Annotated in this window: 53 protein-coding genes and 1 tRNA gene (1 of these 54 cut by a window edge); 36 read left to right on the forward strand and 18 right to left on the reverse strand. The window is 70.3% G+C overall.

Features of this window, described 5'->3' with window-relative positions; translation table 11 throughout:
• The 5 genes from purH to K3N28_RS10875 all read left to right on the forward strand — a co-directional run.
• A protein-coding gene (purH, locus tag K3N28_RS10855) for a bifunctional phosphoribosylaminoimidazolecarboxamide formyltransferase/IMP cyclohydrolase (protein ID WP_228092551.1) crosses the window boundary here: on the forward strand, positions 1-626 show its 3' end. 940 nt of this gene lie to the left of the window's left edge; the window shows 626 of its 1566 coding nt (coding positions 941-1566); its start codon lies off the left edge, out of view; its stop codon occupies positions 624-626.
• 771 nt (positions 627-1397) lie between these two features.
• The gene (locus tag K3N28_RS10860; RefSeq protein ID WP_228092552.1) at positions 1398-1847 is read left to right on the forward strand and encodes a hypothetical protein; all 450 of its coding nucleotides are present in this window, start codon (positions 1398-1400) and stop codon (positions 1845-1847) included.
• Between the two features lie 33 nt (positions 1848-1880).
• Positions 1881-2603, forward strand: a complete 723-nt coding sequence (locus K3N28_RS10865; RefSeq protein ID WP_228092553.1) for a WXG100 family type VII secretion target — start codon at positions 1881-1883, stop codon at positions 2601-2603.
• On the forward strand, positions 2600-2824 hold the full coding sequence (locus K3N28_RS10870; RefSeq protein WP_228092554.1) for a hypothetical protein: 225 nt from the start codon (positions 2600-2602) through the stop codon (positions 2822-2824). The genes K3N28_RS10865 and K3N28_RS10870 overlap by 4 nt, the downstream gene beginning before the upstream one ends.
• Positions 2808-3467 carry a hypothetical protein gene (locus tag K3N28_RS10875; RefSeq protein WP_228092555.1) on the forward strand — a complete coding sequence of 220 codons (660 nt, stop codon included), beginning with the start codon at positions 2808-2810 and terminating at the stop codon, positions 3465-3467. Before K3N28_RS10870 ends, K3N28_RS10875 begins: the two co-directional genes overlap by 17 nt.
• A gap of 191 nt (positions 3468-3658) precedes the next feature.
• Here the strand turns inward: K3N28_RS10875 and K3N28_RS10880 are convergent, their stop codons facing one another.
• Positions 3659-3931 carry a hypothetical protein gene (locus K3N28_RS10880; RefSeq protein ID WP_228092556.1) on the reverse strand — a complete coding sequence of 91 codons (273 nt, stop codon included), beginning with the start codon at positions 3929-3931 and terminating at the stop codon, positions 3659-3661.
• Positions 3928-4929 (reverse strand): hypothetical protein, encoded by a 1002-nt coding sequence (locus K3N28_RS10885; RefSeq protein ID WP_228092557.1) that lies wholly within the window; start codon positions 4927-4929, stop codon positions 3928-3930. The genes K3N28_RS10880 and K3N28_RS10885 overlap by 4 nt, the downstream gene beginning before the upstream one ends.
• Before the next feature lie 281 nt (positions 4930-5210).
• Between K3N28_RS10885 and K3N28_RS10890 the strand changes: the two genes are divergently transcribed.
• The 3 genes from K3N28_RS10890 to K3N28_RS10900 are packed head-to-tail and all read left to right on the forward strand — an operon-like array spanning position 5211 to position 8060.
• Entirely contained in the window at positions 5211-5534 is a 324-nt protein-coding gene (locus K3N28_RS10890) for a hypothetical protein (protein WP_228092558.1), read from the forward strand.
• A 19-nt stretch (positions 5535-5553) separates the two neighbouring features.
• Positions 5554-6291 carry a hypothetical protein gene (locus K3N28_RS10895; RefSeq protein ID WP_228092559.1) on the forward strand — a complete coding sequence of 246 codons (738 nt, stop codon included), beginning with the start codon at positions 5554-5556 and terminating at the stop codon, positions 6289-6291.
• 2 nt (positions 6292-6293) lie between these two features.
• Positions 6294-8060, forward strand: a complete 1767-nt coding sequence (locus K3N28_RS10900) for a hypothetical protein (protein ID WP_228092560.1) — start codon at positions 6294-6296, stop codon at positions 8058-8060.
• A 224-nt stretch (positions 8061-8284) separates the two neighbouring features.
• Here K3N28_RS10900 and K3N28_RS10905 read toward each other — a convergent pair whose 3' ends face one another.
• The gene (locus K3N28_RS10905; RefSeq protein ID WP_228092561.1) at positions 8285-8614 is read right to left on the reverse strand and encodes a hypothetical protein; all 330 of its coding nucleotides are present in this window, start codon (positions 8612-8614) and stop codon (positions 8285-8287) included.
• A gap of 196 nt (positions 8615-8810) precedes the next feature.
• On the opposite strand from K3N28_RS10905, the gene K3N28_RS10910 reads away from it, so the two are divergent.
• Positions 8811-9158 (forward strand): zf-TFIIB domain-containing protein, encoded by a 348-nt coding sequence (locus K3N28_RS10910; protein WP_228092562.1) that lies wholly within the window; start codon positions 8811-8813, stop codon positions 9156-9158.
• Positions 9159-9201: 43 nt separating this feature from the next.
• Here the strand turns inward: K3N28_RS10910 and K3N28_RS10915 are convergent, their stop codons facing one another.
• Both K3N28_RS10915 and trpS read right to left on the reverse strand, forming a co-directional pair.
• A complete protein-coding gene (locus K3N28_RS10915; RefSeq protein WP_228092563.1) occupies positions 9202-9801 on the reverse strand; it encodes a 2'-5' RNA ligase family protein in 600 nt (199 codons plus the stop codon).
• Positions 9801-10817 carry a tryptophan--tRNA ligase gene (gene trpS / locus K3N28_RS10920; RefSeq protein ID WP_228092564.1) on the reverse strand — a complete coding sequence of 339 codons (1017 nt, stop codon included), beginning with the start codon at positions 10815-10817 and terminating at the stop codon, positions 9801-9803. The genes K3N28_RS10915 and trpS overlap by 1 nt, the downstream gene beginning before the upstream one ends.
• Before the next feature lie 103 nt (positions 10818-10920).
• Between trpS and K3N28_RS10925 the strand changes: the two genes are divergently transcribed.
• The 13 genes from K3N28_RS10925 to K3N28_RS10985 all read left to right on the forward strand — a co-directional run bounded on the left by K3N28_RS10925 (position 10921) and on the right by K3N28_RS10985 (position 24730).
• Positions 10921-11733 (forward strand): DeoR/GlpR family DNA-binding transcription regulator, encoded by an 813-nt coding sequence (locus tag K3N28_RS10925; RefSeq protein WP_228092565.1) that lies wholly within the window; start codon positions 10921-10923, stop codon positions 11731-11733.
• On the forward strand, positions 11730-12839 hold the full coding sequence (gene galT, locus K3N28_RS10930) for a galactose-1-phosphate uridylyltransferase (protein WP_228092566.1): 1110 nt from the start codon (positions 11730-11732) through the stop codon (positions 12837-12839). The genes K3N28_RS10925 and galT overlap by 4 nt, the downstream gene beginning before the upstream one ends.
• Positions 12836-13807 carry a UDP-glucose 4-epimerase GalE gene (galE, locus tag K3N28_RS10935; protein ID WP_228092567.1) on the forward strand — a complete coding sequence of 324 codons (972 nt, stop codon included), beginning with the start codon at positions 12836-12838 and terminating at the stop codon, positions 13805-13807. Before galT ends, galE begins: the two co-directional genes overlap by 4 nt.
• A 153-nt stretch (positions 13808-13960) precedes the next feature.
• Entirely contained in the window at positions 13961-15121 is a 1161-nt protein-coding gene (gene galK / locus K3N28_RS10940; RefSeq protein WP_228092568.1) for a galactokinase, read from the forward strand.
• A 101-nt stretch (positions 15122-15222) separates the two neighbouring features.
• Positions 15223-15570, forward strand: a complete 348-nt coding sequence (locus tag K3N28_RS10945; protein ID WP_228092569.1) for a hypothetical protein — start codon at positions 15223-15225, stop codon at positions 15568-15570.
• A 211-nt stretch (positions 15571-15781) separates the two neighbouring features.
• Positions 15782-16867 (forward strand): BMP family protein, encoded by a 1086-nt coding sequence (locus K3N28_RS10950; RefSeq protein WP_228092570.1) that lies wholly within the window; start codon positions 15782-15784, stop codon positions 16865-16867.
• Between the two features lie 30 nt (positions 16868-16897).
• Positions 16898-18469: an ABC transporter ATP-binding protein gene (locus K3N28_RS10955; RefSeq protein ID WP_228092571.1), complete on the forward strand. Its 1572-nt coding sequence runs from the start codon at positions 16898-16900 to the stop codon at positions 18467-18469.
• Positions 18466-19749: an ABC transporter permease gene (locus K3N28_RS10960; RefSeq protein ID WP_228092572.1), complete on the forward strand. Its 1284-nt coding sequence runs from the start codon at positions 18466-18468 to the stop codon at positions 19747-19749. The genes K3N28_RS10955 and K3N28_RS10960 overlap by 4 nt, the downstream gene beginning before the upstream one ends.
• A 5-nt stretch (positions 19750-19754) precedes the next feature.
• Complete coding sequence (locus K3N28_RS10965; protein WP_228092573.1) at positions 19755-21029, forward strand: ABC transporter permease; 1275 nt, start codon at positions 19755-19757, stop codon at positions 21027-21029.
• Positions 21030-21032: 3 nt separating this feature from the next.
• The gene (locus K3N28_RS10970) at positions 21033-21431 is read left to right on the forward strand and encodes a cytidine deaminase (protein WP_255640270.1); all 399 of its coding nucleotides are present in this window, start codon (positions 21033-21035) and stop codon (positions 21429-21431) included.
• 63 nt (positions 21432-21494) lie between these two features.
• A complete protein-coding gene (locus tag K3N28_RS10975; protein ID WP_228092574.1) occupies positions 21495-22769 on the forward strand; it encodes a thymidine phosphorylase in 1275 nt (424 codons plus the stop codon).
• A gap of 318 nt (positions 22770-23087) precedes the next feature.
• A complete protein-coding gene (locus K3N28_RS10980; RefSeq protein ID WP_228092575.1) occupies positions 23088-23969 on the forward strand; it encodes a peptidoglycan-binding protein in 882 nt (293 codons plus the stop codon).
• 68 nt (positions 23970-24037) lie between these two features.
• Positions 24038-24730, forward strand: a complete 693-nt coding sequence (locus K3N28_RS10985) for an NADPH-dependent F420 reductase (RefSeq protein WP_228092576.1) — start codon at positions 24038-24040, stop codon at positions 24728-24730.
• A gap of 64 nt (positions 24731-24794) precedes the next feature.
• Here K3N28_RS10985 and K3N28_RS10990 read toward each other — a convergent pair whose 3' ends face one another.
• Together K3N28_RS10990 and K3N28_RS10995 are read right to left on the reverse strand one after the other, a co-directional pair.
• The gene (locus K3N28_RS10990) at positions 24795-25052 is read right to left on the reverse strand and encodes a hypothetical protein (protein ID WP_228092577.1); all 258 of its coding nucleotides are present in this window, start codon (positions 25050-25052) and stop codon (positions 24795-24797) included.
• 175 nt (positions 25053-25227) lie between these two features.
• Complete coding sequence (locus K3N28_RS10995; RefSeq protein ID WP_228092578.1) at positions 25228-25512, reverse strand: hypothetical protein; 285 nt, start codon at positions 25510-25512, stop codon at positions 25228-25230.
• A 308-nt stretch (positions 25513-25820) separates the two neighbouring features.
• Here K3N28_RS10995 and K3N28_RS11000 point away from each other — a divergent pair, with 308 nt between their 5' ends.
• On the forward strand, positions 25821-26225 hold the full coding sequence (locus K3N28_RS11000; RefSeq protein WP_228092579.1) for a four-helix bundle copper-binding protein: 405 nt from the start codon (positions 25821-25823) through the stop codon (positions 26223-26225).
• A gap of 70 nt (positions 26226-26295) precedes the next feature.
• Here the strand turns inward: K3N28_RS11000 and K3N28_RS11005 are convergent, their stop codons facing one another.
• From K3N28_RS11005 to K3N28_RS11020, 4 genes are all read right to left on the reverse strand, one after another.
• Positions 26296-27510, reverse strand: coding sequence for a S8 family peptidase (locus tag K3N28_RS11005; protein WP_228092580.1), 1215 nt, complete (start codon positions 27508-27510; stop codon positions 26296-26298).
• 332 nt (positions 27511-27842) lie between these two features.
• Positions 27843-29012: a S8 family peptidase gene (locus tag K3N28_RS11010; protein WP_228092581.1), complete on the reverse strand. Its 1170-nt coding sequence runs from the start codon at positions 29010-29012 to the stop codon at positions 27843-27845.
• Positions 29013-29308: 296 nt separating this feature from the next.
• Positions 29309-30853, reverse strand: a complete 1545-nt coding sequence (locus K3N28_RS11015) for a S8 family serine peptidase (RefSeq protein ID WP_228092582.1) — start codon at positions 30851-30853, stop codon at positions 29309-29311.
• A 315-nt stretch (positions 30854-31168) separates the two neighbouring features.
• Positions 31169-32968 (reverse strand): ABC-F family ATP-binding cassette domain-containing protein, encoded by a 1800-nt coding sequence (locus tag K3N28_RS11020; protein ID WP_228092583.1) that lies wholly within the window; start codon positions 32966-32968, stop codon positions 31169-31171.
• Positions 32969-33202: 234 nt separating this feature from the next.
• Between K3N28_RS11020 and K3N28_RS11025 the strand changes: the two genes are divergently transcribed.
• Entirely contained in the window at positions 33203-33820 is a 618-nt protein-coding gene (locus K3N28_RS11025; RefSeq protein WP_228092584.1) for a hypothetical protein, read from the forward strand.
• Between the two features lie 115 nt (positions 33821-33935).
• On the opposite strand, the gene leuA is transcribed toward K3N28_RS11025, so the two are convergent.
• From leuA to K3N28_RS11040, 3 genes are all read right to left on the reverse strand, one after another.
• Complete coding sequence (gene leuA, locus K3N28_RS11030; RefSeq protein ID WP_374209741.1) at positions 33936-35717, reverse strand: 2-isopropylmalate synthase; 1782 nt, start codon at positions 35715-35717, stop codon at positions 33936-33938.
• A gap of 200 nt (positions 35718-35917) precedes the next feature.
• Positions 35918-36496 (reverse strand): nitroreductase family protein, encoded by a 579-nt coding sequence (locus tag K3N28_RS11035; RefSeq protein ID WP_228092586.1) that lies wholly within the window; start codon positions 36494-36496, stop codon positions 35918-35920.
• Positions 36497-36718: 222 nt separating this feature from the next.
• The gene (locus K3N28_RS11040; protein ID WP_228092587.1) at positions 36719-37486 is read right to left on the reverse strand and encodes a hypothetical protein; all 768 of its coding nucleotides are present in this window, start codon (positions 37484-37486) and stop codon (positions 36719-36721) included.
• A gap of 154 nt (positions 37487-37640) precedes the next feature.
• Here K3N28_RS11040 and K3N28_RS11045 point away from each other — a divergent pair, with 154 nt between their 5' ends.
• Both K3N28_RS11045 and K3N28_RS11050 read left to right on the forward strand, forming a co-directional pair.
• On the forward strand, positions 37641-38906 hold the full coding sequence (locus K3N28_RS11045; RefSeq protein WP_308062137.1) for an aspartate kinase: 1266 nt from the start codon (positions 37641-37643) through the stop codon (positions 38904-38906).
• A 2-nt stretch (positions 38907-38908) separates the two neighbouring features.
• Positions 38909-39976, forward strand: coding sequence for an aspartate-semialdehyde dehydrogenase (locus tag K3N28_RS11050; RefSeq protein ID WP_228092588.1), 1068 nt, complete (start codon positions 38909-38911; stop codon positions 39974-39976).
• A gap of 88 nt (positions 39977-40064) precedes the next feature.
• On the opposite strand, the gene K3N28_RS11055 is transcribed toward K3N28_RS11050, so the two are convergent.
• A complete protein-coding gene (locus K3N28_RS11055; protein ID WP_228092589.1) occupies positions 40065-40859 on the reverse strand; it encodes a hypothetical protein in 795 nt (264 codons plus the stop codon).
• Positions 40852-41799, reverse strand: coding sequence for an ABC transporter ATP-binding protein (locus K3N28_RS11060; protein WP_228092590.1), 948 nt, complete (start codon positions 41797-41799; stop codon positions 40852-40854). The genes K3N28_RS11055 and K3N28_RS11060 overlap by 8 nt, the downstream gene beginning before the upstream one ends.
• A 309-nt stretch (positions 41800-42108) precedes the next feature.
• Here K3N28_RS11060 and cysS point away from each other — a divergent pair, with 309 nt between their 5' ends.
• The 3 genes from cysS to K3N28_RS11075 all read left to right on the forward strand — a co-directional run bounded on the left by cysS (position 42109) and on the right by K3N28_RS11075 (position 47478).
• Positions 42109-43506, forward strand: a complete 1398-nt coding sequence (gene cysS, locus K3N28_RS11065) for a cysteine--tRNA ligase (RefSeq protein ID WP_228092591.1) — start codon at positions 42109-42111, stop codon at positions 43504-43506.
• A gap of 45 nt (positions 43507-43551) precedes the next feature.
• Positions 43552-44556, forward strand: a complete 1005-nt coding sequence (gene rlmB, locus K3N28_RS11070; RefSeq protein WP_228092592.1) for a 23S rRNA (guanosine(2251)-2'-O)-methyltransferase RlmB — start codon at positions 43552-43554, stop codon at positions 44554-44556.
• A 330-nt stretch (positions 44557-44886) separates the two neighbouring features.
• Positions 44887-47478, forward strand: coding sequence for an Hsp70 family protein (locus K3N28_RS11075; RefSeq protein WP_228092593.1), 2592 nt, complete (start codon positions 44887-44889; stop codon positions 47476-47478).
• Here K3N28_RS11075 and K3N28_RS11080 read toward each other — a convergent pair.
• Complete coding sequence (locus K3N28_RS11080; protein WP_228092594.1) at positions 47457-47900, reverse strand: hypothetical protein; 444 nt, start codon at positions 47898-47900, stop codon at positions 47457-47459. The genes K3N28_RS11075 and K3N28_RS11080 overlap by 22 nt on opposite strands.
• Before the next feature lie 335 nt (positions 47901-48235).
• Here K3N28_RS11080 and K3N28_RS11085 point away from each other — a divergent pair, with 335 nt between their 5' ends.
• From K3N28_RS11085 to K3N28_RS11105, 5 genes are all read left to right on the forward strand, one after another.
• Complete coding sequence (locus K3N28_RS11085; RefSeq protein WP_228092595.1) at positions 48236-50209, forward strand: hypothetical protein; 1974 nt, start codon at positions 48236-48238, stop codon at positions 50207-50209.
• Between the two features lie 354 nt (positions 50210-50563).
• On the forward strand, positions 50564-51124 hold the full coding sequence (locus K3N28_RS11090) for an AAA family ATPase (RefSeq protein ID WP_228092596.1): 561 nt from the start codon (positions 50564-50566) through the stop codon (positions 51122-51124).
• Between the two features lie 186 nt (positions 51125-51310).
• A tRNA-Thr gene (locus K3N28_RS11095) sits at positions 51311-51386 on the forward strand.
• 431 nt (positions 51387-51817) lie between these two features.
• Complete coding sequence (locus K3N28_RS11100) at positions 51818-52255, forward strand: VOC family protein (RefSeq protein ID WP_228092597.1); 438 nt, start codon at positions 51818-51820, stop codon at positions 52253-52255.
• A 109-nt stretch (positions 52256-52364) separates the two neighbouring features.
• Complete coding sequence (locus K3N28_RS11105; protein WP_228092598.1) at positions 52365-52931, forward strand: dihydrofolate reductase family protein; 567 nt, start codon at positions 52365-52367, stop codon at positions 52929-52931.
• Between the two features lie 81 nt (positions 52932-53012).
• Here K3N28_RS11105 and K3N28_RS23345 read toward each other — a convergent pair whose 3' ends face one another.
• On the reverse strand, positions 53013-54719 hold the full coding sequence (locus tag K3N28_RS23345; RefSeq protein WP_304608715.1) for an N-6 DNA methylase: 1707 nt from the start codon (positions 54717-54719) through the stop codon (positions 53013-53015).
• A 129-nt stretch (positions 54720-54848) separates the two neighbouring features.
• Between K3N28_RS23345 and K3N28_RS11115 the strand changes: the two genes are divergently transcribed.
• Together K3N28_RS11115 and K3N28_RS11120 are read left to right on the forward strand one after the other, a co-directional pair.
• On the forward strand, positions 54849-55451 hold the full coding sequence (locus K3N28_RS11115; RefSeq protein ID WP_228092599.1) for a hypothetical protein: 603 nt from the start codon (positions 54849-54851) through the stop codon (positions 55449-55451).
• Positions 55452-55765: 314 nt separating this feature from the next.
• On the forward strand, positions 55766-56494 hold the full coding sequence (locus K3N28_RS11120; RefSeq protein ID WP_228092600.1) for a hypothetical protein: 729 nt from the start codon (positions 55766-55768) through the stop codon (positions 56492-56494).
• Positions 56495-56541: the final 47 nt, after the last annotated feature.

Genomic DNA, 56541 nt, shown 5'->3' on the forward strand with positions numbered 1-56541 from the left:
TCATCGCCGCCAACGCCGAAGTCGACGCCGAGGCCGCCGCGCAGATCGTCGCGATCTTCACCGAGGTCGTCGTCGCGCCGTCCTTCACCAAGGAGGCGGTCGCGATCCTCTCGGCGAAGAAGAACCTCCGCCTCCTCCAGGTTCCCGAGTGGGCCCCGGCCGACGTCGAGCTGAAGCCGATCTCGGGCGGGGTGCTCGCGCAGCGGCCCGACCGCATCGACGCCGACGGCGACGACCCGGCGAACTGGACCCTCGCCACGGGCGACGCCGCCGACGCCGCGACCCTCGCCGACCTCGTCTTCGCCTGGCGCGCGGTGCGCGCGGTGAAGTCCAACGCGATCCTCCTGGCCGCCGACAACGCCTCGGTCGGCGTCGGCATGGGCCAGGTCAACCGCGTCGACTCGGCGAAACTCGCGATCGAGCGCGCGGGCGAGCGGGCGACCGGTTCGGTCGCGGCCTCGGACGCGTTCTTCCCGTTCGCCGACGGCCTGCAGATCCTCATCGACGGCGGCGTGAAGGCCGTCGTCCAACCGGGCGGCTCCGTCCGCGACGAGGAAGTCGTCTCGGCCGCCAAAGAAGCCGGCATCACGATGTACCTCACCGGAACCCGCCACTTCACGCACTGAGGCAGCAGCGAGCGAAGCGAAAGCGCCCGATCGGTACTCCGCCCCGTCAAGGAGCATCGACCGGGCGCTTCCGTCTGCGGAGCGGGGACCGCGCAGCCCTCATGCCGGCATCGCGTTCCGCGTGGCGGCCGTCTCGGGGGATACGGTCTCGCTGCCTTGACGACTTCCATGTCCATGGATTCTCGTTCCATCATCACCACACCAACCGCGACGAGCCCGCGCACCATGGACCGATATACGCCATCTGGCGGGCAGAACGGCAACGGATCGGAGGCGAGCGTCACCGAGCCGTACCCTGCAGGGATCGACGCTGAGCCGGCTCATCGACTGGCCGTGCCGCCATGCCGACTCATCGGGGACCCAACCTGGGAAGATGAGGCCGACACCGCATTGGCGCCTCGGCGGGGCTGTCGCCATTGTCGGCGGTGCACCGGCCGGAACCGTCGAGCGAGGGCGAACTCGAAGACCGGTGGTCCAATCTGCATTGGAAGCTCGCACGCTGGTCGCCTGGGCCAACGGACGTTCGTTTGCTGGGTCGACGACGAGATCGCCGGCGCCGACATCGAGTGGGTCGCCGCTCATCATCACGGCCGCGCCCTGCTCTACCCGTTGACGCCTCTCCGGGCATCACTCACCGTGGTCTCGAAGCCCTCGAGGTCCGACTCCAGGAAGCCTGAAACAGGCTCAGTACCACTATTTCGGCATAAACGCTGTAACCTCATGTAACCCCGCAACGACGCGTCCTCCCCCTGCGACCCCAGGAGTACCCGCATGCCCGAAACCCCCGGTGAAGGCGGCCAGTTCGCCGCCGATCTCTACGAGCTGTACGAAGTGGCCCAGAAGGATCTGCGCCCGCTCGCGGAGCAGTACAGCGGCTATTCGGCCGCTCTCGCCCAGTCGTCGGCCTACGAACTCGACCCGTCGCCCGTTGCCGGGGCCGCGTTCCCAGGCGGCGGCATCTTCCGCTCCGGCTCCGCGCTGCTCACCCTCCGGGACGAAGTCCAGTACGCGTTCGCTAAGAGCAGCGAGAACATCGAATCCGCAGCGGTGACGCTCACCCAGGTCGTAGAGAACTATGCGTCCACGGACGATGAGACGCAGGCGGACTTCGACTCGCTGACGGCGGAGGGCTTCACCGATGATGGAACACGGCGGCCGTCGTCTGAGCCCGTCTATCCCGAAGGCCGCAGCAACTCCGGTGGGCCGATCCCTCGGGACTGACGCAGATCTGATCGACGGCACAGAGGAGACGAAATGACAGACCCGAACACGCCGGAGGAGCTCGAGCAGGCCCTCTACGACTTCGCCGTCAAGGCCAATGAGTTGAAGGCCCTCGAAATGGCGATCGACGCCTGGAACCCGATATCCGCCGCGGCGGCGGCAGTGGGCACGGGCCTTCCGTTCCAGGCGTACTACAACGCTGCGGTAGAGGAGGTCGGCGCGGTGATCTCCAGCGGCGACTATCCGGACCTGGGCGGCATCCCCGACTTCTGCCGGAACATCTTCAGCATCGATGCCGAGCAGTTCCGGGGCGCTGCCGAACTCCTCGACGGAACGGCCATGGACATGGTCGGCCTCGAAGGAGCGCCGGGCAACGTGCTCGGAAAGATCGGTAACTGGTACGGCGACGCCGCCGAGGCGTTCGAGGAGTACTTCGCCGGGTACGGACCCGCCCAGGCGAGGCAGGCGGAGCTGTTCGCCGCTGCGATCAACGCCTGCGCCTCGATGGACGCGATCGCGACGTCCGCCAAGGAGTCGGTCGCGAGTCTGATCGCGGGCGCCAACAAGCTCGCGGACGACCTGATCAAGACGTACTGGGAGACCCAGGAGACCATGCAGCGAACGATGACGTTCGCTGTCCTGGGCGTCATCGCGGCCGGGTTGAGCGCGGGCGCCGCAGCGGGCGCACTGGCCATCGTCGGGCTGTCGGAGGCGGTGCCTCCGCGTTGGCGGGCAGCATGTATTCGTTCCAGGTGACCGAGAAGCAGTTGACCGCCAACAATCTCGAGACCTTGCTGACCTCTCTCGGGGAGCGGTTCAGTGAAGTCGAGAGTGCGATCAGAGAAGCCGACGACGAGATCTGCGAGAGCATCGACGCGCTGCGCAGTGAATGGAGCATGCGCGAGATCGCCATTCCCGCACCTCCCGGGGCCGAGGACGTCGACACGGAGAGTTTCCACCATGCCTCCAGCCTCTGACGTCTCCATGGGGCCGCGAAGGTGGGAGCCGGGTTCCAAGCGCCGGATGCTCGTCGTAGGGGGCATCGTCCTCGCCTTCCTCGGACTGTTGGCGGCCTATCCGCTCTTCAAGCAGATCGGCCTCGACTACCGGTTCGTCGCCCCCGCAGCCTGGTCGGAGGCGTGCCTCGGGGGGACCGAGACCGTCACCGGGCTGCTCGACTGGGGCGAGGCCGACGCTCCGCGCCCCGACGTCTCCAGGCTCGAGCCGTCGTACGACTCCTACCTGTGCGACTGGCGATGGCGGACGGACTCCGCCACGGACGGCCAGTCCCTCTCCATCGAGGTCAGCGTCAACGACGACCGTTCGTACGGCCCGTTCGACCCCGCGGCCGAGCAGAACCTGGGCGGCGACGGCTGGCGCATCGACTACGAAACGCTGAACGGATGGGAGCACGGCATCTGCCGCGATCGAATCACCTCGAGCGTGCCGGCCTCCTACGAGTGCGTCGCCTCCACGAGCAATCTGCGACTCGTCATCCAGAGCAGGAACCTCGACTCGGACTCGGACCTCGATCCGAAGTACTTCGGTCCGGGGGAGGTGTCGGTGGAGGATCTGACCGTGGAGGTGGGGAAGCTGGTCCGCGAGGTGTTCGAGGACTGACCGGACGCCGGCCCGAAGACGGAGAACCACCTTGGGGGAGAGATTCAGTCGGGCGTGCCGGGTACGGAGCCATCGGAGTGCCGAAGTCGCCTCCTCGACGAGGCACCGGAGTGACGCGCGGCCGACCTCTGCGGCGGGCGCCGGCGCGCTGCCCCACCGCAGCGCGCCGACTCGTCTTCAGCGGGGGAGGATCACCCGTCGCAGTCGCGGCGGACCTCGTTCCAGATGCTGACGGCTTCGGCGATGATCGATGCACTGTGGATGGTCGCCCATTCCACGTGGAGCGGCGCAGAGACGCGGAGTCCAGGAGCATCGGTGTCGAGCCCGATCACGGAGCCGAGGGCCTCGGGCTGCGTGCCGATGCCGCCGAAGGTGATGCGGAGCCGCGCCTGGTACGGGATGGCGGTGAACCGCAGCAGGCGTTCGCCGATCCACGCCGTGGCGAGGTAATGCGTGCCGTTCACAGGACCGCCGCCTCGTTGAACCCGCGCTGGGCGTCGAAGGTCTGTTCCCAACGGGACATGTATGGCAGCGGCGAGGGCCGGGGCCGGGCCTGCCGGGGCTGCTCCCGCCAGTGCGCGGCGAGCTGGGCGTGGGCGGCTTGGGCATCACTGGTCGCCGGGGCGAGCTGCGTGCCGCCGCGCGTCGGCGAACTCTCGTTCGTGCTGGGGCCCTTGATGATCGCGACGATCCACCGGAACACGCGTATGAGCCAAGAGGTCATCCGGCCGTACTCGCAGGTGAGCCCCAATGCCGTGACCTGGTGGGCGGCGGCGAGGTCGGCGGACTTGACGACGAACCGGTCCCAAGCGTCCTCGCGCATCTTCGAGAACCGGTAAGGCTCCTCGGGCGCAGCTTCGGCGTTCACCTGTTCCTCTGCCCGCGCCTCGGACCAGAAGCTCGGGCGGCTACGCGGCTGCGCCGGAGGCTGCTCGGGCACGGTCGGCAGGCCGCCTCCGCTCCCCTCATCGTCGTCGCGGGACCTGTTGCGCCAGGCGCGGGGGCGCTCCGAGCCCTGCCGGGCCGCGGAGTGCGTCGCCTCGGGCTGCTCCCACGGCGGGATCGGGTCGGGCAGTTCGCCGCGACGGTGGCGTCCGGTGCGCGGGTCCGGCCGCCAACCGGCGGTCCCGTACGGCCCGGGATCGTCGGGGTCGCGGGGCTTGCCGCCGACCTCCCACGTGTCGCCGGGACGGTGGCGCAGGTGCGGCGGCTCGTAGCGCGGCGAGGCCGGATCGGACTCGGGCGCGGCGGGATCGCACAGGTCGGGATGAGCCTGATGGCGGTAAGCCCCGGGAGTCATCGGATCGGGTGACCGATCGGCGAGGAACAGGCGGCGGCCCGCCCAGTCGTAATAGCCGTCGACGCGTTCTGTCAGACCGAGATCGGCGATGGACGGTTCGGCGGCGGAGGCGTTTCGACCTACCGGTTCCGGCGGGTTTTGGCGTAGGCTGACGCTAACCATGGAGGGTTTCCTTCCCTGGTTGGGAGGTGGGTCGCCGATCTGATTGGCGTTGGAAGGGCGACCCACCGGTCCGTTCAATTGTGCTGACATCCGCCCACTGGGCGGTCCTTTCAGGCTGGCACAAAGGTGCGACGGAATCGATTCGCGACACGCGCGACGTGCAGAAGTGTCTAGTTCTTGGCACAGGAGTATGGCATTAACTGGGGAACTGCGGTTCGTAATCGGTTGGTACCCTGGCGTTGAGCACTGAAGATCCCAAATCTCCCCCCGGAGGGCCCGCCGTGGCGCAACGCATCCTGGATCCCGAGTACCTGACCGCTTACCGCGACGAGCTGGTGGCCCGTCTCAACTTCGTCACCGAGCTGACCGGAAAACTGCAGCCCGGCAACGAACTCGGCGCCGAACCGGGCTTCGGGCTCCTCGACTCCTCGCAGGCGGCCCGGCAGCAGTACGCCCAGGCGCACCGGGACACCTGGGACAACCTGCAGAAGCTCCGCGCCGACCTCTACGGCGCGATCGTGACGCTCAACGAGTCGATGGGCCTGAGCACCGATGCCGAGGAACTGAACATCGTCGAACTCGACGCCACCGGCTCCGACCTCTAGAACCAGGACTCCCAAGCGCATGAAGCACACTTTCGCCAAGGCCGCCAAGGCCTTCGCCGCGGCAGGCGCCGCCGCGTTCGTCTTGACCGGCTGCAGCGTCATCACCGGCGAGACCGACGGCTCCTCCACCGACGATTCAGGTGAGGGCGGCGACGACCCGGTCTACACCGAAATGGCCTCCTGGAACGCCTGCGAGGTCCTGAACAATCTCCAGCCCATCACCGACTACATGGGGATCGAAGGCTACGGTTCGACCACTGCTGCAGGCGGCGAGCCGAGCAACTCGGAGATCGGCAACACCTTCGATCCCGAGGCTATTGGCTGCGGTGATCTCATCAGCGTTTCCGCGGCGGATGAGTATGCGAGCACCATGGGCGGCGGCGAAATCAAGGTCAAGATCGTTCCCACTGAGAGCGAAGACCAGGCCACGACCGCCTTTGCGGACCGCCTCGCCGCCGCAGAGTCGGCGTCGTCTCAGGGGGCCGATGCCCAGAGCGAAGAGTTCGCCGACCCCTGGGACCAGGGAACCTTGGTCTCCTGGATCGGCAGCGCCGAGAGCCCCAACCTCGAGCTCGTTGCCCGCGATGGTCAGTGGGTGTTCCACATCCAGCTGAACTACGGCGCAGACTTCGGACTTCGGAACGAAGGAACTCCGGCATACCAGTTCACCAGAGATGAACTCAACCGATGGTTCATCGATACCTACCTGCCTGAGGTCAACCAGACCATCAACGACCGGCTCGCGGAGGTTCAATAGCCATGAGCGACATCGAGTTTGCCACCGAAGACCACGCAGACCTGACCGGTCAGGACGCCATCAACAGCCAGCAGGCGAGCGCCGACGGCGCTTATCTCAGTGGCGACCCCTGCACCAACGGCGATTGCCAGAACACCCACAATCCGGCCGAAGACGCCTGGGTCAAACTCGTCTCGGCCATTCCCGTCGCCGGGCAGATCTCCAGCCTCAAGTGTGTGGCCACCGGCACCGCGGCTCCCAGCCAGGAGGAAGTCCAGTCTCTGGTCGCCCAGATCAGGCCCGCCGACCCGGACAAATATGCGCTCAAGGAAATCGCGGCCAAGTGGTTGCTCTTCAACAACGACTTCTCGGTGAACGAGGGGACGGCAGTCGAACCGATCCTGCGTTCGAAATTGTCGGAGTTGGCGAACGGCTGGCAGGGCAGCGACTTCGACGCGTTCGCCGAGCAGATGGAGGCGGTGTTCGCCAACTGCGCCCAGATCGCGAGCGACATTGGCACTGAAACCACCGGCATGGCCGGTCTGCTCAATCAAAAGGGCGACGAGATCTACAACCTCCAGGGCGCCGGCTCCGGCGAGCTGCCGTACCCCGCGCCGCAGTACTGGGTCGAGGACGAGGGCAGCCTGTTCACCGACACCAAGGTCCATGTCCGTCCTCCGTTCCACTCCGGCGAGTGCGAGATCACCGACGGGTGCTCCTGGGACGGCGAGGACGACGGCGTCAAGGGCGCGATGGAGATGGGCGGGTTCGACGGCGAGTACACGAACGAGCTGAACCAGTACGTCGTCGACCAGACCGAGTACCACTACACGCGTCTCAAGGCCGAGCATGTCAACGGCGTCGACACCACCGGCATGAACGCCTCCGAGAAGGCCGAGGCGACCACGCTGACCGCCTCGCAGGAGTCCTCGCTGCGGGCCGAGGCCCAGCGTCTGGCCGAGCAGGACGCGAACACGCGGGCCCAGCAGGACTATGAGGCCGGTTCCCAGGACTACGAAGCCCGTGCGGCCGAACAGAACGACTCGGTCACCGCCCGCTGGCAGGACGCCGAGGTCTCCGCCTCCGAGTTCACGCCGAGCGTCCAGCCCTCCGGTGAGACGACGTTCCGGGACTCGGCCGGAGACCTGGCGGGCGCCGACTACTCGCCGCCCGGCGGCGGCGACTTCAACGGCCTGCCTTCCAGTTCGGGTTCCGCGGGTTTGATCCCGCCGGAGTCCCCCACGCCCTTCGGCGGCGGCCCGACCATCCCCGGCGGCAACGGCGGCGGCTACAGCGGTGGCAGTGGCCTCGACGGTGCGAACCCTTGGGAGACCGGCGGTTCGGACGATGACGAGACCTCCGGCGGTCTGGCCTCCGGTGGCGGTCTCGGCCCGGGGGCGCTGACCGCACCGGGCGCGGGTACCGCTTTCGGCGCCGGCACGGGTGGCGGCGGCATGGGCGGCGGGGGCATGGGCCTTGGTGCCGGTGCCGGTCTGTTCGGCCCGTCCGTGGGCGGATCGAGCCCGGGCGGCGTGGGTCGCGGCAGCGGCGCGAGTGGTCCCGGCCGCGGGCAAGGCCTGTTCGGCAAGGCCGCGGGCGGCGCGAGCGGCCCCGGCGGCAAAGCCGGTGCCGGCGCGGCAGGCCGTGCGGGCGCGGGCGGCGGCATGATGGGCGGCCGTCCGGCCGGCGCGACCGGCGAGGACGAACAGGGCAGGGAGACCTGGCTGACCGAGGACGACGACATCTGGGGCCTCGCCCGTTTCAACGACGAGAACGACCCCTTCGCGTAAGCGAGACCAGGCCCGGCCCCCTGCCCGCCGGTCTGCTGCGCTGCACGGGTTCGCGTGTTCCCGGCGGCGACCGCCGACGTCCCGGCCGCGACATGCGGAGGTGGGCCGAAGCGATTCGCTCTGCGCCGTTCGGTTGGAGGACGTCCTCTTCGGACGGATCGAGCGTCTGCGCTGGGGCCTAAGGGGTTCGGACGGGCCGCACGCTGCCGTGCGGCCCGCGGGGGTCAGGAGGCCCAGACGACGCAGGTGCTCGGGACGTAACCCCACGAGTCGCCGTAGTAGTTGACGTAGGCCCACTGGTCGGTGGTCGCGCCGCAGGCGGTGTACGTGCCGCCCGGCACCAGCGCGCAGTCGGCGTCGTACGAGCGCCCGGCGACGACCGATCCGACGCTCGCTCCCACGGCGGGTTGCGCCCACACGGTGCGGTGCTCCTTCGCCACGGTCGAACAGACCGCGGCGGCGTCCGCGTCCTCGGCCTGTGCGGTCGCGGCGAAGCCGGTGGTGAACGCCGCCGCGGCGGCGACGGCGGCGAGCGCTGTCAGGATTCGTTTCACGATCCACTCCGTTTCTGTCGTTCTGCGCGGGGGTTGCCCGCGCCACGCCGACGCTTTCATGAACGGAGTGTCGCTGTCGATGCCGGAACGCTTTTAGTCAGGTTTCTTACCGGTGCCGTTCTTGCTGTGAGAACTCTCAGGCGGGGTGCCCGGTTCTGATTAGGCATCCATGGCGATTTCACGATAAGTTGATGTCATGATGCAGATGCTCTGTCCGAAATGTCAGAACCCGATGCACCAGTACGAGCGCAACGGCGTGGTCGTGGAGCAGTGCTCCGAATGCAAGGGGATCTTCCTCGACCGCGGCGAGCTCGAGCACCTGATGAACTTCGAGGCTTCCTTCCACGGCGGCGGCGCCCCCATCGCTCCCGGCGTGCCCACCGGTCCGCCCCCGCGCGAACCGCGATACGACGATCGCCGCCACGATGACCGCCGCTACGACGACCGCCGTCGCGACGACCACTACGGCGACCGCCGCAAGGACGACTACTACTACAAGAAGAAGAAAAAGAAGAGCGTCTTCGAAGACCTCTTCGACTTCTAGCGGCCCTGCACGCCGCCGGGCTGCGCCCACGGCCCCCGGCGGCTCAGCGGCTTCCCAGGCGGAAGACCGCTCTCGGCGTCCACGGCACCGGTGCGCCCGTGAGGGTGTCCGAAGTCCAGTCGCCCGGGCTCGGGTGCGTGTACAGCGTGAACGACTCGACCCGGAACTTCGCCTCGAAGCCCGCGAGCGCGTGGAACGCCGCGTCGAGCGCGACCGTCCCCACGTTCTGCGCCACCGTCACGTGCGGGTGGTACGGGAAGTTCCGCTCCCGGCGCGCCGGCCCCCGGCGGATCGCCGATTCCAGCTGCTCGCACACGGCGATCCCGTCCACGACGGCCACGAACACCACTTCGGTCACCGGCCGGAACGAGCCGGTCCCCCGCAGATGCAGGTCGAACTGCGGGAACGAGGCCGCCACCGCCGTCAGATGCGCCTGGTAGCCCTCCAGCGCCTCCGCCGGGATCTCCGTGGGTCCGAGCAGCGTCAAGTGCGCGGGTACGATCCCGCCGAGCGGGTCGCCCGAGGCGATGCGGGCGTCGTCGAGCACCTCGCGCCACGGTGAGGGCACGGGGATCGCCACCCCGATGTTGACGACCCGCCCCCGCCCGGCGCGGCCGAACGGCGCCGCTGGATCCGACGACACTAAAGCGCCACCGGCGGGTAGAACCCGACCTTCTTGTACGCCTTGGCGAGCGTGCGGGAAGCGACTTGCCGCGCCTTCTCCGCGCCCCGCGTGAGAATCCGGTCCAGTTCGGCCTTGTCGGCGAGGTACTCCTTGGTCCGCACCGCGATCGGCCCGAGCGCGTCGGCCGCGACCTCGGCGAGGTCGCCCTTGAAGTCCCCGTAGCCCTTCCCGGCGTACTCGGCTTCGAGCTTCTCCACGGTCGTCCCCCCGAGGGCGGCGTAGATGTTCAGGAGGTTCGACACGCCCGGCTTCTTCTCGGGGTCGTAGCGGACTTCGGCCTCGGAGTCGGTGACGGCGCTCTTGATCTTCTTGCGCATCTGGCCGGGCTCGTCGAGCAGGTACAGGCACCCGCGCGGGCTCGGGGAGGACTTCGACATCTTCTTCTCGGGCTCGGCGAGGTCCTTGATCGTCGCGGTCTCCTTGACGATGTAGGGCTCGGGCACCTTGAACGTCGCGCCGTAGGTCGTGTTGAACCGGCCCGCGAGGTCGCGGGTCAGCTCCAGGTGCTGGCGCTGGTCCTCGCCGACCGGGACCTGGTCGGTCTGGTACAGCAGGATGTCGGCGGCCTGGAGGATCGGGTACGTGAACAGGCCCACGGTTGTGCGTTCTTGTTTGGCGGACTTGTCCTTGAACTGGGTCATGCGGCCGGCCTCGCCGAATCCGGTCTCGGCGCCCAGGATCCAGGCGAGCATCGGGTGCTCGGGGACCTGCGACTGCACGAAGAGGGTGCATCGCTCGGGGTCGAGCCCGAGCGCGAGGAGCTGAGCGGCGCTCACGCGTGAGCGCTGGTGCAATACCTTTGGATCGTGATCGACGGTGATCGCGTGGAGGTCGACGACCATGTAGAACGCGTCCGCGGTGTCCTGCATCGCCACCCACTGCCGGAGCGCGCCCAGGTAGTTCCCGAGGTGGAACGAGTCCGAGGTGGGCTGGATCCCTGAGAGGACGCGGGGCTTGCGATCGGCAGTGGTCATGGACCGATTCTGACATCCGGGCCGAGTCGCCGACCACCCGGTATTGCGCCGCCGCCGATCCTGATGTTTAATTGTGTTGGATCTTGAGCGAAGGAGAGGCGTCATGCTGGCGCAGCAGCGACAGAGCCGGATCGCCGAACGCGTCCACCGGACCGGGGCGGTCCGCGTGGCCGAACTGGTCGAGGAGTTCGGCGTGTCCGACATGACGATCCGTCGCGACCTCGAGACCCTCGCCGACCGCGGCCTCGTCGCGAAGGTCCACGGCGGCGCCACGGCCGTCGACTTCGGCTCCACCTCCGAGCCCGGCTTCGCCGTCAAGCAGGTCCGCCAGGAGCAGGAGAAGCAGGCCGTCGCCGACGCCGCCGCCACCCTCGTCGGCCCCGGCCAGGCCATCGCCCTCTCCGCCGGCACCACCACCTGGACCCTCGCCCACCGCCTCACCGACGTCCCCGACCTCACCGTCGTCACCAACTCGGTCCCCGTCGCCGACGTCTTCTACCGCGCCGGCCGCGCCGACCAGACCGTCATCCTCACCGGCGGCGTGCGCACCCCCTCGGACGCCCTCGTCGGCCCCTTCGCCGTCGCCTCCCTGGAGAAGGTCAACGTCGACACCGTCTTCCTCGGCGTCCACGGCATGTCCGAGCGCGCCGGGTTCACCACCCCCAACCTCCTCGAAGCCGAGACCGTCGCCACCCTCGCCGCCAAGGGCCGCCGCCTCGTGGTCGTCGCCGACCACACCAAGTTCGACGTCGTCGGCATCGCCACGATCGCGTCCCTCGACGACGCCGACGTCATCGTCACCGATTCCCTCCTCGACGAGGAGGCCCGCCGGGCCCTCGCCGAGCACGTCGACCAGGTCGTGCTCGCACCCGTGCCCGACCAGGGGAAACGCCACCACACCGAGAAGAGACCATGACCGCGTTCCACATGGAGTCCGGCAGCCTCGCCGACGGCCGCCAGATCCTCTACTTCAGCACCGAACCGGAGACCGGCCGCGCCGGCCACGCCGACAAGCGCGACCTCGGCGACCGCGTCAGCGCGGGCGAACTGCGCTACGACGTGCTCCGCGACGAGTGGGTGGCCGTCTCCGCCGGACGCTCCGGGCGCCCGAACCTCCCCGTGGCCTGCCCCCTCTGCCCCAGCGACGGCGAGGAGCTCACCGAGGTCCCCGCGCCCGACTACGAGGTCGCGGTCTTCGAGAACCGCTTCCCGAGCTTCGGCGGCTTCGCCGAACCCGGACCGCCCGTCCCCGCCGAAGCCCCCGAAGGACTCGAGACCGCCATGCCCGCCTCGGGCCGCTGCGAGGTCGTCGTCTTCTCCGACGACCACGACTCCTCCCTCGTGGACCTCAGTCCCGAACGCGTCGCCCTCATCGTCCGGGCCCTCGCCCAGCGCACCGCCGAGCTCTCGGCGCGCGGCGACATCGCCCAGGTCTTCCCCTTCGAGAACCGCGGCGTCGAGATCGGCGTGACCCTCCACCACCCGCACGGCCAGATCTACGGCTACCCGTACGTGACCCCGCAGACCCGCAAGTACCTCGCCGCCGCCGAGCGGCACCGCGAGACCACCGGCCGCGACCTCTTCGACGACATCATCGAGTCCGAGAGCCGGGGCCCGCGCGTCATCGCCGAGAACGACCACTGGATCGCCTTCACCCCCTACGCCGCGCGCTGGCCCTTCGAAGTGCAGATCTACCCCAAGGAGCGCTTCGCCGACCTCGCCGAGCTGCCCGACGCGTTCATCGACGCGTTCGCGCCGCTCTACCTCGACGTCCTCAGGCGCTGCGACCGCGCGTTCCCCGGTGAGCCGATGCCGTACATGGCAGGGTGGCACCAGGCCCCGGTCGGCGAAGGCCGCGAGCTGGGGCGCCTGCGCCTCGAACTGGTCTCGATCCGCCGCGGAGCGGGCCGCGTCAAATTCCTGGCCTCCTCGGAGTCGGTCATGGGCGGATGGGTCCACGACCTCGGCCCCGAGACGTCAGCCGAGCTGTTGCAGAAGTCCAGCCTCAAAGGAGCACTGTGAAGTACCTCGTCACCGGCGGTGCCGGTTATATCGGTTCGATCGTCGCCACCATGCTGCTCGAAGAGGGCCACGAGGTCGTCGTCCTCGACGACTGCTCGACCGGCGCCGCCGAGCGCGTCCCGGCGGGGGCGACCCTCGTGCGCAAGCGCGTCCAGGACGCGGCCGAGGTCCTCGACGACTCCTTCGACGGCGTCCTCCACTTCGGCGGCCTCATCGCCGCGGGCGAATCGATGGCCAAGCCCGAGATCTACTGGGAGGCCAACACCACCGCGACCTTCGGGCTGCTGAACGCCATGCGCGAGGCGAACGTGCGCACCCTCGTGTTCTCCTCCACCGCGGCCGTCTACGGCAACCCGACCGAGGTCCCCATCAAAGAGGACGCCGCCAAGGCGCCGACCTCCACCTACGGCGCCTCGAAACTCGCCAGCGACATGGCGATCTCCTCCGAGGTCACCGCCCACGGCCTCGCCGCGGTCTCCCTGCGCTACTTCAACGTCGTGGGCGCCTACCAGGACAAGTCCGGCCTCTGGCACGGCGAGAACCACGACCCGGAGACCCACATCATCCCGATCGCGTTCGAGGCCGCCACCGGCGAGCGCCCCTCGTTCGGGCTCTTCGGCGACGACTACCCGACACCCGACGGCACCTGCATCCGCGACTACATCCACGTCGCCGACCTCGCCGAAGCGCACCTGCTCGCCCTCAGGGCCGCCGAGCCCGGGCAGCACAAGATCTACAACCTCGGCAACGGCAACGGCTTCTCCAACAAGGAGGTCGTCGCCACCGTCAAGAAGATCACCGGCGCGGACTTCCCCGTGGAGATCGGCCCCCGCCGCCCCGGGGACCCCGCCGAACTCGTCGCCTCCTCCGAGCGCGCGAGGACCGAACTCGGCTGGAAGCCCAGCCGCGAGACCCTCGACCGCATGGTCGCGGACGCCTGGGAGTACTACCGGCATGCCCGCGCCTGAACCGCCCGCCCGTCACCCACCACCGCCCGAACCGGAATGGCTTCGCCATGCTGAAACCCATCCCGTCACCCACCACCGCCCGAACCGGAATGCCTTCGCCATGCTGAAACCCATCCCGTCACCCACCACCGCCCGAACCGGAATGCCTTCGCCATGCTGAAACCCATTGACGCGCACGCCGTCGAACTGGCCGAGACCGCCGCCGCGGCCTTCCGTGCGACCTTCGGCTCCGAGCCCGAAGGCGTGTGGGCCGCGCCCGGCCGCGTCAACCTCATCGGCGAGCACACCGACTACAACGACGGCTTCGTGATGCCGTTCGCGCTGCCGTTCTACGCCGCGGCCGCCGCATCCAAAGCGGACACCTGGGAGTTCCACTCCACCTACGGCGAAGGCGCCACCGTCCGCGCCGAGGACCTCGGGAGCGCCGCCGCGGACGGCGTCGACGGCTGGGCCGCCTACCTCGCCGGCGTCGCCTGGGCCCTGAACGAGTCCGGCTACCCGGTCGCGCCCGCGCGCATCGCGATCCACTCCGACGTGCCCCACGGCGCGGGCCTGTCCTCGTCGGCCGCGCTCGAGTGCGCGGTGCTGCTCGCGCTCGCGGACCTGTACGGCCACGAGATCGACCGGCCCGAGGCCGCCCGCATCGCGCAGCGGGCCGAGAACGAGTACGTCGGCGCGCCCACGGGCGTGCTCGACCAGTCGGCCTCCCTGCTGTGCATGGAAGGCAACGTCATGTTCATGGACTGCCGGGACCTCGCGCGCGAGCAGGAGCCGTTCGACCTCGCCGCCGAGGGCCTGACGATGCTCGTCATCGACACGAACGCCCCCCACCGGCACGCCGACGGCGAGTACGCCTCGCGCCGCGCCGACTGCGAGGAGGCCGCCCGGCTGCTCGGCGTGCCGTCCCTGCGGGACGCCCCCCGGCACGCCTACCTCGACGACGACCGGCTGAGCCGCCGCCTGCGCCACGTCGTCTCCGAGAACCAGCGCGTCCTCGACACCGTGCAGGTCCTCAAAGAGGGGCTGGTGGCCCGGATCGGCCCCCTGCTCACCGCCTCGCACGTGTCCCTTCGCGACGACTACGAGGTCTCCTCGGTCGAGCTCGACTCGGCCGTCGAGGCCTCGCTCAAGGCCGGGGCCCTGGGCGCGCGCATGACCGGCGGCGGGTTCGGCGGCAGCGCCATCGCCCTCGTCGAGACCGCCGCGGCCGGGAAGGTCGAGGCCGCCGTCATCGAGGCCGCCGCCGCCAAGGGCCTGCCGACGCCGCGGGTCTTCACCGCGCGCGCCGCCGCGGGCGCCCACCGCGTCCGCTAGCGACACGCCCCGCCGGCGCCGCGCGTCACCGATGTGACTGCGATTGCGGGACCGGCCGCGCTCAGGCGCGGCCGGTCCCGTCCTCTGGAATACTCCGCCGTATGGAATTCGTCCACTTGCTGCTGCGCTACCTCCACCTGCTCGGCTTCGCCGCGGTCTTCGGCGGCTGGCTGGTCGCCCTGCTCGCCAAGCGCTTGAACGTCAACGCCGCGATGCTCTACGGCATCGCCGCCCAGCTCGCCACGGGCATCGTCCTCTACGGGATCGCCAGCGCCGAAGGCGACGCGAACCACGCCAAGCTCGGCGTCAAGTTCCTGCTCGCGCTGCTCCTCGCCGTCATGATCGCGATTCCGGCGTGGAAGAAGCGTGAAACGGTCGCGGCGGGGCACTTCTACGCGACCGGCGCGCTCACCGCGGTCACCGCCGGCGTGGCCGTCTTCTGGACCTAGCGGCCGGTCCTCCGAGGGCCCGAATCGTGACCCTTCAAGGGCCCTCGAGCTGCAATCGCGCCGTCGTCCGAGCGAAACACCTGTTCATCGCTGGTCTCAGTCATAGGATGTTTCGGTAACGAAATCGTCAAGGTGAGTGTCAAAGGCCATCGAGTGCGGCCATGATTATGCGGGTATCGACTTACCCCTTGGATTGTCAAAGGAGACCGAGATGGCTGTGAAGCCGTACAAGCTCGCCCTGGTGGGCCTTTCCGCAGTGGGCCTCGCCGCCGTTGCCGCGTGCGGTGAAGCGCCGTCCGACAGCGGCGACGACAACGCCGACGCGTCGTTCCTGGCGTGCATGGTCACCGACTCCGGCGGCGTCGACGACAAGTCCTTCAACGAGTCCTCCTGGAACGGCATGCTGGCCGCCGAGGAGGAGAACGACGACATCAAGGTCGACTTCAAGGAGTCCTCCTCGGAGACCGACTACGACCCGAACCTCCAGTCCTCGGTCGACGACGGCTGCAACTTCATCGTCGGCGTCGGCGGTCTCATGACCGAGAACGTCAACGCCATCGCCACGGCCAACCCGGACGTCTCGTTCGCCACGGTCGACGGTTTCTCCGAGGTCGAGAACGTCTACTCGATCCAGTTCGACACCGCCCAGTCGGCCTTCCTCGCCGGGTACGTCGCCGCCGCCCAGACCCAGACGGGCACGGTCGCGACCTGGGGCGGCCTCCAGATCCCGCCGGTGACCATCTTCATGGACGGCTTCGCCCGGGGCATCGCGAAGCACAACGAGGACAAGGGCACCGACGTGCAGCTCCTCGGCTGGGACGTCGAGGCCCAGGAAGGCACCTTCATCAACGGCTTCGAGTCCGCGACCGACGGCAAGAGCCAGTCGGACACGTTCATCGAGCAGGGCGCCGACATCATCTTCCCGGTCGCCGGCCCCGCCGGCATCGGCGCGCTGACCGCCGCCGCCGAGGACGACGCGGTCACCGCGATCTGGGTCGACACCGACGGCTACGAGTCCACCGACTACGGCTCGGAGATCATCACCAGCGCCGAGAAGGGCCTGGCCAACGCCGTGAAGGACTCCGTGCTCGCCGCCTACGACGCCGCTCAGGGCGGGGACGCCGTCACCGGCTCCTACATCGGGACCCTCGAGAACGGCGGCGTGTCGCTCGCGCCGTTCCACGACTTCGAGGACGACGTCTCCGACGAGACCAAGGCCGAGATCGACGCGCTGACCCAGCAGATCATCGACGGGACGCTCGTCGTCGAGTCGCCGGCCAGCCCCACCGCCGGCTAGTCGCGCGGAACGAAGCCAGAAGGACACGAATTGCGACTCGAACTGAAGGGCCTGACGAAGAAGTTCGGCTCGTTCACCGCCGACGACGACATCGACCTCGTGGTCGAGCCCGGCCAGATCCACGCCGTCCTCGGCGAGAACGGCGCGGGCAAGTCGACGCTCATGAACATGCTCTACGGGATCCTCAAGCCGACCAGCGGCGAGATCCTCATCGACGGGGAGCCGGTCTCCTTCTCCGGTCCGGGCGACGCGATCGCCGCCGGGATCGGGATGGTGCACCAGCACTTCAAGCTCGTCGGGCCCTTCAGCGTCGCGGACAACGTGCACCTGGGCCGCGAGCACACCCTCGCAGGAGGGGTGCTCGCGGCCAAGGCCGCGCGGCAGGCCGTGCTCGACGTGTCGGAGCGCTACGGCCTCCGGCTGGACCCCGACGCGATCTGCGAGGACCTGCCCGTGGGCGTCCAGCAGCGCGTCGAGATCGTCAAGGCCCTCTCCGGGCCCAAGACCGAACTGCTCATCCTCGACGAGCCGACCGCGGTGCTCACCCCGGCCGAGATCGCCGAGCTGCTCGACATCATGCGGTCCCTCGCCGAGAGCGGCACCTCGATCCTCTTCATCAGCCACAAGCTCAAAGAGGTCCAGGCCGTCGCCGACACCATCACGGTGATCCGGCGCGGCAAGGTCGTCGCCGAACTGGAGCCGACCGCCTCCGAGGCCGAGATGGCCGCCGCGATGGTCGGCCGCGCCGTCACCCTCCAGGTCGACAAGACCCCCGCCGAGCCCGCCGAGCCCCGTCTGGAGGTCAAGGACCTCACCGTCGTCAACGCCGCCGGGGTCAAGGCCCTCGACGGCCTCAACCTGAATGTCCACTCAGGAGAGATCGTCGGCCTGGCGGGCGTCGAGGGCAACGGCCAGACCGAACTGGCCCGCTGCATCCTCGGCCTCCTCAAGCCCGACGCCGGCCACATCGCGATCGACGGCGCCGACGTCCACCACCACGACCCGGCCCGGCGCATCGCCGACGGCCTCGGCTACATCCCCGAGGACCGCGGCCGCGACGGCCTCGTCACCGAGTTCTCGGTCGCCGAGAACCTCGTGCTCAACCAGTACCGCGACGAGCCCTTCGCCAAGAACGGCGTCGTCGACGCCGCCGCGGTCCGCAAGCGCGCCGTCGACTCCATCGCCGAGTTCGACATCCGCACCCAGTCACCGGACGAGCCCGCCGCCTCCCTGTCGGGCGGCAACCAGCAGAAGGTCATCATCGCCCGCGAGTTCTCCAGGCCCCGCCGGCTCCTGGTGGCCGCGCAGCCGACCCGCGGCGTGGACGTCGGCGCCACCGAGTTCATCCACAACCGCCTCGTCACCGAACGCGACACCGGCACGGGCATCCTCCTCATCTCGTCCGAACTGGACGAGATCTACGCCCTCGCCGACCGCATCGCCGTGATCTACAACGGCCGCATCGTCGGCGAGGTCGCCCCCGACACGCCCCGCGAGGTGATCGGCCGCCTCATGGTCGGCGCCGACCTCGGCGGCGACGCCGACGCCGAGACCGACCCCCGGACCCGCCCCGACGACGACGCCAATGGAGGTGACCGTTGAGCACCGACACCGCCACCCCGCCGGCCGAGCAGCCCGATGCGGCGGAGAACCCCCCGCCCCGACCCGGTTTCACGCAGCTCTTCGGCCGCTACCTGATCGAGGCCAACTCGGTCATGGTCACCGTCTACTCGCTGCTCCTGGCGTTCCTCATCGGCGCGGTCCTCCTCATCGTCTCCGACGAGAACGTCCGCTCCACCTACACCTACTTCTTCGCCCGCCCCCAAGACGCCCTGACCTCCTCGTGGATCCTCGTCCGCGACTCGTACCTGGCGCTCTTCGAAGGCGCGATCCTCAACCTGAACACCCTGGAGCGGTTCCAGGCGGGCACCGCCGAATTCGGCGACCTGCTGCGGCCGATCTCCGAGACCCTCCTGAACGCGACCCCGCTGATCTTCACCGGCCTCGCCGTCGGCCTGGCCTTCCGCGCCGGCCTGTTCAACATCGGTGCGCAGGGCCAGCTGATCTTCGGCATGCTCGGCGCGCTCGCCGTCGGCTTCAGCCTGAACCTCCCGGCGGTCGTGCACCTGCCGCTGGCGATCGTCGCGGGCGCGCTCGCGGGCGCCGCCTTCGGCGCGATCCCGGGCGTCCTCAAGGCCACGACGGGCGCGCACGAGGTCATCTCCTCGATCATGCTGAACAACATCGCGTTCTTCTTCCTGGTGTGGGCCATCGGCACCGGCTTCTTCCACTCGGAGACCAAGTCCGAACTGGTCACCAAGCCCGTCGACGAGTCCGCGACGCTGCCGACGCTGCTCGGCTGGCTCGGCGCCGGGCTGCGGGTCAACCTGGCGCTCATCGTCGGCCTCGCCGCCGCGGTCTTCACGTGGTGGCTGCTCTCCCGGTCCACCTTCGGGTTCCGCATCCGCGCCGTGGGCTTCAACGCGCACGCCTCGGCCACCGCCGGCATGCACGTCGGCCGCACCTACGCCAGCACCATGGCCTTCGCCGGCGGCCTCGCCGGCCTGGCGGGCGCGGCCCTGTCGCTCGGCGTCGGCTCCTCCGGCGTCACCACCAACACCGCCTTGGAATACGGCTTCGACGGCATCACCGTCGCCCTGCTCGGCCGGGCCCGCCCCGGCGGCATCGTCGCCGCGGCGCTCCTCTTCGGCGCGCTCAAAGCCGGGGCCCTGTCGGCCCAGCCCGACGTCCCGGTCGACATCTCGACGCTGCTCCAAGCGATCATCGTGCTGTTCATCGCCGCGCCGGCCCTGGTCAAGGCGATCCTGCACCTGCGCACCCCGCGCGGTGGCATGGTCACCCTCGAAGCGAAAGGCTGGTGAACCCCATGGCAACGGACACGCAGGTCCCGCCCGCGTTCGTCGGCGGGAGCGCCCCGGCGCGCCACATGAAGGCCGGCGTCACCCACGCCGTCCTCGGCCTGTTCCTCATCGCGATCGCCTTCGCGGTGCTCGGGGACGACCGCCTCACCCACATCGCCTTCGACCGGACGCTCACCGACCTCGACTGGGCCCTGCCCACCCAAGGCATCGTCCTGGCCCTCGGCGCGATCACGGCCGCCATCGGCGTCTGGATGGTCCTCGGGATCCCGCAGCGCCGGTTCAAGCCCGCCGGCGCCACCGCCGTGACGGCCTTCGTGCTGGCGATCCTGATCTGGTCCTATTCGGAGCCCGGCGCGGTCTTCCGCGCCGAGTCGATCCTCGCCGGAGCGCTCTTCCTCGCCGTCCCCTACCTGTTCGGCGCGCTCTCGGGCGTCGTGTGCGAACGCTCCGGCGTCATCAACATCGGCATCGAAGGCCAGTTCCTCATGGGCGCCTTCACCGGCGTCCTGGTCGCCAACATCACCGGCAACGTCTACGCCGGCATGGTCGGCGCGATGCTCGCCGGATCGCTCTCGACCATGCTCCTGGCCCTCCTGGCCACCAAGTACCAGGTCAACCAGGTCGTCGTCGGCGTCATCCTCAACCTGCTGGCGCTGGGCTTCACCAGCTTCATGTACGACCAGCTGAAGAAGGCCGAGGGCCTCAACGACGCGTACGGCATCCCGACCCTCACCTGGGGCCCGCTGGCCGACATCCCGGTGATCGGACCGGTCCTGTTCCAGCAGAAGCTGGTCGTGTACGTCGGCCTGGTCCTCGTCTTCGCGATCTGGTTCCTGCTCTACCGCACCCGGTGGGGCCTGCGCACCCGCGCGGTCGGCGAGCACCCGGCAGCCGCCGACTCCATGGGCGTGGCCGTCAACCGCCTCCGCTTCTGGAACGTCACCGCAGCCGGACTCATCTCCGGCTTCGGCGGCGCGTTCTTCACCATCGCGAACTCGCTGGCGTTCAACAAGAACATGACCGCCGGGCTCGGCTTCGTCGCGCTCGCGGTCATGATCGTCGGCCGCTGGAACCCGCTCGGCGTCCTCGTCGGCGCCCTGATCTTCGGCTTCACCACGAAGATCGCCCAGGACCTCGACGCCTCCGGCTCGGCGCTGGTGCCCGGCGAGTTCCTCCAGATGCTCCCGTACGCGGTCACGCTCGTGGTCGTCGCCGGGCTCATCGGCAGGGCCAAGGCCCCCGCGGCCGACGGCGTGCCCTACAACCCGGGGGACAAGTAACCGATGAAGCAGAGCAATGCGGACGTCGACTGGGAGGCACTGCGCGACCGGGCCCGCGAGGCCATGCGGCACGCGTACGCGCCGTACTCGCAGTTCCCGGTCGGCGTCGCCGGTCTCGTCGACGACGGCCGGATCGTCTCCGGCTGCAACGTCGAGAACGCCTCGTTCGGCCTGACGCTGTGCGCCGAGTGCGGCATGGTCTCCCAGCTCGCCGCCACCGGCGGCGGGCGCCTGGTCGCGATCGCCTGCGTCGACCGCGCGGGCGAACCCCTCACCCCCTGCGGCCGGTGCCGCCAGCTGCTCTACGAGCACGGCGGCCCCGAGTGCCTGGTGGACGCCGCACCCGAGCCGACCACGGTGGGGGCCCTGCTCCCCGGCGCGTTCGGCCCCGATTACCTGTGAGGGGGCGGCGGGCGGCCCCCGCCGTCCCCTTCGGACTCTCGAATACGTAGTGAGGGAACTCTGATGATCACCGCTGTCGACGTCATCCGCACCAAACGGGACGGCGGCGAGCTCTCGACCGCCCAGATCGACTGGGTCATCGACGCCTACACGAAGGGCGCCGTGGCCGACGAGCAGATGTCCGCCCTGGCGATGGCGATCTTCCTCAACGGCGCGAAGCCGCGCGAGATCGCCGACTGGACCGCCGCGATGATCCGCTCGGGGATCACCCTCGACCTCGCGGCCGTGGGCAAGCCATGCGTGGACAAGCACTCCACGGGCGGCGTGGGCGACAAGATCACGCTGCCGCTGGCGCCGCTCGTCGCGGTCTTCGACGTCGCGGTCCCGCAGCTGTCCGGCCGGGGCCTCGGCCACACCGGCGGCACGCTCGACAAGCTCGAGTCGATCCCCGGCTTCCGGGTCGACCTGACCGAGGACCGGGTCGTCGAGCAGCTCAAGGAGATCGGCGCGGTCATCTGCGCCGCCACCGGCGACCTCGCGCCCGCCGACAAGAAGCTCTACGCCCTCCGCGACATCACCTCCACTGTGGAGTCTATTCCGCTCATCGCGTCCTCGATCATGTGCAAGAAGATCGCCGAGGGCGCGGACGCGATCGTGCTCGACGTCAAGGTCGGCTCGGGCGCGTTCATGAAGGACTTCGCGCAGGCGCGCGAGCTCGCCGAGACCATGGTCCGCCTCGGCGGGGATCACGACGTCGACACCCGGGCGCTGCTCACCGACATGTCGGTCCCGCTGGGCCGCACCGCGGGGAACGCCCTCGAGGTGCGCGAGTCCGTGGAGGTCCTCGCCGGCGGCGGTCCCGAGGACGTGGTCGAGCTGACCGTGGCCCTCGCCAAGGAGATGCTCGCCGCCGCCGGTCGGCCCGACGCCGACCCGGCCGCCGCCCTGAACGACGGCCGCGCGATGGACAAGTGGCGCCGGATGGTCGCCGCCCAAGGCGGCGACGCGGACGCGCCGCTGCCGGTCGCCCGCGAGTCCGAGGCGATCACCGCCGACGCGGACGGGTTCGTCGCGGCGATGGACGCCTACGCCGTCGGCGTGGCCGCCTGGCGCCTCGGCGCGGGCCGCGAACGCCAGGGCCAGCCGGTCCAGGCGGGGGCGGGCATCGAGATCCTCAAGGCCGTCGGCGAGCCCGTGAAGGCCGGCGAGCCGGTCTTCCGCCTCCACACCGACGCCCCCGAGCGCTTCGCCGCCGCGAAGGAGACCCTCGCGGGCCAGTGGTCGATCGCCGCGGAGCCCGCCAAGCGCGGCCCGCTCATCCTCGACCGCATCGTCTGACCCGACCCTCGTGAAGGGCGGCCCCGCCACAGCGGGGCCGCCCTTCACGAGGTTCCCGAGCGTCTCCAGCGCCCGCCGGCGAGCGGGCGAGCCGAAGCCGATGAACACCACGACGCCGCGCGGACCGCCACGCGCCCCCCTTCGGCGTGTACACGCCTGTGCCGCGGTCTGCGGTGACCGGACCGGACGGCTCGAATTTGGAGATTTGTTTCATCGAGGTACTTCTCAACGAAAGATTTCTTCGATATGGTGCCGTGACATGACTTGATCGTCGCGTCGATCACTCCTCGGTGCGCAGCCTCGAAGGGACGCAAGGACATGACCGATCAGCCTGCCGATACCCCCGGCACCCGCTCGCGGCGCTGGCTCCTGCGCCGCGCGATCATGGCCGCCGGCGGCGTCGGCGCCGCCACCGTGCCCGCCGTGTTCGCCGCCGGATCGGCCGACGCCGCCGCCGCCGTCGACATGGAACTCGTGCTCGTCGCCGCCATGGTCGACCCGCCCAAGTCCGGCACCGGCACCACGCTCACCGCCGGACCGCACGTCAAGGTCGTCGAGCAGGCCCTGGACGCCGAGAACTTCCTGGCCGCCGGGAACGTCGACGGCCACTACGGCACCTCCACGATCAGCGCCTACGCCGCCTGGCAGCGGTCCCTCGGCTACAGCGGCCTCGACGCCAACGGCATCCCCGGCCCGACCTCGCTCGCCAAGCTCGGCCAGGACACCGGCCTGTTCACCGTCAGCCGCACCGTCAACATCGGATCCGCGACGAACTCCTACGGCGGCAAGCGGGTCAACACCCGCACCAGGAACATGCTCGCCGCCGCCGACGCCAAGCTCTCGTGGGGCATCACCCTCACGCAGGGCTCCTACAACACCGGCAACCCCAGTTCGGCGGGCACGCACGACGGCGGCGGCGTCGTCGACGTGAACGTCAGCGGGATGACGGCCACGCAGCGCTGGCAGACCGTGAAGGCCATGCGCGACGTCGGCTTCGCCGCCTGGCTGCGGACCCCGGAGCAGGGCTTCTCGTACCACATCCACGCGAACGCGGTCGGCGACACCGACATGTCCGGTCCCGCGCAGCGCCAGGTCCACGACTACTTCTACGGGAAGAACGGCCTCGCCGACCACGCCGCGGACAACACCCCGTCCGCCTACCGGAGCGCCTTCACGTGGTGGGAAAAGTACAACCGCTGACGCGCGGATGGCATTCGTCACCCCTGGACGGCGGAATGTCCCCGTCCCCGCATCGGTTACCGCTGAGTATGAGCACTATCGGATTCATCGGCAGCGGCAACATCGGCAGCGCGGTCGCGCGTCTCGCGGTGAAGGCGGGACATGACGTCGTCCTGAGCAACAGCCGCGGCCCGGAGACCCTGGCCGACCTCGTGGCGGAGCTCGGGCCGCAGGCCCGCGCGGCGACTCCCGCGGAGGCCGCCGCGGCGGGCGACCTCGTGGTGGTGACGATCCCGTTCCACGCTTACCGGTCGGTCCCGGTGGAAGAGCTGCGCGGCAAGGTCGTCCTCGACACCAACAACTACTACCCGGAGCGCGACGGCCGGTTCGCGGCGCTCGACGACGAGCGCACCACGGTCAGCGAGCTGCTGCAGGACCACCTGCCGGAGTCGCGCGTCGTGAAGGGCTTCAACAACATCTACGCCGGGCACGTCGCCGATCTGGCCCGCCCCAGCGGCGACCCGGAGCGTTCGGTCCTCGCGATCGCGGGCGACGACCCGGCCGCGAAGCGGGCCGTGTCGGACTTCCTCGACGCGATCGGCTTCGACGCCTACGACGTCGGCCCGCTCGCCGAAGGCTGGCGCTTCCAGCGCGACACCCCGGCCTACGGCGTCTTCTTCACCGACACGTTCAGCTTCGACAACGTCCCGCCCTCGCGCCAGGTGACCCCGGAGATCCTGGAGCCGCTCCTGAAGGCCGCCCAGCGCTACCGCGACATGTAGCGAACACGGGGACGGGGCCGCCGCGACGCGGCGGCCCCGTCCCCGTCGGACGTCTTGCGGTCCTTCAGGCCTGCTTCGCGGTCTCGGCCGAGTTCCGCGATTCCTCCAGCTTGCTCACGAGGGCGGCCGCCATCGCGCTGGACTCCTCCAGCTGCTCTTTGCTGACGCTCAAGGTGTTGGCCGCCGCCTCGATGCCGAGGGACTGCACCTGCCCGAGCACTTCCTCGACCTGGGCCTTGCTCGCTTCGATCTGTCCTTGGAGTTCGTTGACCGAGTCGAGGTTCGCGCTGATCGAGGCGATGACCTCGTCGATGGACGCCATGGGAGTACCTTCCGCTCGCGGGCACAGGGTGTCGCCGACCGCTGCGGACCGGCCGTCGCGCCCCGAGGCGACCGGCCGGTGCGCAGGCACTCAGCGTCATGGACGTTACCCGACCGGGCCGCGAACGCGACGGTCACCGCCGCCGCGGCGCCGAGTTCCCAGCCGTCCCCGGCGGTCACGACTCGTCGGCCTGGCCTTCGGCCGCGTCACGGTGCGCCTTGGCGGCGTTCATGATCTTGGCGTGGGCTTCGTCGAGGTAGGAGATCATCAGCGCGCACCGGGCGGCCTCGGCCTGGAGCGATTCGCGGTAGGCCGCGCGCTTCTCGGGGGAGACGTCGGTGTCGTCCTCGGCCGCGACGGAGCTCTCGGCGATCATGATCTGCAGTTCCTTGGACTGGCGGCGCGCCAGCGCGATCTGGTCGGCGATCATCTGCAGCTGCGCGCTGTCATTCGGGCTCATGCTGTCGTCCGGGCTCGCCATGCGGCTTCGCCTCCCTGTCCGGGGTGCAAGGGCTGCGCCGACCGATCCGCGGCGACGGCGGCGCGAGCGGCCACCGGCGGCGCGATCGCCCAGCACCGATCACGCTACCCGACCCGTGCCGTTCCCGGTCTGCGCCCGGATTCGACCCGGTGCGCGGTTCCCGCGGTTCCGCCGAGGCCGACGGCGCCCGGCGGCGAGGGGCATAGCGCGGCCCGTGCCGGGTACCCGCCCGGCCTCCGGGCGCTGCGGCCTGCGGTGCCCTCACCGACGCAAGAGGGGGAGATTCCATGACTCTCGTGGAAGAAATGCTGCGCACCTACCCGGCCGATCTCGGCGGGGTCGATCGGCAGAAGCTCGCCGACTGCATCCAGGAGTGCTACTCCTGCGCGCAGGCCTGCACCGCGTGCGCGGACGCGTGCCTCAGCGAGGACGACGTCGCGATGCTCGTGAAGTGCATCCGCTCGAACCTGGACTGCGCGGACATCTGTTTCGCCACCGGCCAGGTGCTCTCGCGCCACACCGGTTACGACGCCAACATCACCCGCTCCATGCTCGAGGCGTGCGCCGCGGCCTGCAAGGCCTGCGGCGACATGTGCGCGGAGCACTCGGGGATGGAGCACTGCACGAAGTGCGCCGAGGAGTGCCGCAAGTGCGAGCGCGCCTGCCGCGAGCTGCTGGCCTCGCTGGGCTGACCTCCCGTGGCCGCATACGGCGAGCGGGGCCGGCGCCATGGGCGCCGGCCCCGCTTCGCGCGTCTGGGCGTCAGCCCAGGAAAGCGGTGTTCAGCAGCAGGTTCGGGCTGCCCTTGGTGTCCGACACGGCGCCGGCCACCGCGCCCTCGGCGAGGGCGGTCGCGACCTCGTCCGGGGCGGCGTCCGGGTGGGACTCCAGGTACAGGGCTGCGACGCCCGCGACGTGCGGGGTCGCCATCGAGGTGCCCGAGATGGTGTTCTCGGCGTCGTCGCCGTCGATCCACGCCGAGGTGATGCCGTTGCCCGGCGCGAGGAGGTCGACGCATTCGCCGTAGTTCGACCAGGTGGTCTGGGCGTCGCGCACGTTGGTGGCGCCGACGGTGATCGCGCTCGGCTCGGAGCCGGGGGAGACGGCGCAGGCGTCCTGGCCCTCGTTGCCGGCGGCGATCGCGAAGGTCACGCCGGTGCCGACCGCGGCGGCGATCGCGTCGTTGAGGGCCTGGCTGAACGAGCCGCCGAGGCTCATGTTGGCGACGGCCGGGCCGTCCGCGTTCGCGGCGACCCAGTCGATGCCGCCGATGATCGCGGCGTACGAGCCGGAGCCCGCGCAGTCGAGGACCCGCACGGGGCGGATCGTGACGTCCTTGGCGAGGCCGTAGCCGCTGCCGCCGATGGTGCCGGCGACGTGGGTGCCGTGGCCGTGGCAGTCGCTCGCGTCGGCGTCCTGGTCGATGAAGTCGTAGCCGTCGCCGACGCGGCCGGCGAAGTCCTGGTGGGTGACGTTCACGCCCGTGTCGAGGACGAACGCGTCGACGCCCGCGCCCGTCAGGTGGTACTCGTAGGACTGGTCGAGCGGCAGCGCGCTCTGGTCGACGCGGTCGAGGCCCCAGGAGGGCGGGTCGGTCTGGACTTCGGTGAGGTGCGCGTACTGGTTCTGCTCGACGTAGGCGACCGCGTCGTCGGCGGCGAGCTCGAGGGCCTCGGCCTCGCTCATCTGGGCGACGTAGCCGTCGAGGAGGTCGAGGGCGTCCTCGACGTCGACGTCCACGCCGAGGTCGTCGGCGAGCGCGTTCAGTCCGCCGGCCGGTTCTTCGAGGACGACGATGTACTCGCCGGGGATGGCGTCGGGGGAGTCGGCGCCGATGATGAGGTCGGCGGCGTCGGGGGCGGCCGTTTCAGCGTTGGCGAATGCGGTGACCGCGACGAGCGAGCCTCCGGCCGTCGCCGCCGCGATGCCGATCGCGGCAACGGTGCGGATACGCCGTTTCGTTCCTGCCGTTGACAAGAGGAACTCCTTCGGTTGTGCGGGGCGTGCCGCTGCTTGGGGCGGCCGTCCCGGGGGGAGGGTGGAACGGACCGGCGGCGCGGACCGGGCTCCAGTCCCGGCCCGCTTCACCCGTCCGGGCCCAGCGGCTCGGCGAAGGGCCGTCAGACCTTGGGAGTGAGCCTAAGGCTTCGAACAAACCGTGTAAACCCCCAGTAATCCAACAATCGATCAATGAACGAGCAAATCCAGCGTTTGCTCCAAAACAGACAAACGGGCTGAGGCGATGCGCTCACGGAGCGCGAGGCTTCAGCCCGTCGGTTCGGCGGTCCCGTGGGGGACCGCTCATCGGATCAGAGGGTGTGCAGCAGTCGGTTCGGGCTGCCGCCGCCCGCGCCGGTCACCACGCCCGTGGTCGCGTTCGAGGTGATCCACGAGGACACCGCCGAAGGCGAGGCGTTCGGGTTGGCCTGCAGGTACAGTGCGACCGCGCCCGCCACGTGGGGGGAGGCCATGGACGTGCCCGAGATCGTGTTGGTCGCGGACGAGCTCGTGTGCCACGCGGAGGTGATGCTCGAGCCCGGCGCGAACACGTCCAGGCAGGAGCCGTAGTTGGAGTAGCTCGCGCGCGCGTCGGTCGAGGTGGTCGCGCCGACGGTGATCGCCGACGGCGTGGAGGCCGGGGAGAAGCTGCAGGCGTTGGCGTTCGAGTTGCCCGCCGCCACTACGAAGCTCACGCCCGAGGCCACGGCCGAGGCGACCGCGTTGTTGATCGCCGACGAGTACCCGCCGCCGAGGCTCATGTTGGCCACGGCGGGCTTGATCGCGTTGGCGGCGACCCAGTTGATGCCGTTGACGACCCCGGCGGTGGTGCCCGAGCCGGAGTTGTTCAGCACGCGCACGCCGTGCAGGGTGACGTTCTTGGCGACGCCGTGGATGCTGCCGCCCACGGTCCCGGCGACGTGGGTGCCGTGGCCGTTGCCGTCCTGCGGCGTCGAGTCGTTCTGGATGAAGTCCCGGCCGTTGCCCACGCGCCCGCTGAACTGCGAGTGGGAGGCGTTGATGCCGGTGTCGACGATGTAGGCGTGGACGCCCGCACCGGTGTAGTTGTAGGTGTAGGTGCCCGAGAGCGGCCGGTTGCGCTGGTCGATCCGGTCGAGGCCCCAGGTGGCGTTCGACTGGGTCGCGTCGATCGAGACGACGGCGTTCTGCTCGACGAAGGCCACGCCGTCGACGGCGGCGAGTTCCTTCGCCTCGTTCTCGCTGGACTCCATGAGGAACGCGTCGATCTCCGTGAAGGTCTCGACGACCTCCTCGCCTTCGATGTGCTTGACGGCGGAGGCGACGGACGCGCCCTCCTCCAGGACGACGATGTACTCCCCGGCGATGGCGTCGGCGGCGTCCTCGCCGACGATGCTGCCGGTCGGAGGCTTGGCCTCGGCGGCGGTGGCCGTGAAGGCGATGGCGGTGAAGGCGGCGACGCCGAGTGCGGCCGCCGCGATGGATCGTTGCTTGGTTGACATGGACGGTGATCCCTTCGGGTGGTCCCGGCGGTCCAGTGCCGGAACGGGATTGAGGGTGGTGGCGGGGACCGGATCCGGCTGGCGCCGAAGTCGTGGGGAGGGCTCAGTCGTGGGAAGGGATCGGTCGTCGGACGGATCGGTCATCGGGGAGGGCGGGTGCGGGGCCGCGGATCGGGCCTCGGCGCGGCAGGGGTGCCGGTGCGACGGTTCCAGGACGTCCCCGGTTCCTCGCGTGCCGCGGTGAATGGGGGAAGGGCCGATCCGCGGGCACCCGCTATTCAGTTATGCGGGGGGCATCAGAGTTCCAGCGTCCAGCTGTTGAGCCTGCCGGAGTCGCCGGAGTAGACGTCCGCGATCCGCAGGGTCCACGTGCCCGAGGCGGTCTCGCCGGAGAGGTTCACAGGGTAGGTCGCGATCACGTTGTCGGCCGAGTCGAAGCCGGAGGCCTTGAGCTGGTAGCCGGTGCCGTCGGGGGCGATCAGGGTGATCACGAGGTCGCCGCGGTAGGTGTGCGTGATGTTCACCGACACCTTGCTCGTGGCACTGGCCGCGCCCTCGCAGTCCATGGTCATGGTCGAGTTGACGGTGGCGCGGTCGGCGATGGCCGTGGACGTGTCGTTGGTCTGCGCGCACTCGCTCGGGTCGGGCCCGCCGTCGCCGGTGCCGGTGTGCAGCAGCCGGTTCGGGCTGCCCTTGGCGTCGGCGATGCGGTCGGTCACGGCGTTGCCGGTCACCCAGGCGGCGACGGCGTCGGTGGACGCGGACGGGTTGAGGCCCAGGTAGACCGCCACGGCCCCGGCGACGTGCGGGGAGGCCATCGAGGTGCCCGAGATGGTGTTCGTGGCGGAGTTCGAGGTGTGCCAGGCGGAGGTGATGCCCACGCCGGGCGCGAACACGTCGACGCACGAGCCGAAGTTCGAGAAGGACGCGCGGGTGTCGTTCCGGTCGCTGGCGGCCACGGTGATCGCGGACGGCGCGGAGGCGGGGGAGACGTTGCAGGCGTTCTGGTTCTCGTTGCCCGCCGCGACGACGAACGTCACGCCGGCGTCCACAGCGGACTCGACCGCGTTGTTGAGCGAGGACGAGAAGCCGCCGCCGAGGCTCATGTTGGCCACGGCGGGCTTGATCGCGTTGGCGGCGACCCAGTTGATGCCGTTGACGACCCCGGCGGTGGTGCCCGAGCCGGAGTTGTTCAGCACGCGCACGCCGTGGAGGGTGACGTTCTTGGCGACGCCGTAGGCGGTGCCGCCCACGGTCCCGGCGACGTGGGTGCCGTGGCCGTTGCCGTCCTGCGGCGTGGAGTCGTTCTGGATGAAGTCGCGGCCGTTGCCCACGCGCCCGGCGAACTCGCCGTGCGAGGCGTTGATGCCGGTGTCCACGATGTAGGCGTGCACGCCCGAGCCGTCGCCGAAGTACTCGTAGTTCCCGTTCAGCGGCAGGTCCGGCTGGTCGATGCGGTCCAGGCCCCAGGTCGCGCCGGGCTGGACGTCGCTGATCGAGACGACGGCGTTCTGCTCGACGAAGGCCACGCCGTCGGCGGCGGCCATCTCGAGCGCTTCGGCCTCGGTGGCCCCGACGAGGACGGTCTCGACCTCGTCGAAGTCGTCGATGATCGATGCGCCTGCGTCGTCGGCGATCTCGTCGACGTCGCGGTAGGCGGCGGCGTCGTCCATGACGACGAGGTACTCGCCGTCGATGGCGTCGGGGGCGTCGGCGCCGACGATCTGGACGGCCGGATCGGCGTGGGCGGCGAGGCCGCCGAAGGCGAGCGTGCCGAGGACGGCGACGCCTGCCACGGAGCCGGCCGCGAGGCGGCGGACGGATTGGTGCGAGACGGTCATAGGGGGGTACTCCCTCTCGGTTCAGACGGCGGGGTGCGTAAGGCGGTAGAGCGGGGCGCACCCACGCGCAGGGGGCGGTTCGGTGGAACCCGACCCTTTCGGGCTTTCAAACCGAGGTTAGGGAAATCACATCGAATTGTGAAGCCCCTGGAAGAGACCCATAAATCAGTGAATGAAGAGTCGGTTACCAACCGGTATGGGAGCGTTCGTAACCGATAGAATATTCGGCTCCGTCGATATCTACGCGCCTTGAAGCACCCACGGCGAGGCCGCCTGAACCGGATCGAACCCTAAGCGCCCCAAGGCGAAACGGCCTCAGTCGGCGAGCTCCATCCAGCGCTCCTCGATCTCGTCCCGTTCGGTCTCGAGCGCCGTCAACCGATCCTGCAGTTCCGCGAGCTTCCCCGGGTCCGTCGCGGACTCGGCCATCTCGGCGTGCACGACGGCGATCCGCTCCTCGACCTTCTCCAAGCGACGCTCCAGCTTCGACAGCTCCTTCTGCGTCGCCCGGTCCACGGCCGCGGGCGACTTCGCGGCGCTCGCGGCCGCCGCCCCGCCGGCGCCCTGCGCCTGCGACACCGCCGTCTTCACCACGTCCGCGCGCCGCTCCAGGTACTCCTCGACGCCGCGCGGCAGCATCCGCAGCCGACGGTCGCCCAGCAGCGCCCACGTCTCGTCGGCGACCCGCTCGGTGAAGTACCGGTCGTGGCTCACGACCACCATCGTCCCGGCCCAGTCGTCGAGCAGGTCTTCGAGCTGCGTCAGCGTCTCGATGTCGAGGTCGTTCGTCGGCTCGTCCAGGAACAGCACGTTCGGCTCGGCCATGAGCAGCCGCGCCAGCTGGAGCCGGCGGCGCTGCCCGCCGGAGAGGTCCCGCACGAACGTGCGCTGCCGCCCGCCGACGAACCCGAGCCGCTCGGCGAGCTGCCCGGCCGACATCTCCTTCTTGCCCAACTGGACCCGCTTCGCGACGGCCTCGACCGCCTCCAGCACCCGCCAGGACCCGTCGAGGTCCTCCATGTGCTGGGTCAGCCACGCGAGCTTCACGGTGCGGCCCACCTTGATGCGTCCCGCGGCGGGCTGCACGTCGTCGATCGCGTTGGCGAGGGTGCGCAGCAGCGAGGTCTTGCCCGCGCCGTTGACCCCCAGCAGGCCGATCCGCTTGCCGGGCCCCAGGATCCAGTCGAGGCCTTCGAGCAGCGTCTGGTCCCCGGCCTTGACGGTGACGTCCTTCGCCTCGAACACGGTCTTGCCCAGGCGCCCGGTCGCGAAGCTCACCAGCTCGGCGGCGTCGCGCGGCGGCGGCTCGTTCGCGATGAGCTCGTTCGCGGCGTCCACCCGGAACTTCGCCTTCGACGTGCGCGCCTTGGGGCCGCGGCGCAGCCACGCGAGCTCCTTGCGCATGAGGTTCTGGCGCTTCTCCTCGGCCACGTTCGCCTGCCGCTCGCGCTCGGCGCGGGCGAGGACGTAGGCCGAGTAGCCGCCGTCGTACTCGAACACGTCGCCGCGCTGGACGTCCCAGATGTGGTCGCAGATCTCGTCGAGGAACCACCGGTCGTGCGTGACGACGATGATCGCCGAGCGCGTCGAGTTCAGGTACGAGGCGAGCCAGGCGATGCCCTCGATGTCGAGGTGGTTCGTCGGCTCGTCGAGGAGCAGCAGGTCGGCGTCGTCGGTGAGGACCCGGGCGAGGTCGACGCGGCGGCGCTCGCCGCCGGAGAGCACGCCGATCCGGGAGTCGAGGCCTTCGGGCAGGCCGGGGGCGTCGAGGCCGCCGAACAGGCCCGTGAGGATCTCGCGGGTGCGCGCGTCGGACGCCCACTCGTGGGCGTCGGCGTCGCCGAAGAGGGCGTCGCGGACGGTCGCGGCGTCGTCGAGCGAGTCGGTCTGGCCGAGGACGGCGAGGCGGGTGCCGCCGGTGTGCACGACCCGCCCCGAATCGGGCTCGTCGACGCGGGCGATGAGGCGCAGCAGCGTCGACTTCCCGTCGCCGTTGCGGCCGACGACGCCGACGCGCTGACCGACGGCGACGCCGAGGGAGACCGCGTCGAGGACCACCTGATCGGGGTAGGCCTTGGAGACGGTTTCGAGGTTGACGAGATTGGGCGCTGACACGAGGCACAAGCCTACCCGCGAACCCGGGAGCGCCCGGAGCGCCGGTTCACGAGGCGTGACGGGCCGGGCGCGCCGCACCGCCGAGGGCGTTCGCGCGCGGTCGCCGAAGGCCGCATCGACGCCCGGGGCGGCGGCCGATGCCACCTGCGACGGCGTCGGCCGTGTTCCCTAGCATGGGCGAGGTCCCGCCGCATCAGGGCGGGGCCTCGACCTCCATGCACCTGAAGGCCCTTGATGGACGAACCGACGCCCGAACCGGTGCCGCGCACTCCCGTGATCACCGTCGAAGCCGCCCTGCCCGAGAGGCACACCGCGGCCGGATGGACCGCTCCGGTCGGCCGGACCGACCGGACGGCGGCCCCGGAAGTCCGCTGCCCCCACCAGGTCCCGTTCGGCTCCCTGCGGCCGCGAGGGCGGCTCCTGTTGGTCGGGGCGGTCGTCGCCTGCAGCGCGAGCTCGCTGGTCGTCGTCGTGGGCGTCCTCGCCGGGCTGCTGCTCTTCCTCTTCGGGGTGCTCGACGCCGACCATTTCGCGGCCTTCCTCGGCCTCCTGCTGATCGCCGGCGCCGCGCTCCAGGCGGTCGGCAACATCGCGCTCCTGCGGACCTGGTTCCGGCTGCACCGCCCGAGCGACACCATGATCGTCTCGGGGTTCCTCGGCTTCCTGGCGTCCCTCTCCGGCATGGTGCTCTTCACGCTCCGCTCCGAGCAGTACGGGCTGCTCGTGATCACGCTGCCCGCCGCGGTCGTGACCTGGGCGCTCTGGTCCTGCCGGCGCGTGCTGTACGACCGCCGCAGCTGCCAGGCCCACCCGGAGTTCCCTCCGGCGGTCCTCGCGATGGTCAGGACCTGAGCGGAGCGGCGTCGGCGCTCGGCGGCTGCGGGGCCGTCCGACCGCCTCGCGCTCGGCCCGTCGCGGGACGCCGCAGGGGCGGACCGCGAAAGCGGTCCGCCCCTGCGCGTGCGGGTCAGGCCCGGTTGTAGGCGCTCGCGACCGCGCGCATCGTCGCCAGGACGATGTTCGGGTGGACGCCCGCGCCCCAGACGGTCTTGCCGTCGATCGCGCATTCCACGTAGGCCGCCGCCTGGGCGTGCTGGCCCGCCGACAGGGCGTGCTCGGCGTAGTCCAGGACCTCCACGTCCACGCCGACCGTGCTCAGCGCGTCGGTGAAGGCCGAGAGCGGGCCGTTGCCGGTGCCGGAGACCTTCTGCTCCACGCCGTTCAGGACGATCTGCGCGTCCAGCGTCAGCGTCTCGCCCGCGTGCGCGGTGGTGTGGTCCTCCACGACCAGGCGCGGCGTCGGCTGGTACTCGGGGTGGTACTCGCGCCGGAAGATCTCGTGGATCTCGCCGGTCGAGACCTCCTTGCCGGAGGCGTCGGTGTGCCGCTGGATCGCCTGGCTGAACTCGATCTGCATGCGCCGCGGCAGGTCGAAGCCGTACTCGCTCTGCATGACGTACGCGACGCCGCCCTTGCCGGACTGCGAGTTGACGCGGATGACCGCCTCGTAGGTGCGCCCCACGTCCTTCGGGTCGATCGGCAGGTACGGTACGCCCCAGGTGAACTCGTCCACCGGGACGCCCGCCGCGGCGGCGTCGGCCTCCAGGTGCGCGAAGCCCTTCTTGATCGCGTCCTGGTGCGAACCGGAGAACGCCGTGTACACCAGGTCCCCGGCGTACGGGTGCCGCTCGGGCACCGGCAGCTGGTTGCAGTACTCGACGGCGCGTTTGATCTCGTCGATGTTGGAGAAGTCCACGCCCGGGTCCACGCCCTGGCTGAACAGGTTCATGCCCAGCGTCACCAGGCAGACGTTGCCGGTGCGCTCGCCGTTGCCGAACAGGCAGCCCTCGACGCGGTCGGCGCCGGCCTGGACGGCCAGTTCGGCCGCTGCGACGCCGGTGCCGCGGTCGTTGTGCGGGTGCACCGACAGGATCAGCGACTCGCGGTTCGGCAGGTTGCGGTGCATCCACTCGATCGAGTCGGCGTACACGTTCGGCGTCGCCATCTCCACGGTCGCCGGCAGGTTCACGATCAGCGGCCAGTCGGGGGTCGGCTGGATGACCTCGGCGACCTTGCCGCACACCTCGACGGCGTAGTCCAGCTCGGTGCCGGTGTACGACTCGGGGGAGTACTCGTAGCGGATCGCCGTGTCGGGGGTGTGCATCTCGGCGTACTTCAGGCACAGCCGCGCGCCCTGCGTCGCGATGTCGGTGATGCCGTCCTTGTCCAGGCCGAACACGACGCGGCGCTGCAGCGTCGAGGTCGAGTTGTAGAAGTGGACGATGGCCTGCTTGGCGCCGCGCAGGCTCTCGAAGGTCCGCTCGATCAGGTGTTCGCGGCACTGGGTCAGGACCTGGATGGTGACGTCGTCGGGGATGAGGTCCTGCTCGATCAGCAGCCGCACGAAGTCGAAGTCGGTCTGCGAGGCCGAGGGGAAGCCCACCTCGATCTCCTTGTACCCCATGTCGACCAGCAGCTGGAACATCTTCTTCTTGCGGTCGGGGGTCATCGGGTCGATGAGGGCCTGGTTGCCGTCGCGCAGGTCCACCGCGCACCAGACCGGCGCCGTCTCGGTGACCTTGTCGGGCCACGTGCGGTCGGGCAGGGCGACCTTGAACTGGGATTGGTAAGGCTGGTACCGCTTGGCGCGGTCGGAGAACGCGGTGCGTTGGGACGACGTGGAAGTCACGGATGCTCCTGTGATGATCGCTGGTGGTCTGAAGCCGTAGGTGCCTGAGCCAGCCGGCATGCGAAAACCCGCGACGAGGAGCCGACCTAGTTGGCCCCGCCGCGGCGACTAAGGAGCATCGTGAACCGCATGACCCATGGAGCCTACACCGCGACGGCGACCCGGGTCGAGACCGATGCCCGAATGCTGGGACCGTACGCGTGAAGGCTGAGACGCCGCGACCGGCGTCGTGCCCGGTCCGCGGTCCCGTGCCCGCCGCCCTACGGCTTGATGAGCAGGTCCTCGATCGCCAGTCGCGCACGCGGCGCCCGGTCCGGGCCCGCCACCGACTCGGCCAGCGCGGCCGGGTCGCCGGGGACGCCGATCGCGGCCACCGCGGTCGGCACCAGCGTCTCGGGCAGCGCGAACTCGGCGGCCAATGCGGCCGCGTCGAACCCGGCCATCTGACGGACGGTGAGGCCTTCGGCGGCGGCCTGGAACGTCAGGTGCGCCATGGCCTGCCCGAGGTCGTACATGGCGTGCCCGAGCGGGCCGCGCTCGTTGGCCTCGGTGCGCACGGCCACGAGCAGCGCGGACGCGTGCGACGCCCATTCGCGGTTGCCGGGGTTGAGGCAGTCGACGACGCGCTTGAACTCGCCGGTGTCGCGCTTGGCGAGGAGGAACCGCCACGGCTGGGTGTTGCCGGAGCTTGGGGCCCAGCGGGCGGCTTCGAGAAGGGCGGTGACCTGGGCGTCCGTCAGGTCGACGTCGGGGGCGAAGGCGCGGGTGGAGTGCCGGGAGGCGAGCAGCGGGTGGATGGGGACCGCGGTCTGGGCGTGGCGGTCGGCGGTTGCGGTCATGCGCGTTCCTTCGATTGCTGTCGTGGCGCCGCCCGTGCCGGGGTCCGCTCGGGGCCTTCCGGGGCGGCGTCTTGCGGTCGCGGCGCTGTCGCGTCCGGCGGCATCGTCGTCGCCGACGGGACGGGCGCCATCGTTCATGGTGCCACGCGCGGCTGTGGGAACCGCGGTTCGTGTCGGCTTCCTTACTCTCCTGTGGTGCCTTCGGGCGCTCCTGAGGCGCCTTCACGCTCCCGTGGCGCCCTCGGTCGCTTCTGTGGCGCCTTCGGCGGCGGGCGTCGGCGACGGGGTCGCGCCGGGAGCCGGCGTGGCCGTCGCGGACGGGTCGACCGACGGGCTCGGCTCCTCGGGCGCCTTGCGGTCCAGCGGCTCGGCGTCGACGATCTCGCCGGGGAGCGCGACCGTGGCCGCCGCCGGCTCGGGCGGGGCGGCGAGTTCGAGGGTCCCGAAGTCGCCGCTTGCGACGGACAGGATCGTCCCGGCCGCGTCGAGGCACCATTCGCCGGGCGGGATCGGCGTGTCGACCACGACCGTGTTCGGCGTGAGGGTGAAGCAGTCGCCTTCCTGCGCGACGGCGAACGGCAGGTGCCGGTCGAGCAGCTGCGGGAGCCACTCGACGAACGGCAGCTGCACCCGCGGGTCGTAGGCCCGGGGGATCTCGCCGGTGATCCCGGCGAGCTTCACGCACCGGTCCGCGGCGCACTGGAAGAACCCGCCGGTCGTCCAGGCCACCGTCACGTCGACCGTGCCGCCGAGCGCCCAGTCGGGCACGTCAACGCGCCACGTGCCGTCCTCCGCGGCCCAGACCGTGACGACACCGCCCGCGGACCACGCGTACTCGGCGGTGAACGTCGCGTCGAGGGCCTTGCTGACCCGGCCGATGAGCGTCGCCTGGGCGCTCGCGCGCCTCGGCGCCTGCTCGGTCTGGTCGACCGCCGTGGCCGTCCCGCACCCCGCCACGGCCAGCAGCACCGCTGTCGTGAGCGCCGCCACAATGCCTGTCCATCTCCATGCCACCGCCCGATTCTCGTGTCCCCGGAGCGAGAACGACCTGGCGACACACCGGTACTCGCAGCTAAGGTGAGGTGGCCGCCCGCTCGCGGGTGGCTCCGAGTGACCCCAGACACGAGCGAGTGAGGTGGAATCCGTGGCGCTAGTCGTGCAGAAGTACGGCGGATCATCGGTGGAGAATGCTGAGCGCGTCAAGCGCGTCGCCGAGCGAGTGGTCGCGACGCGAAAGCGCGGCGACGACGTCGTCGTCGTCGTCTCCGCCATGGGTGACACCACCGACGAGCTGCTCGACCTCGCAGCCCAGGTCTCGCCCCTGCCCGAACCGAGGGAACTCGACATGCTGCTGACCGCCGGAGAGCGCATCTCCATGGCGCTGCTGGCGATGGCGATCAACAACCTCGGCTTCCAGGCCCGCTCGTTCACCGGCTCCCAGGCCGGCATGATCACCACCGCCGCGCACGGGGTCGCCCGCATCATCGACGTCACGCCCGGCCGGATCCGCTCCTCGCTCGACGAGGGGTTCATCACGATCGTGGCCGGGTTCCAAGGCGTCAGCCAGGACACCAAGGACATCACCACGCTCGGCCGCGGCGGCTCGGACACGACCGCCGTCGCCCTGGCCGCGGCCCTGAACGCGGACGTCTGCGAGATCTACTCGGACGTGGACGGCGTGTTCACGGCCGACCCGCGGATCGTGCCCAACGCGAAGAAGCTCGACACGATCACGTTCGAGGAGATGCTGGAGATGGCCGCCTCCGGCGCCAAGATCCTGCACCTGCGCAGCGTGGAATACGCCCGGCGGTACGGGATGCCGCTGCACGTCCGTTCGTCGTACTCGACCAAGACCGGCACGATGGTGTCGGGTTACATGGAGGAGCTGCCCGTGGAGCAAGCACTCATCAGCGGCGTCGCGCACGACCGCTCCGAGGCCAAGATCACCGTCACCCGCGTCCCGGACAAGCCCGGCGCGGCCGCCTCGATCTTCCAGGTCATCGCCGACGCCGAGATCGACATCGACATGATCGTGCAGAACGTGTCGACCGCCGGCAACGGCCACACCGACATCTCCTTCACGCTGCCGAAGGAGGCCGGCCCGAAGGCGACCGGCGCGCTGAAGAAGCACCAGGCCGAGATCGGCTTCGAGAAGATCATCTTCGACGAGAACATCGGCAAGATCTCCCTGATCGGCGCCGGGATGCGCTCGCACCCGGGCGTGACGGCGAACTTCTGCCAGGCGCTCGCGGACGCGGGCGTCAACATCGAGATCATCTCGACCTCGGAGATCCGCATCTCCGTGGTCTGCCGCGACACCGACCTGGACGCGGCCGTGCGCGCGGTGCACGACAAGTTCGAACTGGGCGGCGCCGAAGAGGCCGTCGTATACGCGGGGACGGGGCGATAAGTATGGCGCGCAAGCTGAATGTGGCCATCGTCGGCGCCACGGGCGTCGTCGGGTCGATCATGCGGCGGCTCATCGCCGAGGAGCGCGACAACTGGGGCGAGGTCCGCCTCATCGCCTCGCCGCGGTCGGCGGGCAAGCTCCTGTCGGTCGGGAACGAGACCCTCGAAGTGCAGGCCATCAGCGCCGAGGCCTTCGACGGGATCGACATCGCCCACTTCGACCTGCCGGACGAGGTGAGCGCCGAGTGGGTGCCCGTGGCCGCCGAGCTGGGCGTGGTCGTCATCGACAAGTCCGGCTACTTCCGGATGGACCCGGACGTGCCGCTGGTGTGCCGCGAGGCCAACCCGGAGGAGGCCCGCAACCGGCCCAAGGGCATCATCGCGAACGCCAACTGCACCACCCTGGCGCTCATCCCGACGCTCGCGGCGCTCGACGAGCACTTCGGGCTCGTGTCGATGTCGGTGGCCTCGTACCAGGCCGCGTCCGGCTCGGGCAAGGAAGGCCTCGAGGCGCTGTACGCGCAGCTGCAGAAGATCAACGGCGTCGACCGGATCGGCACCGAGCCCGGTGACGTGCGCGCGGTGCTCGGCGAGGAGTTCAACGCGCCGTTCGGGGCGCCGCTGGCGCTGAACGTGGTCCCGAAGGTGGGCGGCTGGAAGGACGACGGCTGGACCTCGGAGGAGCTGAAGGTCCGCAACGAGTCCCGCAAGATCCTGGGCCTGCCGGACCTGAAGGTCGCGTCGACGTGCGTGCGGGTGCCGGTGGCCGTGGGCCACTCGCAGGTCGTGCACGCGACGTTCGACCGCGAGGTGACCGTGGCCGAGGCGCACCGCGTGCTCGCGGCGGCGGACGGCGTGGACCTGGTGGACGACCCGGCGAACATGGTGTTCCCGATGCCGATCGACTCGGTCGGCAAGGGCGGCACGCAGGTCGGGCGGATCCGCCAGTCGATCGACTTCCCGAACTCGCTGGAGTTCTTCGTCGTCGCCGACAACCTCATGAAGGGCGCGGCCCTGAACTCGATCGAGACCGCGGACCTCGTGCGCCGGGAACTCGAAGCCGGGGCGTAGGCCCGGCGGCGAGCACACGAGCGGCGAGCACACGACGCGGCCCCGAGGCGAACGCCTCGGGGCCGCGGTTCGCACTGCGTCGCGCTTTTTAAGCGTCGCGCTTCTTGAACAGGATCCAAGCGCCCGTGATGATCAGGGCCGCGAAGACCGCGAACACGCCGCCGGAGGCCCAGCGGCCGAAGAAGTCGAAGTCCGGCATGCCGGGTCCGCTCATGTCCTGGACCGCCAGGTCCACCACCATCATCCGCGCGCCGGACATGAACGGCAGGAACTTCACCACCGGCACCAGCCAGTCCGCCATCGGCAGGAACGACAGCCCGAAGATCAGCGTCTCGAGGATCAGCGGCACCAGGAAGATCACGACCAGCGCCGAGGGCACGCCCCGGAACAGCAGGCCCAGGCCGAGCCCCACCAGCGTGTAGATCAGCGTGTAGAGCACGTACCCGAGCAGGGCCGACCGCAGGGGGTCCTCGAACAGGCCCGGCACCTCGCCCCAGAACACCAGGAGCGCGACCGCGTTGAGCGCCATCGACGCCACCGTCACGGCCACGGTCACCGCCGCCACCACCAGGATCTTCGCGGCGACGAGCCGCGAGCGCTGCGGCAGCGCCGTCAGCGTCGGCTGGATCGTCCCGTGCCGGTACTCGTGTCCGGTCGTGAAGATCCCGATGATCGCCATGAACACGGCCAGGAACGGGATGCCGAACGCGGCGCCGCCGTTGAGGCCCGCCGCCACGGTCTCCGAGGTCAGCGGCTCCTCGTTCACCGCGATCCCGGCGATGACCGGGATCGCGAGCGAGCAGAGCACGCCGACTCCGATGAGCCAGTACGTCGAACGCAGCGTCGTCAGCCGCGTCCATTCGTAGCGCAGGGCATCAAGCATGGTCGGCACCGCCGGTCTTCTCGGTCGCAGGGGCGATCGGCTCGGTCGCGACGAACTCCTCGGAGGCGCCCGTCGCGGACATGAACGCCTCTTCGAGGGAGGCGCTGCGGGTGGACAGCTCGGACAGTTCGACGTTCTCGGTGAACGCCAGGTGCCCGACCGCGCCGATCTCCATGCCGGAGACGACCAGTTCGCCGTCCTCGCCCTTCACGACCTCCGCGCCCGCGCCCTCCAGCGCGGACGCGAGCGCGTCGGCGGAGGGGCTGCGGACGATCACGGTGGACTGCGTGAACTCGCGCACGAACTGGTCCACGTCGCCGTTGAAGAGCATGTTGCCGCGGCCGATGACCACGAGTTCGTCGGCCATCAGCTGCATCTCCGACAAGAGGTGGCTGGAGACGAAGATGGTGCGGCCCTCGGACGCGAGGTGCTTGAGCATGTCGCGCATCCAGTGGATGCCGTGCGGGTCGAGGCCGTTCGTCGGCTCGTCCAGCAGCAGGATGCGCGGGTCGCCGAGCAGCGCCTGCGCGAGGCCGAGCCGCTGGGCCATGCCCAGTGAATAGCCCTTCGGCTTCTTGCGCTTCACCGCGGCGAGGCCGACGAGCTCCATCACCTCGTCGACGCGCTTGTCGCCGACGCCGTTGGCGGCGGCGAGCATCCGCAGGTGGTTGCGGGCCGAGCGGGTGGGGTGGAACGGCTTCGCCTCCAGCAGCGTGCCCACCTTGTTCATGGGGCGGCGGATGTCGGTGAACCGCTCGCCGTCGAAGCGGGTCTCACCCTCGCCGTGGTCGAGGCCGAGCATCAGCCTCATGGTGGTGGACTTCCCGGAGCCGTTGGGCCCCAGGAAGCCGGTGACGACGCCGGGCCGGACTTCGAACGTCAGGCGGTCGACCGCCACGGTCTTCCGGTATCGCTTGTACAGACCTTCCGCGGTGATCATCAGGCTCCTCTTCGCATCGAGGGGTGGGGCGGGGTCCAAGGGGACGCGAGCAGTCTATGAGGCCGCCGCCGTCCGGCACACCGGCTCGCGGACGGAGATCGGCCTCCTGCCAGGGGAGGAGACGAGCATGAGCGGCAGTACCGGGGTACTACCCGGGCCGCGCGGGAAGCGCGGGCGCCAGGACCGGTCGAGCACTCCCGACCCACAGGGAGCAAGGGCACCGGGACTGGCCGAGCACTCCGGTTTCGTGCGCCGGACACGCGGGGTCGGGCGTTCCCCGCGGGTGGCCTGGTTGTTTAGACTTGTCGGGTGAGCCTGCGACTGTACGACACCGGCACCCGATCCGTTCGCGAATTCCAGCCCCGGAATCCCGGCCGAGTCGGTGTCTACCTGTGCGGCCTCACCGTCCAGGGTCCGCCGCACATCGGGCACCTGCGCACCGGCGTCGCCTACGACGTCCTCGTGCGCTGGCTGCGCCGCACCGGCTACGACGTCACCTACGTGCGCAACGTCACCGACGTCGACGACAAGATCTTCGTGCGCGCCGAGGAGCAGGGCCGCCCCTGGTGGTCGATCGCCTACGAGAACGAGCGCATCACCAACCGCGACTACGCCCTCCTCGGCGTCGAACGGCCCACCTACGAGCCCCGCGCCACCGGCCACATCACCCAGATGATCGACCTCATCGCCGATCTCGTCGAGCGCGGGCACGCCTACGTCACCGAGGTCGGCAACGTCTGGTTCTCGGTCGCCTCCTGGCCCGACTACGGCGAGCTCTCCCACCGCCGGCCCGACGACATGATCGCCAGCCCCGACACCGGTGACAAGCGCGACTCCCGCGACTTCGGCCTCTGGAAGGCCCACAAGCCCGGCGAGCCGCTCGACGCCGCCTGGACCTCGCCGTGGGGCCCCGGCCGCCCCGGCTGGCACATCGAGTGCTCCGCGATGGCCCGCCGCTACCTCGGCGACGCCTTCGACATCCACGGCGGCGGCACCGACATCATGTTCCCCCACCACGAGAACGAGCTCGCCCAGTCCCGCGCCGCCGGCCTCGGCTTCGCGAACTTCTGGGTGCACAACGGCCTGCTCAACCTCGCCGGCACCAAGATGTCCAAGTCCCTCGGCAACACGCTCAGCGTCACCGCCCTAGGGGAGAAGGGCTTCCCGCCCGCCGCCATCCGCTACTTCCTGACCACCGGCCAGTACCGGTCCCCGCTCGACTTCTCCGAGTCCGCCCTCACCGAGGCCCAGTCCGCGTGGGACCGCCTCTCCAACTTCGTGCACCGTGCGGCCGAAGCGCTGGGCGTCGAGTCGACCATCGGCGGCACGCTGAGCGCCGACTTCGTCGCCGCCATGGATGACGATTTGAACACACCCGCGGCCGTCGCCGCGATCCACGACATGGCCCGCGAAGGCAACGCCGCGCTCGACGCGGGCGACGACACGGCCGCGACCAGCATCGCGGGCGGTGTCCGAGCTATGCTCGATCAGCTCGGCCTCGACCCGCTCGACCCGCAATGGGACGAACCGGGGGACGCGAAGCTGACCGGCGCGGTCGACGCGCTGGTGAAGATCGCGCTCGAACAGCGCGCCGAGGCCAGGGCCCGCAAGGACTACGCGGCTGCCGACCGCATCCGCGACGAGCTCGCGCACGCCGGCATCACCGTCAAAGACACCCCTCGCGGTCCCGTGTGGACTGTGGACTAGGCGGACGCCTGCCACCAACCAGCCAGACCAGGGGATGCTGAACCGATGAGCACCAAGGGTGGAAACCCGAACCGCCGCAAGACCGCCAAAGCCGGACCCAAGATCGGATCGGGCGGCGGCAAGAAGGGCCTCGCCGGGAAGGGCCGCACCCTCAAGGCCGCGGACCGCCCCTGGCACAAGGAGTACCAAGGGGACGACAAGCCCCGCAAGACCCAGTGGAAGCAGGCCAAGGAGCGCGCCAAGGCCGCCGCCGAAGGCCGCACCACCAACATCGGTAAGGCCAAACCGCAGCGCGACCGCCGCCGCGACGACGAGCCCGAGCTGATCCTGGGCCGCAATCCCGTCGTGGAGGCCCTGCGCGCCAAGGTCCCGGCCACGGCCCTGTACGTGGCCTTCGGCACCGAGCTCGACGACCGCGTCGCCGAGTCCGTGCGCCTGGCGACCAACCGCGACCTCCCCGTCAAGGAACTCGCCCGCCGCGACCTCGACCGCCGCACCGGCAACGCCCTCCACCAGGGCATCGGCCTGGAGATCGAGCCGTACCGGTACGCCGACTTCGACGACCTCGTCGAGCTCAGCAAGACCTCCGGCACCGCGCCGCTGCTGGTCGCGCTCGACGGCGTCACCGACCCGCGCAACCTCGGGGCGATCATCCGCTCCACCGCCGCGTTCGGCGGCCACGGGCTCATCATCCCGTCCAAGCGCGCCGCGTCCGTGACGGCCGTCGCCTGGCGCACCAGCGCCGGCGCCGCCGCGCGGCTGCCGGTCGCCAAGGTCGTCAACCTGACGCGCACGATCCAGGCGTGCCAGCAGGCCGGGTTCATGACCGTCGCGCTCGACGGCGGCGGCGATGTCGACGTGTTCGACCTGCCCGTCGCCGCCGATCCGCTGCTCGTCGTCGTCGGCGACGAAGGCAAGGGCGTCTCGCGCCTGGTCGCCGAGACCTGCGACCACATCGCGAGCATCCCGATCGCCAGCGAGGTCGAGTCGCTCAACGCCTCCGTGGCCGCCTCGATCGCCTTGGCCGAGATCCAGCGCCAGCGCCGCTAGCGGCGGCCCCACGGCCTCGAAGGCGCTGAGGCCCGCACGACCGCAGGACCGCCTCGCGCGGTCCTGCGGTGGCACCTGCCGGCGGTCGACCACCGCGCCGCCGCTCCTTCAGCCGCGGTCGCTCCCGTGCGGGCCCCTCTGCGACCGCCTGCGAGGCCTCCGCAACCGCTCCCAGGCTTCCGCGGCCGAGACCGCCCCGGCGAGGCGTGCTGGACGTCGGCGACGGCTCCCGCCCGGCCACAACCGGTCATCCCGTGACCGCGCGAGTCGCCGCACCCCACTAACCTGGAACGATCCTGCACGCCCTAGCGCCCTCGGAGCTGCACCCTCATGCCGGCTGATTACCTCCTGAGCGTCGACCTCGGCACCTCGCACACGGTGGCGGTCGTCGTCTGGCCCGACGGTCGCACCCGCCCGCTGCTGTTCGACGGCTCCCCGGTGATGCCCTCCGCGGTCTTCCTCGACCCCGCCGGCACCCTCCACACCGGACGCGACGCCGAGCGTCTCGCGCTCACCGCGCCCGAACGGTTCGAACCGAACCCCAAGCAGCGCATCGGCGACGGCACGATCCTCCTGGGCGACCGCGAGGTCCCCGTGACCGCCGCGTTCGCCGCGATCCTCTCCCGCGTCGCCAGGACCGCCGTCGAATCCGTCGGCCACCTGCCGGACGCCGTCCTCACCTGCCCCGCCGCCTGGTCCGAGCAGCGCCGCGGCACCCTCCACGACGCCGCCGCGCAGGCCGGCTACCGGCCGGTCAAGATCCTCACCGAACCCGTCGCCGCCGCCCACTACTACACCTCCCGCCTCGCGAACCCTCTCGCCGCCGGCCAGGCCCTCGCCGTCTTCGACTTCGGCGGCGGGACCCTCGACATCGCCGTCCTCGAACGCCGCCAGGACGGCTCGTTCGGCGTCCTCGCCGACGGCGGCCTCCACGACCTCGGCGGCCTCGACTTCGACGCCGCCCTCGTCGCCCACATCGGCGAGACCGTCCGCCAGCGCGAGCCCGAGATCTGGAAGCGCCTCGAGAACCCCAGCGGCGCCTCCGAACTGCGCAACCGCCGCGAACTGTGGGAAGAGGTGCGCGCCGCCAAGGAGATGCTCTCCCGCTCCTCGGTCGCGCCCGTCACCGTCCCCGACATGGCCCAGTCGCTCCACCTGACCCGGGGCGAGCTCGACCAGATCTCCCGTCCGCTCCTGTCCCGCGCGGTGGGCGAGACCCAACGCGTCCTCGCCCTCACCGGCCGGCACCCCTCGCACCTCGCCGGCCTCTTCCTCGTCGGCGGCTCCAGCCGCATGCCCATGGTGGCGAAGATGCTCCACGAAGGGCTCGGCATCGCCCCCACCGTGCTGGAGCAGCCCGAACTGCCCGTGAGCGAGGGCGCGGCCCTCGCCCTGGCCGGCCCCGCGCCCATGACGCCTCCGGCGCCGGTCTCCCCGCCCATGGTGTCGACGACCTCGCCGATGGCCGCGTCCTCGCCGCCGACGCAGGCCGGCAGCCTGCCTCCGGTCACGCCCGGCACGGACGAGACGCTCATGCTGCGCCGCAGCGAACCGCAGAGGCCCAAGTCGAAGATCCGTCCGAAGTGGATCGCGATCGCCGCGACGGTCGTCGTGCTCGCCATCGCCCTCCCGCTCGGCTGGCGGTGGATCACCGACCCGTACAAGCAGCGGCCGTTCGCCGAGCGGCTCGACGAGGTCGGCGATCCGATCGCCCTCGCCGCCGAAGCCGACGGCTCGCTCTACGCGGTCCGCACCTGGGGCGACAAGGCACTGTTCGCCTACACCACGGGTTCCAGCAACGCCGACGGCCAAGAGCTGCACGTCCGCGCCGTCGACGCCGCCACCGGCGAACCCCTGTGGGAGGAGGACCAGGTCTACACGGGTGACGGCTGGGACTCGCAGCAGTTCTTCGTCTCCGAGGAGCTCATCGCCTTCCCCCAGGAGGTCGACACCTCGGGCGGCGGCTCCGAGTACCGGTACCGCTTCATCGACTGGGAGACCGGCGAGACCCGCAACACGGTGTCCAGCGCCGACACCTGGGCGGGCCGCAGCGGCGACCTCCTGGCGGTCGGTCCCTCGGGCGGCAACGCCTTCACCGTCTACGACGCCGACGGCGAGACGGTCACGAGCATCGAGGTCGGCGACGCGGAGGCGGGCGTCACGATCGCCGGCTGGGACTTCGTCGGCACCCCCGACGACCTCGGGAAGCCGTCGCAGCCCGCCAACGGCGACGGCCGGGTCTGGCTGCTCACCAGCGACAACGTCGTGCACGTCTACGACCTCGAATCGGGCGAGACGCTCGCGGAGCGGGAGCTCGAGACCGTCGACGACGACTATTTCGCCTGGGACGGCCTGCTGTACATCACGGTCGACAAGGAGACCGGATACGAGCTGAACGTCTACGACATCGAGGACGGCCTGTCCCGAGTGGACAGCGAGTTCGTGGAGTCGCCCAGCGCCCCCGAGACGATGGTCGCCTGCGGCGAGACCTACGTGTGCGTGCGCGAAACCGTCGCCGACGCCACCGACGTGTACACCTGGAGCGTCTACGACTCCGGCCGGAACGAGGTGACGGAGACCTTCGACGACGCCGAGTACCGCTACATCGAACCGATCGGCAACCGGCTCATGGTCGAGTACTACGAGGGCGACGACGTGCGGACCCAGATCTACGACAAGGACTTCGACCGGGTCGGCAACAGTCTCGACGAGACCTTCGACGCCATCGACGGCGGCAGCGCCCTCTCCTGGCCCGGCGGCGGCTTCACCTCCGATGTCGGCAACGTCATCGGCCTCGGCCGCGACGGCACCCGCTCCACCCTCCGCACCGAGCTGGAGATCTACGGCTGCGACGCCTCCGACACGCGCCTGGCGTGCTTCACCCTCGACGGCATGCAGATCTACTCGATCCGCGACGAGTGAGACCCGGGCCGCCGCAAGGCGGTCCCGTAGGCGTCGAACCGCGGGCGGGGCAGTTTCCAGCACCCCAGCGGGAACACCGTCGCCGGCATCGCGATCCACAATGCGGTCAGCGTGCTGAGCGTCGACCCGACCCGACCGGCCTCGGTCTCCAGCATGACGAACGAGACGAGGCCGAAGACCCAGGCCGTCACCGGGACGATCCAGGGCAGGCCCCGCGCCACGGCACTGCGCGAGGTCAGCGCCACGACCGCGACGGCCATGACGAGGGTGTAGGAGACCGTGTCGGCGACGGGTTCGAGGCCCGGGTAGCCGTCGTCCTCCAGGGAGAGCACGTCGGCCAGGACCGGTCCGCTGAGCCACCGGGCCGCGGCGAACAGCAAGGCGACGAGCGGACCGCCGATGACCTCGGGATGGCGGCGCAAGAGCGAACCGCGCTGCTCAGTGGAGTGTTCGTGTGGCCATGGTCGATACCGTCCGCAACCGGATCACCACCGAATTCGTGCCATCGTTGCCGGACCTCCATGACATCGGCTGTGCCGACGCCCGGTTCCGGCCGGTATTTTCCCCGCTTTCCGCCGACCGGGACGCGGCCCCCTCCCTTCGGAGGGGACGCCGCGGCCGCGCCCCTCCATCGGAGGGATTCCGGCATTCACGGCCCCTCCCTTCGGAGGGGACGCGCAACCTCGCCGATCCCCTGCCGCGCCTTGGCTTCAAGCGGATCGACCGATCCGCCTGAACCTCCCCCAAGGGAATCAGCATGCGACAACCCAGACTCATCGGAGCGTCGGCGGCGGCGGCCGTGCTCGCCGGCTCCGTGATCGCGGGCGGCACCGCCGCGCTCGCCGAAACCCCGAGCGCCGACCCGGCCGGGACGCCACCCGCCCCGACCGCCGTCACCCTCCCCACGGGCGACCGCGTCACCGTGATGCCGAACGGCGCCACCGCGATCGACCCCGCCCCGGGCCGCGAGGACACCACCTTCATCACTCCGACGTCGCCGAGCGGCGACATCGTGGTCGTCCCGACCGACCGGGTCGCGGCCATCGAAGCCGGCGACGAGGACCCGCGGCGCTACAACGTCTCCGAGCTGCTCGACGCCGGCCAGACCGACGCCGCGAGCGCCACCGAGTCCGAACTGGACGACCGCGAGTACGTCGGGCTCGTCCCCGACACCTCGTCCGGGGCCGAGGCGACCGCCGAAGACGACCTCCAGAAGCTCTACGTCACCCTCCGCGACCGCGACGGCGAGGCCCCCGACGGCTCCTGGATGCTCTGGGCCGCCCGCGACGGCTCCGATTTCGGCAGCATCCCGATCGAGGAGAACGGCGAAGGCGGGACCGTGCTGCCGCCCGGCGACTACGTCATCGTCTCCGGCTTCTGGTCCGACGCCACCGAGACCGAACGCGGCCGGATCATCATGGGCATGACCCCGGTGACCATCGAGGACACCTTCTACGACCTCGTCCTCGACGGCGGCGAGGCCCAGCCGGTGAGCGTCGACGTGGAGCAGGAGGACGCCCGGTTCCTCAACGCCGCCATGGTGCTCGACGCTCGGCACGCCGAAGCGAACCTCGGCTACGGCAATTACCTCGGCCCGCAGGACGACGCCTTCCTGCTGCCCGAGCCCGACCTGCCCGAGTTCGACCTCGGCTTCATCTACCAGCCGGTCCTCGCGAGCCCCGAAGGCGCCGAGGACCCGTACGTCTACAACCTCGCCTTCCACGAGGTCGGCGGCTTCCCGGACGACACCGCCTTCAGCGTCGACGACGACGACCTCGCGACCGTGCAGACGGACTACGGTGACCTCGGCGTCGCCTACGACGGCCAGACCTGCGACTACGGCGACTACACCGAACGCCAGATCGGCATGGGCTTCTGCCGCCTCATCGACACGGCCGTGCCCTCGCAGCGGACCATGTACTACACCGCCGACCCCGGGACCGTCTGGGACAACCAGTTCGTGGCCGGGGAACGCGACGAATACGGCGACCTCGTCAACGGCTTCGTCGCCAACTACGAGCGGGTCTTCGAACCGGGCGCGACCGAGCGGGTCATGCCGCGCGGCGGCCTCTCCTCCGGTGTCCCCGCCGCCTACCGCGTCGGCGAGGACGGCGTGAACTATTTCGGCGCCGAGACCATGCCGGTGGGAGGCGGCAACGACGAGGAGCTGTTCCTCGTGGGCGCCAAGGGCACCGCGACGCTCAGCCGCGACGGCGAGACCATCGCCGCCGCCGAGGGACTCGACTTCTACTGGGAGACCCTGTTCGCCGAGATGCCCGAGGGCGACGCCGGGCGCTACACCCTGACCGCCGACGTCACGCAGTCCTCGCCCGCCTCGGTCTTCGGCACCGACGCCACGGCCACGTGGGAGTTCGACTCGGCCCCGGCCGAGGACGGCGAGTTCGACGACATCGCGCTCCCGGTCGTGCAGCTCACCGCCGACGACATCGAAGGCGGCTACGGCGAACGCGGCGCGTGCCAGGAGATCACCCTGGACCTGCGGTCCTATGAGTACGGTCCGGTCGTCCACGCCGTGGACATGGCCTTCGAGATCTCCTACAACGACGGCAGGACCTGGAAGAAGATCGGCCTCGACCGCGACGGCGACAGCGCCACGGCCGAGATCGACCACCCGCGTTCGGCCCGATGGGTCTCGGTCCGCATGACCGCGACCGACGACGCCGGCACCGAAGTCGTGCACACCACCATCCGCGCCTACGGGCTCAAATAGGCCGGACCGCGGCCCGGCATCCCCGTGGCGGGCCGCGGTCCCCGAACGGCAAGGGGGCCCGGCCGCTCAGCGGCCGGGCCCCCGGTCTGAGGCGGCGAAGCGGCCGTGCGGATGCGCGGACTGGCGCACCGACGTCGACGCCTCCTTCGAGGGCGACTTGGAGCAGTGCTTCCCCGCCGGTCGCCGTCCCAGCGAATGGTCCGAGACCATGACCCCCGAGCCGTGTCGCAGTCGGTGCGTTCGCGTATCCGGCGGTCGCCGCTCGGGACCGCGAGCCCGAGGCTCGATCGGCGGCCGGTTCAGCCGGTGTGCAAGGCCGCTGCAGAATGAGCAGAACACCGCTGGAGGTTCCCGATGCGCATCGACCGTGCCGTACGTCCTCAGATCATCGCGTTCGCCGGTTTGCCCGGCGCGGGCAAGTCGACCCTGGCGGAGGCGCTGGCGCGAGTCTCGCGAACCCCGGTGTTCGCCAGCGACTGGCTGATGGGGGCGCTCAAGCCGTACCACGTGTTCAAGGGCATGGACGAGGCGACTTACGACGCGCTCTGCCACGGTTTGGTCGAGTCGCTGGTCACGCGGCAGTTGCTGGTGGACCAGTCGGCGATCACCGACTGCGTCCTCGATGACGGAACCGCCGAGCGCTGGGGGCGGCTCGCCGCTGAGCACGACGCCGAATTGCGCGTCGTCGAGTGCGTATGCAGTGACGTCGACCTGCACCGGCGGCGGGTCGAGGGACGGAAACGGAACATCCCCAACTGGCATGAGGTCGATTGGGCGCACGTGGAGCGCATGCGCGGTGAGTTTCCGCCGCTGACGGTCGAGCGACTGACGGTCGATGCCGTCGAGTCGATCGAGGTCAACCTCGGCAAGGTCCGCGACTACCTGGCGGCGCCCTCAGCGGTGCGACAAGGCTGATGCGTGCGCCTCGCTCCTTCCGCCTGCGGCAGAGGGAATGCGCAGCTGGACGCCTCGCCCGTCCAGGCCACCGCCACTTCGGAAACCTCGGCCCTCGGCACGCGCGCGGTGGCAGTCGCGCACCCGCGTCACGTGCCTTCAGATCGGCTAGAATCGTCTCGTCGCGCCGGGATACGGCGCTGACCGGCCGCTGTAGCTTTAACGGTAGAGCAACTGTCTTGTAAACAGTAGGTTGCGGGTTCGAATCCTGTCAGCGGCTCCAACGGCAAGACGCCCGGCCGACGGCCGGGCGTTCGCCACTGCCGGATCAGGGCGTCGCCCTCCTCAGGGCTTTCCCGCCCCTCGTGGCCGGAAGCGCGGTTTCGTTGGAGGCGCTCCGTCTCGGCGGCATCCGTGTGAGGGCCACGACCGAGTGAATGAGGCAACCGGTCCATCGCTTGCGACCGGCTCGTCCTCGGCTGAACGCGACACTGCCGGGACTCGACCGGGATTCCGCGCTGTCCTCCATCCGCTCGGTTCCACTGGCTGAGCCAGATCGGCGCATGGTCAGTGGTTCTCGGGCTCGAGCCCGACCACGATCCTTGATTCAGTGTCCTGCGTCACATTCAACGGGAGCATGTCGAGAAGTACCGGCCGACTCCGTCCCTCGGGTGAAGGGTCGCGAAGGCGCGGTCCAAGACTCAGGAGGCGATCATGACGGTCATCCGGATGGACCACGTCGGCATCGTGGTCGAGGATCTCGCGGCCGCCATCGCGTTCTTCGTCGAGCTCGGCCTGGAACTGGAAGGCCGGGCCACGGTCGAAGGCGCGTGGGTGGACCAGATCGTCGGGCTGGAGGGCGTCAAATCGGACATCGCGATGCTCCGGACCCCCGACGGTCACGGACGGGTCGAGCTGTCGACGTTCGAGCGGCCGGTGGCCGCCGGCCCTGCGCCGTGGGCTCCGGCGAACGTTCCGGGCATTCCTCGCCTCACGTTCTTCGTCGACTCGGTGGACGGCGCCGTCGACCGCCTGCGCCCCCACGGCGCCGAGATCGAGGGGCAGGTGGCGCAGTACGAGGACCGCTACCGGTACTGCTACGTCCGCGGCCCCGCCGGCGTCATCATCGGCCTCTGCGAGGAGCTTCGCTGAAGCGGGCGAACCGAGTCGGGCGATGGCCACGGCACGACGCCTCGCCCGGCGGCCAGTGCCATCCAGTGATCGCGCCCGTCGAGGGCGCGCGAGACGACAGGAATCGAACATGCGCAAGCTCGTAGTCCAGCAGTGGGCCACCCTCGACAACATCGCCGCCGAAGAGGACGGCGGGCTCAGTTTCGTCTCAGGAGAGCCCTTCTCCGATACGACCGATCCCGAGTACAAGGCACGCATCATGGGGTTCATCGACTCGGTCGACACCATGATCCTGGGCGCGAACACCTACGCCCAGAGCAAGGACTACTGGCCGCACGCCGAAGAGCAGGGCGCGTACGGCGAGAAGCTCAACAACCTCGCCAAGTTCGTCGCCTCGTCGACGCTGGAAGACGCCCCGTGGGGCGATTTTCCCGCCGCGACCGTGACGCGCGACCCCGTCGCCACCGTCCGGGAACTCAAGGGGCAGAACGGCAAAGACCTCTGGCTGTGGGGGAGCCTCACGCTCATGCGTTCCCTCATGGACGCGGGCGTCGTCGACGTCGTCCAGATGCTGGTCTGCCCGGTGTCGCGCGGCAGGGGAAGGCGCGTCTTCGAAGACCGGCATGACCTGAAGCCGCTCGAGGCCGCCGCGTTCGGCAACGGCGTCGTGCTGCTGCGGTACGAGTTCCGGAAATAGGCGGATCGACCGCTCCTGCGACGATCCGGACGCCGGCGGGGCCGCTCGTTCTCGAGCCTCGTCCGACGCCCGCTCGCTGCGTCAGTCCTCCACCGTCACTGCGCCGGAGACCAGGCCGGCCGCTGCTTCAGCCGCCAGCGTCCCGGCCTGTTCGCCCGCTTCCGCCAGCGCTCCGCGCAGCGCTTCCAAGCTCGCGAAGGCCGTGCCCCTCCGCTGCTGCTCCGCGAGCGGGAGCCTCGGGAGCTTCACCGACAGGAGGCGCCGCTTGGCGCCCGTGGCGGTCCGCTTCGTCGCCGTCGGGAGCCGGGCCGCCAGTACCGCCGCCATCCAGCCGAGGTCCAAGGTCGGTTCGCAGGTCACCGTCCACTGCGTCTCGGTGGCGTCCTCTCGTCGCCCGATCCGCACGGGCGGTGCGCCGACCGGGTCGACGATGACGCACTCGGCGTCGCCGCCGGCCGTGGATTCGCCGCCCGGCGCGACGTTCAAGTGGCCGTCGCGTTCCAGTTCGCCCAGGCTCGTCTCCGGGGCCGACTCCTCCGTGCCGGTGCCGAAGCGCGGCACGGGCCGTCCGGCGAGTTCGGCCAGGCGGCCGCTCAGGCGGCCGACCGATTCGGCGAGGGTCGCGGCGTCGCCCGCCGCGCTCGCCAGGTAGACCGCGGGGGAGATGTCCACGTCTTCGTCCCACAGGCGCATGAGCGGGACCGTGGCCGAGTCCGCGGTGCCGACCGGGGCGTTCGGTGCCGCGGTGAAGGACCGCCAGGCCTCGGCGAATCCGTTCCCGTTGGACACCAGCAGCTGCGTCGTCTCGCCGCGCGGGGCGAGGACCCAGATGTGGGCCTTGGCCTCCGGGTGGTCGACGACGGCCCGCAGCGCGCCCCAGCGGAGGAGTTCCGAGCGGATGCGCCGGCCCGAGCGGCGGTGCGCCACCTGGGCGGGCATCCGCACGACCGCGTGGCCGCCCGGGGCGAGCAGGGCGACGCAGTGCAGGGCCCATGCCAGTTCGGGCTCGGTTCGCGGCGGGGTGCCGTAGGCGAGGCGCGGGTCGTCCCCGGCGGGGAGCCGGTCGTGGCCCCAGTCCTTGACGTTGAACGGCGGGTCGCACACCACCAGGTCGAACCGCTCGGCCGGGAGCGGGGTCAGCAGGGAGTCCCAGGCGCGCACCGTCACTTCGGCCCGCTCGTCGTGGAGCCGCAGGCGCTGCTCGGCGATGTCGGCGCGGGCCGCCGACAGGTCCCGGCCGCTGAGGACCCTGCAGTGGCCGGTCCGGCGCACGACCGCGGTGAGGAGGTCGCCTTCGTCGCATGCGGGGTCGTGCACGGCGGGCGCGGCGGTGTCCTCGGTGACGACGGCGGCGATGTCGGCCAGCGGCGCGATGCCCGGTGGGACGCCCGTCCCGGCGGCTTCGCGGGCACGCTCGATGAAGAACTCGAAGAGCTCGGCGGCCGGGATCTCCTGCTGGAGTTCCTTGAGCCGCCGGGCGGTCGCGCCGTCGCCTTGGAAGGCCGCGGCGACCGCGGCGAGTGCGGCTTCGGCGGTGGGCTCGGTTCCCTCGACCGCGAACCAGAGGCGGTCGGCGCCCGTCACGCGGAGGCGGCGGCCGTGGGCTTCAGCCCAGTGTTCGAGCTCGGCGAGCGCGAATCGGGGGCGGCGGGCGGTCGCGTCCACGGGATCGGGGAAGTCGGGTTCGCGGCGGCGCCAGTTGCTGACGGCGTTGCGTCCGACGCCCGCGAGGCGGGCGAGATCGGTCAGCGTGATGGTCGCGTCGGCACTGGCGTCACGGGTGGTCATGCGGCTCCCTGCTTCGGTTTGTCGCATCGTAGCCCACCCCGCGTTGCTGAGACTCCACACAGTCTATTATTCTCGTGAAGTGAGTTCACAAGACTCTGATTGTGAACACCACCCCACGGAAGGAAGATCATGACCATCGAACTCCCCGAGATCTCCAAGCGACTCCTCGCTGTCGGCGGCACCGCCCTCATCGGCCTGGCCGCCCTGTCCGCCTGCGGAGGCGAGGACTCCGGGACCGGGGACGCCTCGGCCGCAAGTGAGACCGAGGCCGAAGCGGTCGCCGAGGACGAAGCCGGCGGCGGCGACGGCACCAGCCCGGACTCCCCGCTCCCGGCCGGCTCGACCGTCGAGGTCACCGACTGGACCCTCACCGCGACCGGCACGCTCGACGCGACCGAGGAGATCCTGGCCTTCGACGAGTACAACGAGGCCCCCGCCGACGGGTTCCAGCAGGGCATCGTGACCCTGGAGGGCACCTACGACGGCGACGCGTCCGGATCGCTGTGGACCGACGCGTCGTTCGGGATCTGGGCCGACGGCACCTTCTACGACAGCCTCGACTGCATGAACACCGTCGAGAACGAGCTCATGGAGGTCGCCGAAGTCTCCGCCGGAAGCAGCGCGACCGGTTCGGCCTGCGTCGAGATCCCCAGGGGCGCCGAGTCCTACCTGATCTACATCGAGGACATCTGGGCACTCGACGGCACCCAGTACTTCATCGAGATCGGCTGAGGCCCACCGACCGGAGGACGCGGCGACCATTGGGCGGAACCCGCGTCCTCCTCACTCCAACTCCTTTGCCTCCCAAGGCGACCCGTGTTCCAACCGCTCCTCGCCCGGGGCTTCACCGAACTGCAACCATCGTGATCCTTGTCATGGGCACCGGTCCGACGTTTCACAGAAGGATGAATCCCCAGTTCAGACGCGTGTCGTGCCCGGCAGTGACGGCCCCTGGCGCGCCGGTGGTTGAACACCCCTCATAAGGTCGCGCTGAACTCATAGAGCACCGCCCCACCCGACAGACGGTGCCGTACCGAAAGCAGCACATGAACATCAGCACCGAGACCTTCGGCCCCATCCGCCGCGCCCTCGCCGTGGGCGGCCTCGCCCTCACCGGCACCCTGGCCCTCACCGGCTGCGGCATCCTCGACCAGGCCTCCTCCACTGACTCGGCGAGTGAGGTCAGCGAAGAGCAGTTCGACGCCGTCGCCGACGCCGCCGCGGGCGACTGCCTGCCCGAAGAGATGCTCGGCGGCGACAACTCGACCTTCGCGGTCGACTGTGAAGACCCGACCGCGTTCTGGACCATCACCGCGATCGAGGCCGACCCGGCCGTCACCGCCAACGCCTCCGGCACGGTCGACGACCCGGCGGGCGTCTACGAGCTGTGCGGTGAGACCGTCGCTGCGCAGATCCCCGGTTCCCCCTGGACCGACTGGAACATGATCTACGACCCAACCACGCTCACCGTGGACTACCTGTTCTGCGTCGAGGCCATCGGGGTTCCGACCGCCGCCGGCACCACTCCGGTCGTCCCCGCCGCCGGTGAGTGCTACAACTCCATGTCGGTGAGCTCCGAACTCCACTTCGGCACGCTCCCGTGCGACTCCGCCGATGTCGACTCCGTCGTCGTGGACGCGATCGCCGTCGACCAGGCCGACTGGGCCACGGCCGACGCCGAGGCCATCGCGGCCGAGTGCAGCGGCGAGTGGGTGTACTACCAGCCGGTCATGGACCAGTTCGGCCGTACCACCGCGGTGTACTGCACCGAGTAGCAGCCGCCGGGCCGCGGCCCATACGAGCGTGCGGTCAAGGCGCGTAG

Origin of the sequence: Glycomyces sp. TRM65418, assembly GCF_019710475.1 — a bacterium.
In the GTDB taxonomy this organism is placed as follows: Bacteria; Actinomycetota; Actinomycetes; order Mycobacteriales; family Micromonosporaceae; genus Glycomyces.

Bases quoted from the DNA above. Each gene is read 5' to 3' on its own strand.
- K3N28_RS10860 (WP_228092552.1), top strand. From the start codon at position 1,398: ATGCCCGAAACCCCCGGTGAAGGCGGCCAGTTCGCCGCCGATCTCTAC.
- K3N28_RS10865 (WP_228092553.1), top strand. From the start codon at position 1,881: ATGACAGACCCGAACACGCCGGAGGAGCTCGAGCAGGCCCTCTACGAC.
- K3N28_RS10875 (WP_228092555.1), top strand. From the start codon at position 2,808: ATGCCTCCAGCCTCTGACGTCTCCATGGGGCCGCGAAGGTGGGAGCCG.
- K3N28_RS10885 (WP_228092557.1), bottom strand. From the start codon at position 4,929: ATGGTTAGCGTCAGCCTACGCCAAAACCCGCCGGAACCGGTAGGTCGA.
- K3N28_RS10895 (WP_228092559.1), top strand. From the start codon at position 5,554: ATGAAGCACACTTTCGCCAAGGCCGCCAAGGCCTTCGCCGCGGCAGGC.
- K3N28_RS10900 (WP_228092560.1), top strand. From the start codon at position 6,294: ATGAGCGACATCGAGTTTGCCACCGAAGACCACGCAGACCTGACCGGT.
- K3N28_RS10910 (WP_228092562.1), top strand. From the start codon at position 8,811: ATGATGCAGATGCTCTGTCCGAAATGTCAGAACCCGATGCACCAGTAC.
- trpS (WP_228092564.1), bottom strand. From the start codon at position 10,817: ATGACCACTGCCGATCGCAAGCCCCGCGTCCTCTCAGGGATCCAGCCC.
- K3N28_RS10925 (WP_228092565.1), top strand. From the start codon at position 10,921: ATGCTGGCGCAGCAGCGACAGAGCCGGATCGCCGAACGCGTCCACCGG.
- galT (WP_228092566.1), top strand. From the start codon at position 11,730: ATGACCGCGTTCCACATGGAGTCCGGCAGCCTCGCCGACGGCCGCCAG.
- galK (WP_228092568.1), top strand. From the start codon at position 13,961: ATGCTGAAACCCATTGACGCGCACGCCGTCGAACTGGCCGAGACCGCC.
- K3N28_RS10945 (WP_228092569.1), top strand. From the start codon at position 15,223: ATGGAATTCGTCCACTTGCTGCTGCGCTACCTCCACCTGCTCGGCTTC.
- K3N28_RS10950 (WP_228092570.1), top strand. From the start codon at position 15,782: ATGGCTGTGAAGCCGTACAAGCTCGCCCTGGTGGGCCTTTCCGCAGTG.
- K3N28_RS10965 (WP_228092573.1), top strand. From the start codon at position 19,755: ATGGCAACGGACACGCAGGTCCCGCCCGCGTTCGTCGGCGGGAGCGCC.
- K3N28_RS10970 (WP_255640270.1), top strand. From the start codon at position 21,033: ATGAAGCAGAGCAATGCGGACGTCGACTGGGAGGCACTGCGCGACCGG.
- K3N28_RS10975 (WP_228092574.1), top strand. From the start codon at position 21,495: ATGATCACCGCTGTCGACGTCATCCGCACCAAACGGGACGGCGGCGAG.
- K3N28_RS10980 (WP_228092575.1), top strand. From the start codon at position 23,088: ATGACCGATCAGCCTGCCGATACCCCCGGCACCCGCTCGCGGCGCTGG.
- K3N28_RS10985 (WP_228092576.1), top strand. From the start codon at position 24,038: ATGAGCACTATCGGATTCATCGGCAGCGGCAACATCGGCAGCGCGGTC.
- K3N28_RS10990 (WP_228092577.1), bottom strand. From the start codon at position 25,052: ATGGCGTCCATCGACGAGGTCATCGCCTCGATCAGCGCGAACCTCGAC.
- K3N28_RS10995 (WP_228092578.1), bottom strand. From the start codon at position 25,512: ATGAGCCCGAATGACAGCGCGCAGCTGCAGATGATCGCCGACCAGATC.
- K3N28_RS11000 (WP_228092579.1), top strand. From the start codon at position 25,821: ATGACTCTCGTGGAAGAAATGCTGCGCACCTACCCGGCCGATCTCGGC.
- K3N28_RS11010 (WP_228092581.1), bottom strand. From the start codon at position 29,012: ATGTCAACCAAGCAACGATCCATCGCGGCGGCCGCACTCGGCGTCGCC.
- K3N28_RS11015 (WP_228092582.1), bottom strand. From the start codon at position 30,853: ATGACCGTCTCGCACCAATCCGTCCGCCGCCTCGCGGCCGGCTCCGTG.
- K3N28_RS11025 (WP_228092584.1), top strand. From the start codon at position 33,203: ATGGACGAACCGACGCCCGAACCGGTGCCGCGCACTCCCGTGATCACC.
- leuA (WP_374209741.1), bottom strand. From the start codon at position 35,717: ATGCCGGCTGGCTCAGGCACCTACGGCTTCAGACCACCAGCGATCATC.
- K3N28_RS11035 (WP_228092586.1), bottom strand. From the start codon at position 36,496: ATGACCGCAACCGCCGACCGCCACGCCCAGACCGCGGTCCCCATCCAC.
- K3N28_RS11050 (WP_228092588.1), top strand. From the start codon at position 38,909: ATGGCGCGCAAGCTGAATGTGGCCATCGTCGGCGCCACGGGCGTCGTC.
- K3N28_RS11055 (WP_228092589.1), bottom strand. From the start codon at position 40,859: ATGCTTGATGCCCTGCGCTACGAATGGACGCGGCTGACGACGCTGCGT.
- K3N28_RS11060 (WP_228092590.1), bottom strand. From the start codon at position 41,799: ATGATCACCGCGGAAGGTCTGTACAAGCGATACCGGAAGACCGTGGCG.
- rlmB (WP_228092592.1), top strand. From the start codon at position 43,552: ATGAGCACCAAGGGTGGAAACCCGAACCGCCGCAAGACCGCCAAAGCC.
- K3N28_RS11075 (WP_228092593.1), top strand. From the start codon at position 44,887: ATGCCGGCTGATTACCTCCTGAGCGTCGACCTCGGCACCTCGCACACG.
- K3N28_RS11085 (WP_228092595.1), top strand. From the start codon at position 48,236: ATGCGACAACCCAGACTCATCGGAGCGTCGGCGGCGGCGGCCGTGCTC.
- K3N28_RS11090 (WP_228092596.1), top strand. From the start codon at position 50,564: ATGCGCATCGACCGTGCCGTACGTCCTCAGATCATCGCGTTCGCCGGT.
- K3N28_RS11100 (WP_228092597.1), top strand. From the start codon at position 51,818: ATGACGGTCATCCGGATGGACCACGTCGGCATCGTGGTCGAGGATCTC.
- K3N28_RS11105 (WP_228092598.1), top strand. From the start codon at position 52,365: ATGCGCAAGCTCGTAGTCCAGCAGTGGGCCACCCTCGACAACATCGCC.
- K3N28_RS23345 (WP_304608715.1), bottom strand. From the start codon at position 54,719: ATGACCACCCGTGACGCCAGTGCCGACGCGACCATCACGCTGACCGAT.
- K3N28_RS11115 (WP_228092599.1), top strand. From the start codon at position 54,849: ATGACCATCGAACTCCCCGAGATCTCCAAGCGACTCCTCGCTGTCGGC.
- K3N28_RS11120 (WP_228092600.1), top strand. From the start codon at position 55,766: ATGAACATCAGCACCGAGACCTTCGGCCCCATCCGCCGCGCCCTCGCC.